We start from the raw sequence: 56,606 nt of genomic DNA, 5'->3' as shown, positions 1-56,606 counted from the left end.
ACAGCCCGGCCGGCGTGGTGCCGTCGTACAGGTCGCCGTCCTGCTGGCGCTGGCGGTCGGCACGCAGGTCGCCCCACCAGCTCCAGCCCTGCGCCTGGCCGGTGGTGTCGGCGTGCATGGACACGCGCTCGGCGCGCGAATAGCCCACCACCGAGGCCGAGTGCGGCAGCACGGCGATCTGGCGCGGGCCTTCCAGCACCGACAGTGCGTACTGGCCCAGCAGCTGGTGCGCGGCGGTACTCGGATGCACGCCGTCGGCGAACACGTAGTCGGTGTTGGCGGTCGGGGTGACGTAGTTGAGCGGGCTGCAGGTCACCGAGGACATCGCGCCGCAGGCCGTGCCGGTGGCATTGGTGAAGCCATACGCGGCCGGGTTGCTGGTGACCTCGTCGATCAGGGTGAAGGTGTCCAGCGGGATCACGCGCAGGCCCGAGGCGGCCAGGCCGTTGAACAGCGCGGTGTTGTAGCCCGTGGCCAGCTGCGTGCCGGCGGCCGAGGTCGCCGCGCCGCCCGCGAGGAACTGCGGGGTCTTGCCCAGGTCCGGGATGGTCGGCACCAGGACGTACTGCGCGCCGGCCGCCTGCAGCCGGCCGATCACGCCCACCTGCGCGGTCACCGCCGAGCCGATGATGGTCTGGGCCTGCGCCGGCGCCTGGGCCGCGGCGAACAGGTCGTTGGCGCCGCCCCACACGGTGTACAGCGCCTTGGCGTCGGCGACGCCGCCGGTCTTGGTCAGGTAGCTGTTCACCTGCGACACGATCGATGGGGACGGGCCCAGCGCGGTGTTGACCGTCGCGTTCACGCGTGCGCCGCCCACCGCGTAGTTGGTGCCGCCCTGGTTGTCGCTGGTCGCGTTGGTACCGTAGAAGTCGGCCACGTACTCGCCCCACACCAGACCCGGGTTGGTGGTGAAGCGGCCGACGATGGCCGCCGACGGGCCGGCGACCTGGATCAGGGCCGGGCGGAAATGACCCGAGTCGGTCAGGCTGTCGCCGAAGAACACGGTCTGCGAATAGGCCGGCTGCTCGGCCTGCGCCGGCACGGCGAACGCGGCCAGGGCGACGACCACCGCTGCGGACAGGGTGGACAGGGAACGGGGTGCGGACATGCGATCCTCCAACGGATCAGAAGAAGAACAAGGATGCGGTGGCCGCCATACGGCGGCGCACTGGCGGCAATGGTTCATCTTGCGCTGCGGCAACTCACGCTGCACTGCGGCATGGCGCCCGCCATCGACAGGCAGGCAAGGGACACGCGGCGACAAGGGACGCCACAGGCGCGATGCTCGACTCGAGCGAAGCCTTGGCCCGGCGGACAGATCAGGCTGCAACCGCCTCCCGGCGACGACCACGCGATCCTGGCGGCGAGTTGGGCGATAATTCGTCTCATGTCGTCCCTGCCCCCGCCCTTCACGCCGGTCGTCTGCGCGATCACCGGTCACCGTCGCCACGCCGCCCCAGGACCGATCGGCCGATGACCGATCCGTTCTCCAGCCCCGGCGCCAAGGCCCCGGCCAAGCCGTTCACCGTCACCGAAGGCCGTCGCGAGATCCGCAGCTTCGTGCTGCGCCAGGGGCGCTTCACCGAGGCGCAGCAGCGCGCGTTCGACGTGCAGTGGCCGCGCTTCGGCCTGGACTACACCGGCCAGCTGCGCAATTTCGACGCGGTGTTCGGCCGCGCCGCGCCGCGGGTGGTGGAGATCGGCACCGGCAACGGCGATGCGCTGCGCTTCGCGGCCAGGCAGGACCCGTCGCGCGACTACCTCGGCATCGAGGTGCACGCCCCGGGCGTGGGCCGGCTGCTCAACGCGCTGGAAGCCGACGGCAGCGACCATGTGCGCGTCTACCACCACGATGCGGTGGAAGTGCTGCGCAACGAGGTGGCCGACGGCAGCCTGGACGAGGTGCGCATCTATTTCCCGGACCCCTGGCACAAGAAGCGCCACAACAAGCGCCGGCTGGTCCAGCCCGAGTTCGCCGCGCTGCTGGTGCGCAAGCTGGCCCCGACCGGCCGCCTGCACTGCGCCACCGACTGGGAGGCCTATGCCGAGCACATGTGGGACGTGCTGGACGCCACGCCGGGCCTGCGCAACCGTGCCGGCGCCCGCGGCAGCGTGCCGCGCCCGGACTGGCGCCCGCAGACCCATTTCGAGACTCGCGGGCAGAAGCTCGGCCACGGCGTCTGGGACCTGCTCTATGACCGCTGCTGACGAACCGCCCTCGCCCACCGGGGCATCCGCCGCGTAATGGACACCGGCCTGACGCTGACCAACGACATGCGCCTGGTGCTGGGGCTGGTCGGCTTCGTCATGGTGATGTTCCTGTTCGAGCGCATCCGCGCCGACGTGGTCGCGCTGGTGGTGCTGGTGGTACTGGGCCTGACCGGGCTGGTCGCGCCGGAGGAGATCTTCGGCGGCTTCTCCGGCAACGCGGTGATGAGCATCATCGCCACCACCATCCTGGGCGCGGGCCTGGAGCGCACCGGCGCGCTGAACCGGCTGGCGTCCTGGCTGCTGCGGCGCGGACACGGAGTGGAACAGCGGCTGCTGCTGCTGACCACGGCCATCGCCGGGCTCAACTCCTCGTTCATGCAGAACCCCTCGGTGATGGCGCTGTACCTGCCGGTGGCCGCGCGCCTGTCCTCGCGCACCACGCTCAACCTGCAGCGCCTGCTGCTGCCGATCGCCTCGGCCATCGTCATGGGCGGCGCGCTGACCATGGTCGGCAATTCGCCGCTGATCCTGCTCAACGACCTGATGATCTCGGCCAACAACAACCTGCCCTCGGGCATGGCCACGCTGGAGCCGCTGCGCATGTTCGCGCCGCTGCCGATCGGCGTGGCGCTGGTGCTGGCCTCGCTGGCGTACTTCCGCTTCTACGGCGATGCCAAGCTGCAGCGCGAGACCACCACGTCCACGAGCTCGACGCCGGCCCGCACCGAGAGCTACTTCGCCAGCACCTACGGCATCGAGGGCGAGGTGTTCGAGTTGACCGTCAGCGCCGACAGCCCGCTGGTCGGCATGACCCTGGGCGAGGCCGAGACGCTGCACGGCGCGCCGCTGATGCTGGCCCTGCAGACCGGCAACGACACGCGCCTGGCGCCGCCGGCGGACATGCGCATCTGGGTCGGCAGCGTGCTGGGCGTGATGGGTAGGCGCGCCGAGGTGGCCGACTTCGCGCAGAACCAGTTCCTGCGCATGTCCTCGCGCCTGCGCCACTTCGGCGACCTGTTCAATCCCAGCCGCGCCGGCATCTCCGAGGCGGTGATCCCGCCGACCTCGCGCTTCATCGGCAAGACCGCCGCCGAGCTGGCGCTGCGCAAGCAGGCCGGCATCAGCCTGCTGGCGATCAACCGCGACAAGAAGGTGCTGCGCGAGGACGTGCGCAAGGTGCCGCTGCGCGCCGGCGACATGCTGGTGTTCCACAGCATCTGGCAGGACCTGGCCGCCGCGGCCAAGGGCGGCGACTTCGTGGTGGTCACCGACTACCCCAAGGGCGAGCAGCGTCCGCACAAGTTCAAGATCGCCATGGCGATCTTCGCCCTGACCATCATCATCGCGCTGACCTCGCACATCCCGGTGGCGCTGATCCTGATGACCGGCGTGGCCGGCATGCTGCTGACCGGCGTGCTGCGCATGGACGAGGCCTACGCGGCGATCAACTGGAAGACCGTGTTCCTGATGGCCGGGCTGATCCCGCTGGGCTGGGCGATGGATTCCAGCGGCGCGGCCGCCTGGGTCGCCGGCCACACCATCGAGCGCCTGCCCGACGGGCTGCCGGTGTGGGTGCTGGAGATCGCCATCGCTCTGCTGACCACGGCCTTCTCGCTGGTGATCAGCCATGTCGGCGCGACCATCGTGATGGTGCCCATCGCCATCAGCCTGGCGCTGGCCGCCGGCGGCAACCCGACCTCGTTCGCGCTGATCACGGCGCTGTCGGCGTCCAACAACCTGATGACCGCCTCCAACCCGGTGATCTCCATGGTCACCGGCCCGGCCAACTACACCGCGCGCCAGATGTGGCGCGTGGGCGGGCCGATGTCGCTGATCTACACCTGCGTGGTAGTGGCGATGGTCAACCTGATGTCATGGTGGGCGACCCGTGCCTGAGTGCGAGGCGCACGCGGCATGGCGCTGACGCTGCGCCTGCTGGGGCTGACCTCCGCGGTGTGCCGCCTGCCGCCCGGCGCACCGCTGCCGGATTGGTGCGCGCCGGCTGCGCAGACGCATATCAGCTGGACCGACGAGGAGCTGTCGATCGTCTGCGACGAGGGGCGCGTGCCGGAAGACGTGCAGTGCGAGCGCGGCTGGCGCACGCTGATGCTGCACGGCCCATTCGCCTTCGAACTCACCGGCATCCTGGCCCAAGTGCTGCAGCCGCTGGCGCAGGCCGGAGTCGGCATCTTCGCCGTCTCGACCTTCGACACCGATTACGTGCTGGTCAAGCAGTCGCAGCTGGAGGCGGCCATCGCGGCGCTGCGCGCGGCCGGGCACGCGGTGCTGGACTAGCCCAGCACCACCTGCCCGTCGCGCACCTGCACCGGCACCTGACTGAGCGCCTCGCCGCGGCACGGCCCGGACAGACATTGACCGCCTTGTAATTCGAACGTGGCCCCGTGCGCCGCGCACACCAGATGGCCTTGCTTGGTCAGCAGGAACTTGCCCGGCGCCCAGTCCAGGCGGCGACCCGCGTGCGGGCAGACATTGCGCCAGGCGCGCACCTGCGCCCCCTGGCGGACCAGGAGCAGCGATTCGGCGCCGTCGTCCAGCGTGGCTTCCACCTCGATGGGCTGGCCGTCAGCGAGACTGTCGAAAGGGATCGGATCCATGCAGGGCTTAACGAAGGTTTCACACGTCCGGCGGGCGGCTCGCCATACTGGCATCCGTTCGCCACACATTCTGTCACGAGCCCATGATCCGCACCTTCTCCTTCGACTCTCAGCGCCTGCGCAACGCGTTTGCGCCGCGCAAGCCCCGGCATCCGCTGCTGCGCGTGGTCGTCGGCCTGCTGGGGCTGGCGGTGCTGGCGGTGCTGGTGTTCTTCGGCCTGTTCGTCGGCGCGGCTATGCTCGCCGCCGGCATGGCCTATCGCCTGCTGCGCCCTCGGGCGCGCGCCAACGCGCAGCAGCGCGTGGTGGAAGGCGAATACCAGGTCGTACGCAAGCAGGCCCTGCCCCTCTCGCACTGAAGGCGCGTCAAGCGCCTTACACTCGCGTTCCTCTTTAGCGTGATCGAGGAACGCCCAGATGTCCGATGTGATTCCCGCGCCCGAGCAGGCGCGCGTGCCGGTACGCGGCGGCGGCACCTTCCCGGTGCACCGCATCTACTGCGTCGGCCGCAACTTCGCCGACCATGCGCGCGAGATGGGCGCCACCGCGCCGGCCTCGAAGGCCGAACGCGGCCAGCCGGTCTTCTTCTCCAAGCCGGCCGATGCCATCGTCACCGGCGATCGCACCATCCCCTACCCGCCCGGCACGGCCGACCTGCACCATGAGGTCGAGCTGGTCGTCGCGCTGGGCCAGGACGCGCCGGCCGGCGTGCTCGAAGGCGAGGCCGGCAACGCGCTGATCTACGGCTATGCCGTGGGCCTGGATCTGACCCGCCGCGATCTGCAGGCCGCGGCCAAAAAGGCCGGCCTGCCCTGGGACACCGGCAAGGCCTTCGATCACTCCGCGCCGATCAGCCAGATCGTGCCCGCTGCGCAGGTCGAGGCGCTGCAGGACGCCGTGATCGCGCTGACCGTCAACGATCAGGTGCGCCAGCGCGGCACGCTGCACGACATGATCTGGAACGTGCCGGAGATCCTGCACGAGCTGTCCAAGCTCTATGCGCTCAAGGCGGGCGACCTGGTCTTCATGGGCACGCCCTCCGGCGTCGGCGCGCTGCAGCGTGGGGACACGTTCGTGGCCACGCTGGAGGGCGTGGGTGACCTGCGCGGCGCGATCGGCGTTTGACTTCGCGCGCACGTGGGGTCCGGTAACGTTGCCGGACCTTCCCCCGAGCCTTCAGGAGAGACGAGAGATGGGCATGCTCAGCGAATTCAAAACCTTCGCCATGCGCGGCAACGTGGTGGATCTGGCGGTCGGTGTGGTGATCGGTGCGGCCTTCGGCAAGATCGTCACCTCGCTGGTGGACAAGATCATCATGCCGCCCATCGGTCTGCTGATCGGCGGCATCGATTTCTCCAGGCTCGCGTGGGTGCTCAAGCCGGCCACCATCGGTGCCGACGGCAAGGAGATCCCCGCAGTGGTGATCGGCTACGGCGATTTCCTCAATACGCTGGTGCAGTTCATCATCGTGGCGTTCGCGATCTTCCTGGTGGTCAAGGCGATCAACCGTCTGGCGCCGAAGAAGGAGGCCGCCCCGGCCGCCACGCCAGAAGACGTGCTGCTGCTGCGCGAGATCCGCGACTCGCTCAAGAGGTAAGCCTCGGGCGGTGGCGAGCGAGGCAAGCGGCGGCTGTTAAGCTCGCCGCTTCCCCACTCGCGAGCCTGCCTGCATGCGTCGTTCGATCCTGTCCTGCGCCCTGTTGCTGTGCGCCTCGTTTCCGCTGCAGGCCGCCGGCCCGACCACGATCCCCGAGGCGCCACTCAAGCGCGCCGACGCGCTGCGCCAGCAGGCGCTGGCCGACGATACCGGCTGGAAGGTCGTCGAATCGCTGACCACCGAGGTCGGCCCGCGTCTTGCCGGCAGCGAGGCCGATGCGCGTGCGGTGGCCTGGGCGCAGGCCAAGTTCAAGCAGCTCGGCTTCGACAAGGTGTGGACCGAGCCGGTGACCTTCCCCAAATGGGAGCGCCGAAGTGAGCATGCCCAGGTGCTGGGCGCCAACGCGCAGCCGCTGGTGGTGACCGCGCTGGGCGGCAGCGCCGGCGGCACGGTGGAAGGCGAGATCGTGCGCTTCGCCGACCTGGACGCGCTGCAGGCCGCGCCGGCCGGGTCGCTGGCCGGCAAGATCGCCTTCGTCGACTTCCAGATGCACAAGAAGCAGGACGGTGGCGATTACCGCTATGGCGGCGGGATCCGCGGACGCGGCCCGTCGGAGGCGATCAAGAAGGGCGCGATCGGCTTTCTGATGCGCTCGGCCGGCACCACGCCGCATCGCGTGGTCAATACCGGCATCACCCGCTACGAGGAAGGGCTGACGCCGATCCCGGCGGCGGCGGTGTCGATTCCCGACGCCGACCAGCTGGCGCGCCTGGTCGCGCGCGGCCCGGTGAAGGTGCGCCTGGCGCTGGACTGCGGCTGGGACGGCCAGGCCACCAGCTACAACGTGATCGGCCAGATCACCGGGCGCAGCAAGCCCGGCGAGATCGTGCTGACCGGCGGGCATCTGGATTCGTGGGACCTGGGCACGGGTGCCATCGACGATGCGGCCGGCATCGGCATCTCCATGGCGGCCGCCAGACTCGCCGGCCAGCTGCGCCCGGCGCGCACGATCCGCGTGGTCGCCTTCGCCAACGAGGAGCAGGGCCTCTACGGCGGCCGCGCCTACGCGCAGGCGCACGCCAAGGAGATCGCCCAGCACGTCATCGCCGCCGAGAGCGACTTCGGCGCGGATCACATCTATGGCTTCAGCAGCAATGCCGACGCCCATGCCAAGGGCGCGATCGAGACGATCGCCGCCGCGCTCAAGCCGCTGGACGTGGCCTACCTGCCCGGCCAGGGCGATCCGGAATCGGACATCGGCCCGATGGCCCAGCTCGGCATGCGCTGGGCCTGGCTGGGCCATGACGGCACCGACTACTTCGACCTGCACCACAACGCGGACGACACGCTGGACAAGATCGACCCGAAGGTCCTGGCGCAGAACGTCGCGGCCTACGCGGTGTTCATGTACCTGGCGGCGGAAGCGAAGGGCGATTTCGGCAGCGCGCCGGTGCCGGCGGGGGCGAACAAGGAAGCGCACTGAGTCGCGCGTTCGCTACTTGCCGTCGCGCTCGACTGCGCAGACCCAAAGCCGCCGATAGTCCCCCCACCGTCGCTCCCGCGCACGCGGGAACCCAGGGACTTTCGCTTTTCGCGGCAAGCAGCGCTCGTCCCCGCGAACGCGAGGACGAGCGATAGACCCTGTGGGGGCCGCCATGGCTGCGATGAAGCTTTCCCGGTAAGGCCACTCGCCGCCATGGCGGCTCCCACCAGGCATCACCTCGGCGGGTCCGCTATGCGCCTCGTCAAGTGTGCCGAGTTCGATCCACACGAGGCCCAGCGGCATACGCCTTACGACCGCCTGCCCGCCCGCGTATCAACCGCCTCGCGCGCGCCCGCTCGCCCATTGCGCCAGCAGCACGGCGGTGGCCGCGGCGACGTTGAGGCTCTCCACGCGGCCGGTGCCGGGGATGGACAGGGCCAGGTCGCAGGCCTTGGCCAGGCCGCGGTCCATGCCCTCGCCTTCGGCGCCCATCACATAGACCAGCCGCTGCGGCAGCCGCGCGGCGAACAGGTCGTCACCGCCGTGCACCAGCGTGGCGGCCAGGCCGAAGCCGGCGGCGCGCAGCGGGGCGAACGCGTCCGCGGGGGCGCCGGCCTGCACCAGGGTCACCGCTTCGGCACCGCCTTCGGCCACGCGCGCGGCGGCGCCGGACAGCGCCAGCGGCGAATCCTGCGGCAGCAGCACGCCGGCCACGCCGAAGTGCGCGGCCGACCGCAGGATCGCGCCGAAGTTGTGCGGATTGCCCACCCCGTCCAGCCACAGCGCCAGCGCCGGGCCGGCCGGCAGCGCCTCGAGCCAGGCGTCAAGCGACAGCGGCGCGCGCCGCAGCACGTCGGCCACGACGCCTTCGTGGTGGCTGCTGGCGGCGAGCCGGTCCAGGTCGCCCTCTTCCACCACGCGATAGCCCACGCGGTTGGCCACGCACCAGGCCAGGATCGGCTTGAGCGCCGGCACGCGCGCCTGGGTGAGGTAAAGCTTGCGCAGCGCCTCGGGCCGCGCGTCGAACAGCGCGCGCACCGCGTTGAGGCCATACAGGCGCACTTCCTCGCCGCGGCGGACGGGGCGTGCGGGCGCCTGCGGCGCCTCGGGCGGCGCGCGTTCGCCGTCGGGCGCCTTGCGGGCGACCGGCGGACGGCGCGGGGGGAGCTTCTGCCAGGGGCCGGTCATGCGTGCACCAGCGGGAAAGCGGAGAGGAAGGACTTCATGGGACGTCCGCCGGCGCGCGGCGGTGAGGGCAACTGGATGCGTACCTTACCCGAAGCGTCGGCACAGGCCGCTTCGCACAGCGGAGCGGCGGCCGATGGGAGGGTCGGTCGATGCGCGTGCACGGGTCGGCGTGCCGCCACCTGTAGAGCGGAGCTTGCTCCGCTGGGGCCTTCCCTACGAACCGAACGAAGAGCAGCGGAGCTTGCTCCGCTGAAGCCTTTCCCACGAACCGAACGAAGAGCAGCGGAGCAAGCTCCGCTCTACAGGGAGGCTGCGAATTGAGATGGGAGACAGTGGCTCCCACGCCCACAGGGCAGTCCAGTCAGGCGAGGCCGAGGTGGGCCAGGACGCGCTCGGCCATCTGGTCGGTGGATTCCTCGGCGGCGTGCAGATGCAGTTCCGGTGCCTCGGGGGCTTCGTAGGGCGAGTCGATGCCGGTGAAGTTGGGGATCTTGCCGGCGCGCGCCTTGGCGTACAGGCCCTTGACGTCGCGCGCCTCGGCCACGGCCAGCGGCACATCGACGAAGACCTCGACGAACTCGCCCGGCGCGAAGCGTTCGCGCGCCATGCGCCGCTCGGCGCGGAACGGCGAGATGAAGCTCACCAGCACGATCAGCCCAGCGTCGGCCATCAGCCGCGCGACCTCGGCCACGCGCCGGATGTTCTCCACGCGGTCCTCGTCGGTGAAGCCCAGGTCGCGATTGAGGCCATGGCGCACGTTGTCGCCGTCGAGCAGGAAGGTGTGGTGGCCCGAGGCGTGCAGCCGCTTCTCGACGCGGTTGGCGATGGTGGACTTGCCGGCGCCGGACAGGCCGGTGAACCACAGCACGCGCGGGGTCTGGCCCTTGATCCGCGCCCGCGCGGCCTTGTCCACGTCCAGATGCTGCCAATGCACGTTGCCGGCGCGGCGCAGGGCGAAGTCCAGCGTGCCCGCGCCGACGGTGGCATTGGTCTGGCGGTCGATCAGGATGAAGCCGCCCAGCGCGCGGTTGCGCGCATACGGCTCGAAGGCGATCGGCGCGTCCAGCGACAGGTTGCACACGCCCACTTCGTTGAGTTCCAGGCGCTTGGCGGCCAGCGCCTCCTGGGTGTTCACGTCGATGCGGTGCTTGATCTCGCTGACGCTGGCCGGCACGGTGCGCGCGCCGATCTGCAGCCAGTAGGGGCGGCCCGGCAGCAGCGGCGCATCGTCCATCCACAGCAGGTGGGCGGCGAACTGGTCGGACACCTCCGGCGGATCGCCGGCGGCGGCGATCACGTCGCCGCGGCTGATGTCGATCTCGTCGGCCAGGGTCAGCGTCACCGCCTGGCCGGCGCGGGCGAACGGCACGTCGCCGTTGGCATCCAGCACCCTGGCCACGGTCGAACGGCGCGCCGAAGGCAGCACCACCACCGCATCTCCCGGGCGCACCTCGCCTGCGGCGAGGGTGCCGGCGAAGCCGCGGAAGTTCGCGTTCGGGCGGTTGACGTACTGCACCGGCAGGCGCAGGCCGAGCGCATCCGTCGCGTCGTCCAGCGTCAGCGTGTCCAGGTGTTCCAGCAGGCTGGGGCCGTCATACCACGGCGTGCGCGAGGAACGGCTGGACAGGTTGTCGCCCTCCAGCGCCGAGAGCGGAATCGCCTGCACCTGCGCGATGCCGAGCTGCGCGGCCAGCGCGCGGTAGTCGCGCACGATGGCGTCGAAGACAGACTGGCCGAAGTCGACCAGATCCATCTTGTTCACCGCCAGCACCACGTGCCGCAGGCCCAGCAGCGAGACGATGTAGCTGTGCCGGCGCGTCTGGGTCTGCAGGCCCTTGCGCGCGTCGACCAGCACCACGGCCACGTCGGCGGTGGACGCGCCGGTGGCCATGTTGCGCGTGTACTGCGCATGGCCCGGGCAGTCGGCCACGATGTACTTGCGCCGTTCGGTATCGAAATAGCGGTAGGCCACGTCGATGGTGATGCCCTGCTCGCGCTCGGCGGCCAGGCCGTCGAGCAGCAAGGCATAGTCGATGCGCGCGCCCTGCGTGCCATGGCGGCGGCTGTCGCTTTCCAACGCGGCCAGCTGATCGTCGAACAGCCGCTTGCTGTCGTGCAGCAGCCGCCCGATCAGCGTGCTCTTGCCATCGTCCACGCTGCCGCAGGTGATGAAGCGCAGCAGCGGCTTGGATTCGTGCTGTCGCAGGTAGGCTTTGACGGCTTCGCCGTCGGGATTGGGGATTGGGGATTCGGGATTGGCAACGGCGCTTCCTCCCTTTGCGGCATCCGCCGGCAGGCCGCGCTTTTGCGAATCCCCAATCCCCAATCCCGAATCCCTGCCTTCCATCAGAAATACCCTTCCAGCTTCTTCTGCTCCATCGACGCGCCCGGATCCTGGTCGATCACGCGGCCCTGGCGCTCGGAGCTGGTGGCCACCAGCATCTCGGCGATGATCTTCTCCAGGGTGTCGGCCTGCGACTCGATCGCGCCGGTCAGCGGGTAGCAGCCCAGCGTGCGGAAGCGCACCGACTTCAGCTGCGGCACCTCGCCCTCGCGCAGCGGCAGGCGTTCGTCGTCGACCATGATCAGCGCCCCGTCGCGTTCAACGACCGGGCGCTCGGCGGCGAAGTACAGCGGCACCACCGGGATGCGCTCGCGGTAGATGTAGAGCCAGATGTCCAGCTCGGTCCAGTTGCTCAGGGGAAAGGCGCGCACGCTCTCGCCGGGATGGATGCGGGCGTTGTAGAGGTTCCACAGCTCGGGGCGCTGGTGCTTGGGGTCCCAGCGGTGCTTGTCGTTGCGGAAGGAGAACACGCGTTCCTTGGCGCGCGATTTTTCCTCGTCGCGCCGCGCGCCGCCGATGGCCGCGTCGAACTTGTACTGATCCAGCGCCTGCTTCAGGCCCTGGGTCTTCATGATGTCGGTGTGGACCGTGGCGCCGTGGCTGAACGGTCCGACGTTCTGCGCCACGCCATCCGGGTTGATGTGCACGCGCAGCTCCACGTCGGTCTCGGCGGCGCGACGGTCGCGGAAGGCGATCATCTCGCGGAATTTCCAGCGCGTGTCCACGTGCAGCAGCGGGATCGGCGGCCGTGCCGGGGCGAAGGCCTTGAGCAGCAGATGCAGCAGCACCGAGGAATCCTTGCCGACCGAATACAGCATCACCGGGTTGCGGAACGCGGCGGCCACCTCGCGCAGGATGTGGATGCTCTCGGCTTCCAAGCGGTCGAGATGGGACAGGGTGGGCACAGCATTCATGGATACAGTTTACGTGGATCGAGACTTACCGCGGCCCATCTGCTTGCGGCAACAAGTGGGGGCTCATGGATAACTGTACTGGGGCTTGTTCCCGGACGAAATAAGCACGGAGCATAAGCCCATAACCCTGCATCCTTTCAGCCCTGTGACAGCGGCGCCTAGCATCGACGCTCCCACACGCCGCTCTACGGAATCGCGATGTCCGCTGTACCCCCCGCGCTGGCTGCCGGCCCCTTGCCCGACGACCGCAAGGCGCTGCTGGCACGGGTGGTCGATGGCCTGGACAGCGCCTCGTTGTGGTGGCTGTCCGGTTTCACCGCCGGCCTGGCCCAGGCCGCGCACCCGGCGCCGCACCTGGCCCTGCTGCAGGGCACGGCCGCCGGCGCGGCGGCGCCCGCCACGGGCAGCGGCGAGCGGGCCACCGTGCTGTACGGCAGCCAGACCGGCAATGCCAAGCGCGCGGCCGAGGCCCTGGCCGCCACGCTGGAGGGCGCCGGCCTGGCCGTGCGCCTGGTGCGCACCGACGCCTATGCCACCCGCGAACTGGCCGCCGAGCGCCTGCTCTACCTGGTGATCAGCACCCAGGGCGAGGGCGACCCGCCGGACGATGCGATCGGATTCAGCGAATTCCTGCTCGGCCGTCGCGCGCCCAAGCTGCCGGAGCTGAAGTTCGCCGTGCTCGGCCTGGGCGACTCGAGCTATGCCGACTTCTGCGGCATCTCCCGGCGCCTGGACGCGCGCTTGGCCGAGCTGAGCGCCACCCGCCTGCTGCCGGCCGGCGAGGCCGACCTGGACATCGACACCGTCGCCCAGCCCTGGCGCGAGCAGGCCCTGGAGCAGGCCCGCAAGGTCCTCAAGAGCGCCCCGGCTGCGCCCAGCGCCAAGGTCACCCCGCTGCGCCCGGCGCCGGCGACGCAGGCGGTCTCGCACAGCGCGCCTTTCCAGGCCGAGGTGCTGGCCAACCAGCCCATCGCCGGCCGCGACTTCAAGGGCCCGGCCTTCGGCCGCCACGGCGCGCCGGACAAGCAGGTGCGCCACATCGAGCTGTCGCTGGAAGGCAGCGGCCTGAGCTACGAGCCTGGCGATGCGCTGGGCATCGTCCACCGCAATCCCGACGCACTGGTCGAGCCGCTGCTGGCGGCGCTCAAGCTGGACGGCGACGCTGCCCACCATGTCGATGGCACCCAGCGCAGCGTGCGCGAGTGGCTGGCCGGGCATCGTGAGCTGAGCAAGCTCTCGCGCCCGTTCCTGGCCGCGCATGCGCGCCTGGCCGGCGCGCGCGAGCTGGAAGACCTGCTCGCCCCCGGCAACGCCGCCCTCTCCGCCCTGCTCTCCAGCCACCAGGTGATCGACGTGCTGCGCCGCTGGCCGGTGGACTGGAACGTGGGAGAGCTGCTGGCCGCGCTGCGGCCGCTGGCGCCGCGCCTGTATTCCATCGCCTCCAGCCGCAAGCGCGTGGGCGAGGAGGTCCACCTGACCGTGGACGTGCTGGGCTACCACGCGCACGGCCACGCGCACAGCGGCTCGGCCAGCGGCTTCCTGGCCGGGCTGGCCGAGGGCGACCGCGCGCCGGTCTACATCGAAGCCAACGACCGCTTCCGCGTGCCGGCCGACGGTGCGCGCGACATCCTCATGGTCGGCCCCGGCACCGGCGTGGCGCCGTTCCGCGCCTTCGCCCAGGAGCGGGCCGAGACCGGTGCGAGCGGGCGCAACTGGCTGTTCTTCGGCGCGCAGCACTTCAACAGCGGCTTCCTCTACCAAAGCGAATGGCAGGACGCGCTCAAGCGCGGCGAGCTGGACCGGCTGGACCTGGCGTTCTCGCGCGACCAGGCCGACAAGCTGTACGTGCAGCACCGGCTGCGCGAGCGCGGCCGCGAGGTCTTCGACTGGCTGCAGTCCGGCGCGCACTTCTACGTGTGCGGTTCGATCGCCATGGGCAAGGACGTGCACGCCGCCCTGACCGACATCGTCGCCGAACACGGCGCCCTGGACGCCGATGCCGCGCACGACTACCTCACCACGCTGCAGACGGAGGGGCGATATGCGCGCGATGTCTATTGAGACGGAGATTGGGGATTCGGGATTGGGGATGCGATGTCCGCCGCCCGCACGCCCTTGCCTTTGCCAATCCCCACTCCCGAATCCCGAATCCCCATGCATTCAGTAGAAGACATCAAGGCCGAGAGCCGCCGCCTGCGCGGCAGCCTGCTCGAAAGCCTGGCCGACCCGGTCACCGGCGCGCTGCGCGAGGACGACCAGACGCTGATCAAGTACCACGGCAGCTACCAGCAGGACGACCGCGACCTGCGCGACGAGCGCCGGCGGCAGAAGCTCGAGCCGGCTTACCAGTTCATGATCCGCACGCGCACGCCCGGCGGCGTGGTCACGCCCGCGCAATGGCTGCAGCTGGATGCCATCGCCACCCGCTATGGCAACCACTCGCTGCGCGTGACCACGCGCCAGGCCTTCCAGTTCCATGGCGTCATCAAGCGCGAGCTGAAGGCCACGATGCAGGCCATCAACGCCGCGCTGATCGACACGCTGGCCGCCTGCGGCGACGTCAACCGCAACGTGCAGGTCGCGGCCAACCCGCTGCTGTCCGAGGCGCACGCCACGCTCTATGCCGATGCCGCGGCGACCTCCGGGCACCTGCTGCCCAACACCCGCGCCTATTACGAGATCTGGCTGGACGAGGAGAAGGTGGCCGGCGCCGGCGAGGAAGAAGAGCCGATCTACGGCGACAAGTACCTGCCGCGCAAGTTCAAGATCGGGTTCGCGCTGCCGCCGATCAACGATGTGGACGTGTTCGCCAACGATCTGGGCTTCATCGGTGTGACCGATGAAGCCGGCCGGATCGTCGGCTACAACGTCAGCCTGGGCGGCGGCATGGGCGCGACCCATGGCGATGGGCAGACCTGGCCACGCGTGGCCGACGTGGCCGGCTACATCCCGCGCGAGCGGCTGCTGGAGGTGGCCACCGCCGTGGTCACCACCCAGCGCGACTACGGCAACCGTGCGGTGCGCAAGCGCGCGCGCTTCAAGTACACCATCGACGACCACGGGCTGGACTTCATCAAGGCGCAGATCGAGCAGCGCGCCGGGATCGCCTTCGCGCCGGCGCGGCCGTTCGAGTTCGAGCACAACGGCGATCGCTACGGCTGGACCCAGGGCAGCGACGGCCGCTGGCATCTGACCCTGTCGCTGGGCGCCGGGCGCATCGCCGATGTCGGCACCGCCACCCAGCTCACCGGGCTGCGCGAGATCGCGCTGCGGCTGCAGAAGGCGGGTGTCGGCGAGTTCCGCATGACCTCCAACCAGAACCTGGTCATCTCCAACCTCGACGATGCGCTGAAGGCCACCGTCGATGCGCTGGTGTCGGCCCATGGCCTGGATGCCGGCAATGCGCTGCCGACCGCGCTGGCGCGCAAGGCCATGGCCTGCGTCGCCCTGCCCACCTGCGGACTGGCCATGGCCGAGGCAGAGCGCTATCTGCCCGACTTCACCGGCAAGCTGCAGCCGCTGCTCGAGAAACACGGCCTGGCCCAGGCGCCGATCGTGCTGCGCATCTCCGGCTGCCCCAACGGCTGCTCGCGGCCGTACCTGGCCGAGATCGCTCTGGTCGGCAAGGCGCCCGGCCGCTACAACCTGATGCTGGGCGGCGACCACCGCGGCCAGCGGCTCAACACGCTGTACCGCGAGAACATCACCGAGGAGGAGATCCTCGGCGCGCTCGACCCCTTGTTCGGCCGCTATGCCGCCGAACGCGACGACGCCGAAGGCTTCGGCGACTTCCTGCACCGCGCCGGCGAGATCGACCTGCCGCCCTATCCCACCCATCGTGCCATTCCCGTGGAGCTGCACGCATGACCGCCCTGCCCGCCAACGACGATCCGCATCTGGACGCCCGTCCGTCCACCATCGACCTGGACGCGGCCAACGCCGCGCTCGAGGCGATGGACGCGCCGGCGCGCGTGGCCTGGGCGCTGGCGCATGGCCCGGCGCAGGCGGCCCTGTCCTCCAGCTTCGGCGCGCAGTCGGCCGTGGCCCTGCACCTGCTGACCCAGCAGCAGCCGGACATCCCGGTGATCCTGGTGGACACCGGCTATCTGTTCCCGGAGACGTATCGCTTCGCCGATGCGCTGATCGAGCGGCTCAAGCTCAACATCCAGATATTCCGCCCGCTGGTCAGCCGTGCCTGGATGGAGGCGCGCCACGGCCGCCTGTGGGAACAGGGCGTGGTCGGCATCGAGCAGTACAACAACCTGCGCAAGGTCGAACCGATGCGCCGGGCGCTGGACGAGCTGGACGTGGGCACCTGGTTCACCGGCCTGCGCCGCCAGCAGTCCACCAGCCGCGCCGCCACGCCGATCGTGCAGCTGCGCGGTGAGCGCTGGAAGGTCAGCCCGATCGCCGACTGGACCGACCGCGACGTGTGGCAGTACATGAAGCAGCACGACCTGCCCTATCACCCGCTGTGGGAAGAGGGCTACGTGTCCATCGGCGACTTCCACACCACCCGCCGCTGGGAGCCGGGCATGCGCGAGGAGGACACCCGCTTCTTCGGCCTCAAGCGCGAGTGCGGGATCCACGAGGACATCTGAGCGCTGCGCGCTTCTGCTCTCTTCCCTTTGGCCGCAGGCCAAGGGGAGCTCGAAGTCGCGGCTAGCGACTGAGGGGGGCGGGGTTGTTCTTCGCGGGAAGGTCAAAAGCAAAAGCACCCCCTCCCAACCTCCCCCTTCGCTGCGCGAAAGGGGAGGGGCGGAGCGCGCGGGGGGCAACCGTCTCCTCAAATCTCAGTGGCCTACCTGTAGAGCGGAGCTTGTGGCAATCCCCTCTTGGGGACTCCGCTGCTCTTCGTTCCGTTCTTGGGGAAGGCCCCAGCGGAGCAAGCTCCGCTCTACAGGTGGGGCCGCATCCTGCGGGCGCTGCTTTGCCACTGGCCTTGGACCGGGGCGATGCGCTAGAACTGTCGCACCGGCCCCGGAGGGAGGCTGGCCCCGCCACGCGCCCGCGCCCACCGCCTCCCGCCCGCCATGACCGACGCTGCCCCCGATTCCCCCGACCAGGAACTCGCCCGCCTGGGCTACCGGCCCGAGCTGCGCCGCAGGCTCGGCCTGGGCGATCTGCTGGTCTACGGCCTGGTGTGCATGGTGCCGACCGCGCCGTTCGCCATCTTCGGCGGGGTGTTCGACGTCAGCCATGGCATGGTGCCGCTGGTGTATCTGGTGGGCTTCGGCGCGATGCTGTTCACCGCGCTGAGCTACCAGCAGATGGCGCAGGCCTTCCCGGTCGCCGGATCGGTCTACGCCTATGTCGGCCGCGGCCTGCACGAGAGCGTCGGCTTCCTGGCCGGCTGGGCGATCCTGCTCGACTACCTGCTCATCCCCACCCTGCTCTACGTGATCGGCGCCAACGCCATGGCCAGCGTGTGGCCGGGCGTCCCGCAACATGCGTGGATCGTGTTCTTCGTCGTGCTCAACACGGCGGTGAACCTGCGTGGCGTGGAGACCACGGCGCGCGCCAACCTGGTGTTCCTGGGCGTGCAACTGGTGGTGCTGGCGGTGTTCGCCGTGCTGGCGGCGCTGGCGATCCAGCGTGGCGCCTACGGGGCGCACTGGAGCCTGCGCCCGCTGTACGACCCGACCGCCTTCTCGCTGCCGATGCTGTTCGGCGCGCTGTCGATGGCGGTGCTGTCCTTCCTCGGCTTTGATGCGATCTCCACCCTGACCGAAGAGAGCCGTGGCGGCGCGCGCGCCGTCGGCCGCGCGACCGTGGTGTCGCTGGCCCTGGTGGCGGCGCTGTTCGTGCTGCAAACCTGGCTGGCGGCGCTGCTGCTGCCCGAGCTGCGCCGCTTCCCCGACGAGGCGGCCTCCAACAACGCCTTCTTCGAGGTCGGCCGGCGCGTGGCCGGGCCGTGGATGCAGCTCGTGATCGCGCTGACCGTGGCCGTCGGCGCGGCGCTGGCCAACGCACTGGTCTCGCAGGCGGCGACCTCGCGGCTGCTGTTCGCGATGGCGCGCGACGGCCAGCTGCCGCGCTTCCTGCGCAAGGTGCATGCAGGCAGCGGCGTGCCGCGCCGGGCGATCCTGCTGGTGGCGGGCCTGAGCCTGGTGCTGGGGCTGCTGTTCCTTGGCAAGATCGCGCTGCTGGCCACGGTGTGCAACTTCGGCGCGCTGACGGCCTTCGCGCTGCTGCACGTGGCGGTGGCCTGGCATTTCCGCCGCTCCGGGCGCTGGCTGATGCATGGGGTGGTGCCGCTGGTGGGCGGGCTGATCCTGCTGTACGTGCTCTACAACGCCGATCGCCTGGCGCAGATCGGCGGCCTGGTCTGGCTGGCGGCCGGCGCGGTGGTGGCGCTGGTGCTGCGCCGGCGCGGGCGTTCGCTGCAGCTGGCCCTGGACCAGGCCTCGCCGCCGGCGCCCTGAAGCGCTGCGCCGCAGCGTCGTGGCCGGGACCGACGCGCTAGAGTGGGTCCCCAACGCATCACATGACGTACCGCATGGACCGCCCGATCCGCGATTACTTCGAACACGTCCGTACGCTCGACTTCGTGCCGGCGCCCGGGCCGCGCAACGCCTGGCAGACCTGCATCGGCGCGCACCTGGGCGCGCAGCGCGAGGCGCTGTGCTGGATCGACACCCAGCGCGTGGTGCGGCGCTACACCTTCGAACAGCTCGACGCCTGGTCGGCCCAGTTCGCCCAGCTCCTGCGCGCACGCGGAATCGGGCCGGGCGCAGTGGTGGCCGGGCTGCTGCCGCGGCGGCTGGAGCTGCTGATCGTGGTGCTGGGCACCTGGCGTGCGGGCGCGGTGTACCAGCCGCTGTTCACCGCCTTCGGCCCCAAGGCGTTGGAGCACCGGCTGGCGGCCAGTGGCGCGGCGCTGGTGGTGTGCTCGGCCGAGCAGCGCCCCAAGCTGGACGAGGTCGCCGCCGCGCCGCCGATCCTGACCCTGGGCAGCGACGATGGCGAGGACTTCTGGGCCGCGCTGGAAGGCCAGCCGCAGACCTTCGATCCCGTGCCGCGGCGGCGCGAGGACCCGTGCATGATGATGTTCACCTCCGGCACCACCGGCGCGGCCAAGGCGCTGCGCGTGCCGCTGCACGCGCTCGATGCCATCGCCACTTACATGCGCGACGCGGTGGACCTGCGGCCGGACGATGTGCTGTGGAACATCGCCGACCCGGGCTGGGCCTACGGGCTGTACTACGGTATCGCCGGGCCGCTGGCGCTCGGGCATTCGGTGACCTTCCACGAAGGCCCGTTCACCGTGGACAGCTGCTACCGCACCATCGCCGAGCTGGGCGTGACCAATCTGATGGGGGCGCCCACCGCCTACCGCATGCTGATGGCCGCCGGCGACGCCGCGGCCGCGCCGGTCAAGGGCCGGCTGCGCGTGGTCAGCAGCGCCGGCGAGCCGCTCAACCCCGAGGTGATCCGCTGGTTCGACCAGGCGCTGGGGACGGTCATTCATGACCATTACGGCCAGACCGAGACCGGCATGACCCTGTGCAACCACCACGCGCTGGCCCATCCGGTGCAGCCGGGCAGCGCCGGCTTTCCCCTGCCAGGTTATCGGCTGGAGGTGTTGAGCGACGACGGCCAGCCACAGCCGGTCGGCGTGCCGGGGATGCTGGCCGTGCATGTCGACGATTCGCCCGCGTTGTTCTTCCGCGGCTACGAGAACACGGAGACGCAGCCTTTCAAGGACGGCTGGTACCTCACCGGCGATACGGTCGAGCGCAACGCCGATGGCTCCATCGCCTTCGTCGGCCGCAGCGACGATGTGATCACCTCCAGCGGCTACCGCATCGGTCCCTTCGACGTGGAGAGCTGCCTGCTCGAACATCCCGACGTGGTCGAGGCCGCCGCGGTCGGGAAGCCGGATCCGGAGCGGTTCGAACGGGTCAAGGCCTATGTGGTGCTGCGCCCCGGCGTGGCCGGCGACGAAGCGCTGGCGGCCGCGCTGGCCCAGCACGTCAAGATCCGACTGTCGGCGCACGCCTACCCGCGCGAGATCGCCTTCGTCGACGAACTGCCCAAGACCCCCAGCGGCAAGATCCAGCGCTTCCTGCTGCGCAACCAGGCCCGCGCCGAAGCCGAAACGGCACCGGCGGCCTAAGCCGCCCTCAAACGCCCGACGCCCCCTCTACCGTCGTTCCCGCGCACGCGGGAACCCCTGGACGTCAACGCGCACAACCAAACGCAGACGTGGTCCTACACCCCCGCGACAACACAGCGCCCCATCCGTCCGCAAACCTCGCAACAATCCCGAATCCCGAATCCCGAATCCCGAATCCCGAATCCCGAATCCCGAATCCCTAATCCCCCACCACCGGCACCGGCGTCAACGGCACCTTCTCACCGCAGGCCAAGCACTTGCGATAGTGCTGACCATGCTTGTGGCGCGGCCGCGAGAGCAGCCCGCCGCAGGGGCAGCGCCCCTGCTCCATCCCGCGCAGCCACAGGTACAGGCGCCAGCTGGCCAGCGACGCCCACACCAGCCCGAGCGCGACACCGGTCAGGGCCAACAGCGAGCCGACCCGTCGCGCCGCGGCGGCGCCGATCAGCGCCTGCTGGTGTTCGACCACGAACGACAGCACCCAGCCGGCGGCCACCAGCACCGGCGCCGGTGCGTACAGCCGCGCCACCATCCGCGAAAACCGCCTCATCCCCGCCCCCTGTCCGTGCGCCGCCAGCGGCGCTGCCGCCGCAATCTATCCGCTCACATGTGCATGCCGTGCATGTCGTCCGCAGGCCCCGCCGCGTCGATCGGGCGCACCTGCAACCTGACCGTCTGCGCGGGCGCGTGGGCGAAGCGCAGGACCAGCTCGATCGTCTGGCCGGCGACCAGCGGCTGCCTGGGCCCGATCAGCATCAGGTGCGCGCCCGAGGGCGCCAGCGCCACCGTCGCACCGGCCGGCAGGTCCAGCCCCTCGAGGCGGCGCATGCGCATCACGCCGCCGTCCATGCGGCTCTCGTGGAGCTCCACCCGCGCCGCCGCCGGCGAGCTCACCGACACCAGCCGGTCGGCCTGCGCCCCGCTGTTGACCAGGGTGAGATAGCCCGCCGCGGTGGGCGCCTGCGGCGGGGTGGCGCGCGTCCAGGCCGCACGCACCTGGATGCCTGAGCCCGGCGTGGCCGCCTGCGCCAGCGCGGACAGCAGCAGCATCGCTGCGGTGATGATGATCTTGCCCATAAGCCTTGCCCTCTCCTTCAAGGTTGAACGACGTCTTGCCCGTTGCCAACGCGCCGGCCGCCGCCGGCTGTTATCTCATGCGCGCCGCGCCCGTTGGCGAGGCTGCACCCATCCCAGGTCCACGGCGAGCATCACCAGCCACGAGGCGCCCACCAGCGGGAACAGCACCCCGCCCACCGCCAGCATGCCCGCCACGACCTTCAGCGTCCGCGGCTGCGCCGGCAGCGGCGGCACGCCCAGCGCGCCGCGCGGACGCCGCTTCCACCACATCACTGCGGCGCTGATGCACAGCACCAACGTGCAGGCGCAGGCCAGCACCAGCAGCACCCGGTTGGTGCTGCCGAATTCGTCGCCCATATGCACGTTGATGCCCCATTCCAGCGCCTTGGCCGCCGGGCCGTAGTCGGCATAGCGCATGTCGAGCAGGGTTCGCCCGCTGTATTGGTCCAGGTGGATCACGCGCTGCTGGTCCAGCACGCCGTTGTAGAGCGAGGCGGTATAGACCCCGCGCGCGCCCTGCGGCATCGACACGCTGTAGCCGGCGCCGATACCGCGCGCGTCGAATGCCGCCACGGCGCGATCCAGCCCGATCGCGCCTGGCTGCGCCGCACTCGCATGGCCCGCCCCATGCCCGGCGTGCTCCATGCCGGGCATGTCGGCCATGGCCGCGTGCGCGGCCGACTGCGGCACGCGTGCCTGCTGCAGCGACCAGGCCTGGTCGGCGCTGTCGGCCACGCGCGCCTGCGACATCGGCAGCTGCACGCGCAGGCCGGCGGGATAGCCGAAGTTGTGGCCGTTGACCAACTTGTTGACCTGCGCCCCCCACAGCCACGACCAGGGCATGCCCGACATGGCCAGGAACAGCACCGCCGCGCCCGCGCCGATGCCGACCACCGCATGCAGGTCACGCCAGAACAGGCGCTGCGACGGCCTGCCGCGCACCGTGACCACGCCGCCCAGCGTGCGCCCCCGCTCAGGCGTGGGCGCGCGCTTGCTGGGGATGCGCACGGTGCCGCGCGGCCACCACAGGTAGACACCGGTCAACACCAGCACGATGGCCCAGCCCGCGGCCAGCTCCACCAGCGCACGGGCCCCGTCGCCGAGCAGGTCCAGGCTGTGCAGGCGGCGCAGCGTCCAGCCGAAGGTGCCGCGATCGGCCAGGGTGCCCAGCACGCGCGCGTGCACCGGATCCACATACACCACCCGGCGCGCGCCGTCCGGGGCCACGATGCCGACCTCCGCCGAGGCATCGGCGGCCGCCGGGGTGGTGTAGCGGAACACCTGCCCCGGCTGCGCGGCCAGGGCCGCCTGCACGATGCGCTGCGGCGTAGCCGGGCGCTCGCCGGGCGCGACAATGAGCAGTTGGTGATGCACCAGCCGGTCCAGCGGCCGGTGATAGACGAAGCCGGCTCCGGTCACGGCCAGCCAGGCCAGCAGCGGCAGCACCAGCAGCCCGGCATAGAAGTGCCATCGCCAGATCGCGCGATACAGCGCGCCGGCATGCGTCGTGGATGGCTGCGCGGCGGCGGTGCTGTCCATCAGAAGCTCCAGTTCCAGCTGGCGTACAGCCCGCGCCTGTCGCCGGGCGAGAACCCGTACAGGCCGCTGTCGTACCAGGCGTAGACGTAGAAGCGATCGGTGAGGTTCTTCAGCTGCAGCGAGACCTCGTTGCGCGCATCCAGCGTCCAGCTGGCACCGAGATTGGCCAGCGCGTAGCCGCCATAGCGCCCGAGCGTGTTGGTGCGCTCGAGGTGATAGTCGCCCTGGCCGTTGCCCCAGGCGCTGAGCCTGAGCCGGTCGCTGACCTGCCAGTCCACGCCGGCCGAGGCCAGCCAGTGCGGCACGTTCTCGATGTCGCGCCCCTCGGTCTGCAGCGCGCCGGGCGCGGCGCGCGCCACCGTCGCGCGTTGCCGCGAATAGGCCAGCCACGCGTTCCAGCGCGCGTCCGGCTGCAGATTGACCTGCGCATCCCAGCCGCGGCGGAAGGTGCGCCCGACATTGACCACGTCGCTGCCGGTCCCGGTCGCGCCCAGCACCGTGGCGACCTCGCCGTCGGCGCGCTGCTCCCAATAGGCCACCCGGCCGCTCAACCACGCGGCCGGCACGAACTTCAGGCCCGCCTCCCAGCCGGTGTTGATGGACGGCCCCAGGTCGTGAACCGTGGTGCGGTAGGCGCCGTCGCCGGCACCGATCTGGAAGCTGCGCCCCCAGTTGGCATAGGCGGTCCAGGCCGCGCCCAGCGCGTAGGAGGCGCTGAACTTGGGCTGGCGGATCGTGCCATAGCCATAGGCGTCGTAGCGCCGCCCGGTGAGGCGATCGTCCAGGTGTCCGTCGACCCAGTCGATGCGATACGCCGGCACCAGCTGCAGGCCCTCCAGCGGCTGCAGCACGGCCTGTACGTAGGCGCCGTGGGTCTGCAGCGTGTAGTCCCAGTCGCGCGTGCGCGCCAGGCGCTGGCGCGCGGCGGTGCGCCAGCGCCGCGCGGTGTTGTCCTGCCACTGCGCGTCCACGCCGGTCTCCACGGCCAGCACGCGGCTCGGCGCCCAGGTCGCGGTGGCGATGGCGCCGCGCTGGGTCTCGTCGTTGTCGCGCTCCTGCTGACTGCCGGCTTGCGAGAAGCGCACGTAGCGCGCATTGGTGTAGCGGTTGACGTAGGCCTTGCCGCTCCAGGTCCAGTCGCTGCCGATCAGGCCGTCCAGATGCAGCGCGGTCTGCGTGGTCTGCCGCTCGCCGGCGTCGGCCGCCGCATAGGCCACCGCGTCGCGCGGCGCGGCACCCGCCTGCAGGTAGGTGGGGAAATACCCGGGCTCCTGCGCCTGGTTGTGGTAGTAGCGCGTGCTCAGCAGCGCGCTCCAGTCGCCCTCGGGCGCGTTGAAGCCCCACTTGCCGGCGAAGTTACGCTTGATCGCCTTGGCATGGTCGCGATACCCCTCCGAGTCGCGCCAGCCCAGGAAGTAATTCTGCGTCCACGGCCCGGTCTCGAAGCCCTTGGACAGCTGCACCTCGCGCGTGCCGAAGCTGCCGGCGGTGACGCTCAGATGCCCTTCGTCGCCACCCACGCGCGTGACCAGGTTCACGTCGCCGGCGATGGCGTTGAGTCCATAGCGCGCATCGTTGGTGCCGCGCACGACTTCGATGGCGGCGATGTCGCCGGACATCACCGAGTCCAGGTAAGGCATGGCCCCGGCGTTGTCGTTGCTGGGAATGCCGTCGATCAGCAGCTTGACCGCGTTGATGCGCCCTTCGCCGTTGAACCCGCGGAAGGAGAACCGGCCCGCCTCGGTGCCCATGCGGAACGGCGTCAGCTGCATGCCCGGCACCTTGGCGAACAGCTCCCAGCTGTTGTCCACGTGCTGGTCCTGGACCTGATCGGCGCCGATCACATCGACCGAACTCAGCACCTTGCGCGCGGGCAAGGCGCCGCGCTTGGCGCCCTGGGCGTGGACCTTGCCCAGGGTCAGCACGGCATCGCGCTCATCGGCGCCGGAGGTCTGCGCGACGGCAACCGGCACGTACAATGCACAGGCCGTCAGCGCCCAGCCGACGGTCCTGATCAGAGGTGGAGAACAACACGTCATCTTCGATCCCTTTCGATTCATGCGGTGCGGGCGCAACGCCCGGCACCGGTGACGCGCGCCGCGCAGGCGGCCGCGCGTTGCTCAGTACTTGAAGCCCAGCCGCACCCAGGCGGTGCGACCGGGCTCGTGGATGCGCACCGGATCGGCGGGGAAGCCGAAGTCCGCGCTGCCGGACAGGTTCAGGTGTTCGGCGTAGTCGCGGTCGAACACGTTGTCCACGCCGGCGGTGAGCTGCCAGGCGTCGCTGAGCCGGTAGCCGGCGTTGAGCGCGAAGGTGGCGAAGCCCGCGCTCGGCCCCAGGTCGCGGCCCACGACATTGCCCTGGCCCACGCTGACCCGGTCCTGGCGGGCGACCGCGCGCAGCAGTGCGCCGGCCGACCAGCGCCGGCCTTCCCAGGAGGCATTCACCCGCGCTTCGAGCGGTGGCATCTGCGGCAGCGCGCGGCCGTCGCTGCGGTTCGCGCCCCAGGCCCAGGCCAGGCTGCCGCCGAGCTTCCAGCCGTCGGCCGGGCGCAGTTCGAGGCCGGCCTCGGCGCCATGGATGTCGGCGTCGACGTTGCCCACCTGCGAGCTGGGACCCATCATCCCGCCCGCGCTGTAGGTGAACAGCAGATAGTCATCGATGCGGCCCACATAGGCCGAGACCCAGGCATCCACGCGCGCGCTCCTGTACTGCGCGCCGATGTCCAGCTGGGTGGTCTTCTCGGGCCGCAGCGCGGCGAAGGCGTTGACGGCGCCCACCGGCCCGCGGTCGGCGGAGAACAGTTCCCAGTAGTCGGGCATGCGCTCGACATGGCCCAGCCCGGCATACCAGGTCAGCGGCAGATCGCCCGCATCGGCCTCGAAGCGGGCGAAGCTCGAGGTCAGCGTCTGCCGACGGATCTGGCTGAAGGTCGGGTTGGGCATCGCGGCGCCCATGCCCATCCCGGACCCCATGCCATCGTCCATCGCCATGCCGCTGGCCTGCGCGCGCAGATCCTTCACCGACGCCCGGTCCAGGCGCGCGCCGACGATCACCCGCTGCGTCTTGGCCAGATGCAGGGTCAGTTCGGAGAACACGCCCTGGTTGCCCAGATTGGCATCGCGCTGCCAGGGCTCATACGGCATGCGGTCCATCGCATTGCGGCTGCGGTGGCGACTGGCCTGCCAGTCCACGCCGGCCGTCAGTCCCGCATGGTCCCAGGCCCATTCCGAGGCGATCCGTCCGCCGCTGGTGCGGCGGTCGACGTTGGCCGCCATCGGCATCGGCATGGCCGAGTCGGGGTTGGGCGTGCGCAGGCTGTAGTTGTCCATGATGTGGTCGGCATCGTTGGCGTAGACGCTGGCCTTGATCGACTCCCAGGCGCCGGGCAGGCCGGTCTGCTCGAAGCGTGCGCCAACGCTGGTGCGGCGGAACTGGCGCCCGTCCATGCCGCGCCCGGCATAGCGCGCCAGGCCATCGCCGAGGCCGGCGTTGACCTCCAGCACCGTGTCGGGATCGGGCGTCCAGCCGATGGCCGCGTCGGTGTTCCACTTGCGCCACTTCGAGGGCACCACGTCGCCGGCGCCGTCCTTGTAGTCGTCCGACTCCGAACGGCTGGCGGTCACCCGCGCATAGCCGTGCGTGTCGCCGCCGGTCACGGCCAGGTTCTGGTCGTTGCGGCTGCGCGAGCCGCCCAGCGCGCTGCCCTGCGCCTGCAGCGTGGGCCGCTCGAAATGCGGCGTGTCGCGCTCGAAGCGCACCGTGCCGGCCGAGGCGCCCGGCCCCCACAGCACGGTCTGCGGGCCCTTGACGATGGTCAGGCGGTCGTAGGTCTCCGGCGAGACATAGCTCAGCGGGTTGTCCATGCGCGCCGGGCAGGCGCCGGGCATGGCGCCGTCGTTGGTCAGCACGTTCAGGCGCGAACCGAACATCCCGCGCAGCACCGGGTCGCCATTGGTGCCGCCGTTGCGGATGGCGGTGAAGCCGGGAATGGTCTTGAGGTAATCGGCGCCATCGCTGGCCGGCACCGGCTGGCGCGGCAGCCGCGGATCGGTGGTCCAGGTCAGCGGCGTGGACGGCCGCACCGCAGTGACCACCAGCGGCGCGAAGGTGTGCGCGTCGTCGACCGGATCGACATCGGCGGCGGACACGCAAGGGGACGACAGGACGCACGCGAGCGCGCACGCCAGGCGCGACGGCACGGCCGTCGCGGGGCGGAAAACGGACATCGGGACACTCCAGCACAGCACACGGGTCGACGCCCGCGCAGGCGAGCGCCCGCGCGGATCGGTGGGATCAGGCGACCAGGGTGTGCGGAGGTCCGCGTGCGGCGTGGGCCGGCCAGGGCAGCGCCTGGCGCGGCGTGGCCCGGTGTTCGGGCAACAGCGAGGGCGCCGCCTGCAGCAGCGGCAGCAACAGCAGGATCAGGACGAAGGGCAGCAGCCGTGCGGCCAGCAGGCAGTAGTCGCAGGCCATGCCCTCGTGGTGGTCGGCGGGCATGCCGTCGGGCGCGGCGTGGCCCATACCGGCCATGTCCATCGCCAGGTTCGGCGCGTGGTCGCCGTGGCCTGCGGCCTGCGGCGCGGCGACGCCCAGATCGACCAGGCGCATGCCGCCGCTGGTGCATAGCGCGGTCAGGACGCGCAGCGGCTCGGCCGGGCCATGCCACTGCAGCCAGCGGCTGACCACCGGCGCCACGACCATCAGCAGCGCGCCCAGCAGGGCGAGCCGATGCATCAGTCCCAGGAAGCGGCGGTGGCGCAGCATGGCGCGCAGTCTAGAGCCTCCGGCCGGCAAGTGCGAAGCCGGCGGCGACGCGCCAGCGCGGCCGTGTAAGAACTTTCACGGCCCAGGCCGAGGCGCGCCCTACTCTGTCCGCCCCGTTGCGGCGGTCCGCCGCGGCGCAGCGCCTCCGCCAGGAAGCTTCTCTTCGCATGTCAGCCGTCAGTCCGTCCCCGCGCGCCACGCCGCCCCTGGAGTGCGCCGCGTCCACCGCGCCGCGCGCCGTCAACGAGACGCTGCGGCTGGAGACGCTGCACGCCTACGCGATCCTCGATACACCGCGCGAGGCCGCCTTCGACGACATCACGAACCTGGCCGCGCTGATCTGCAATGCGCCGATGGCGCTGATCAGCCTGGTCGATGCCGACCGCCAGTGGTTCAAGAGCGAGGTCGGCATGGGCGCGCAGCAGACCCCGCTGCATTCGTCCATCTGCGCCCACGCGATCCTGGAGGACGAGGTGCTGGTGGTCGAGGACACGCTGGCCGAGCCGCGCTTCGCCTGCAACCCGCTGGTCAGCGGCGAGCCGTACCTGCGCTTCTACGCCGGCGCGGTGCTGCGCAGCCCCGATGGCCTGCCGCTGGGCTCGCTGTGCGTGCTCGACACCTTGCCGCGCAGCATCACCCCGCAACAGCTCGACGCCCTGCAGGCCCTGGCGCGCCAGACCATGGCCCTGATGGAACTGCGCCGCACCCTGGCCATGGCGCAGGAGGCCAACCATTACCGCGCGCGGCTGATGGCCATTGCCGGCCACGACCTCAAGACGCCGCTGCGCAGCGCCGGCTATGCGCTGGAGAAGCTGCGCCGCACCCTGCCCAGCGACGCCCCCACCCTGCCGGCGCTGGACGACGCGCGCGTCTCGCTGGGGCAGATCAGCCGCGGCTTCGACCAGCTGGCCAGCCTGGCGATCGCCGGCGGCGACGAGGTCCGCCCCGACCTGATCGACCTGCCTCTGCAGGACGTGCTCGACGACATCCTGGCCACCTGGCGCCGTCCGGCGCAGCAGCGTGGCCTGCGCCTGCGCAATGTCCCGACCTCCCTGCGCGTGCGCAGCCATCGCACGCTGCTGTCCACGCTGCTGGGCAACCTGCTCGGCAACGCGGTCAAGTACACCGAGAACGGCTCGGTGCTGATCGGCTGCCGCCGCCACGGCGACCAGGTGGCGATCGAGGTGCTCGACACCGGCGTGGGCATGGACGCGCAGGACGCGCGCGAGATCTTCAGCGCCTTCCGCCAGGCCAATCCGCACGGGGAAGGCCTGGGCCTGGGCCTGTGGATCGTCAGTCGCACCGCGCAGACGCTGGGGTATCCGGTGGAAGTGCACACGCGCAAGGGGCGCGGGAGTCGCTTTCGGGTGGTGGTGCCGCTGGCTTGAGGGAAAGTGCTTGAGGGAGTGGCGGCTGAAAGCGCGAGCAGAAGCGGAGAGCGAAGTCCCTGGATTCCCGCGTTCGCGGGAATGGCGACCTGACCCTTCAAGACGACCTGAAGACCCTCAACTCGTGATGGTCTGCGTCAACGCTTCCCACGTCGGCGGCACCGGCCAGTCCGGCTCGCGGTTGCCATCCATCACCTGCCGCAGGTCGCGCTTGTCGATCTGCGGCGCCAGCACGTGCACCAGATCCAGCGCGTAATCGCGTAGCACCCGCTCGCGCGGCAGCACCGCCCAGGCGATGCACTCGCTGATCTCCGCCGGCGCCGGCCAGGCGCGCAGGTCGGCGTCGCCGGCATTGACCGCCATCTCGGCCAGCAGGCCCACGCCCATGCCGGTGCGCACGTAGGTCTTGATCAGGTCCGCATCCAGTGCGGTGAGCGCGATGTTGGGCTCCAGGCCGGCATGCACGAAGGCGCGCTGCAGCGATGAGCCGGGCCGGGTCGAGGACTCGTAGCTGATCAGCGGCTGGCCCGCCAGGGCGGCCAGGTCCGGCGCCGCGCCCTTGCGGTCCAGCGCGTGCCCGCGCGGCACCACCACCAGGCGGCGCCAGCGGTACAGCGGCACGGCCAGGCCGGCCGCCGGCGTGTCGCCGGAGGTGCTGATCACCGCCATGTCGGCATCGCCCTGGCCCAGCAGGTCCAGCGCATCGGCCTCGGCCGCCTGCTGCAGGTGCACGCTGACCTGCGGATAGGCGCGCTTGATCTGCGCCACCGCGTGCGGCAGCACGAAGCGCGACTGGGTATGGGTGGTGGCCAGCACCAGCTGGCCCTGGCTCTCGCGTCGCTGGTTGGCCGCGTAGGTGCGGATGTTGTTGGCCTCGGACAGCACGGCGCGGGCGCGCTGGATGACTTCCACGCCGGCCGGGGTCACCGATTCAAGACTGCGGCCCTTGCGCACGAACAGCAGGAAGCCCAGCTCGTCCTCCAGCTGCTTGAGCTGCTTGGACAGGCCGGGCTGGGTGGCGTGCACGCGCGCGGCCGCCAGAGTGATGTTGAAGTCGGCGTCGGCGATGGCGACCAGATAGCGGAGCTGGGTCAGGGTCATCTGCGGAAGGATCGCTGGCGAGGTGCGGCGCGGCCGCTGATGGGGAAAACGAATGTACGTGTTCTGGCCACCGCTGCTTATAACGTAGGGTTATCTGAACGCAGCGGCAAGTCATTTCCGACCGTCATAAGCCGGGCGTAGCGTCGTGGCCCTCTCGACCCGGACCCGCCCGTGAGCGCTGCCCTGTTTCCCCTGTTCGCCGACCTGCGTGGCCGTGCCGTCCGCGTGGTCGGCGGTGGCGCGGTGGCCGAGCGCAAGGTCGAGGCCCTGCTCCACGCCGGCGCCCTCCCCCACGTGGGCGCACCGACCCTGACCCCGCGCCTGGCGCAGTGGGCCGAGCAGGGCCGCATCGCCTGGCAGCCGGGCAGCTTCACGCCCGACTGGCTGGACGGGGTATGGCTGGTGATCGCGGCCACCGACGAGGGCGAGGTCAATCGCGCGGTGGCCGATGCGGCCGCCGCGCGGCGCCTGCTGGCCAACGTGGTCGACGACGCCGAGCTGTCCAGCTTCCAGGTGCCGGCCCTGGTCGAGCGCGGCGCCCTGCAGATCGCCATCTCCAGCGGCGGCCATGCGCCGATGGTGGCGCGCCACATCCGCCGGCAGCTGGAGACGCTGCTGGACGACTCCTGGGGGTCGCTGGTCGCCCTGCTCGGCCGGCAGCGCGCCCGCATCCGCGCGCGCTTCCCCGAGATGGGCGCGCGCCGCCGCTTCTTCGAGCAACTGCTCGCCGGCACCGTGCCGCGGCTGCTGCGCCAACGCCAGGACGCGGCCGCCGAGACCGAGCTGCAGCGCGCGCTGTCCAGCGCCGCCCAGGCCCACGTCGGCACCGTCACGCTGGTCGGCGCGGGCCCGGGCGATGCCGGCCTGCTCACGCTCAACGCGCTGCGCGCGATGAACGAGGCCGACGTGATCCTGCACGACCGCCTGGTCAGCGCCGAGGTGCTGGCCATGGCCCGCCGCGACGCCACCCGCATCGAGGTGGGCAAGTCGGCCCAGGGCCACAGCACGCGCCAGGACGACATCCACGCGCTGATGCTCGAACACGCCCGTGCCGGCCGGCGCGTGGTGCGGCTCAAGGGCGGCGATCCGTTCGTGTTCGGCCGCGGCGGCGAGGAGCTGGAATTCCTCAAGGCCCACGGCATCGCCTTCGAGGTGGTGCCCGGCATCACCGCCGCGCTGGCCTGCGCGGCGTATTCGGGCATCCCGCTGACCCACCGCGACCATGCGCAAGGCCTGCGCCTGGTGACCGCGCACTGCCGCGACTCCCTGGATACGCTGGACTGGCAGGCGCTGGCGCAGGAACGCCAGACCCTGGCCGTCTACATGGGCGTGGCCGGGCTGGAGACCTTCCGCGAGCGCCTCATCGCCCACGGCCGCGCCGCCGCCACGCCGTTCGCGCTGGTCGAGAACGGCTCGCGCCGCACCCAGCGCGTGGTCACCGGCACCCTGGCCGACCTGGCCGAGACCGCGCGCCACCACCAGGTGCGCTCGCCGGCCCTGCTGATCCTGGGCGAGGTCGCCGCGCTGGCGCATACGCTGCACTGGCATGGCGATGCGCCCCTGGCCGCGCCGGCATCACAACATCCCGACAACATCGACGCGCCCACGCTGTCGCGCGCCGCCTGATCCCACGCTTCTAATCTAAGAGACGTCTTCGCATGGCCATCTACGACAACATCCTGGACACCATCGGCCGCACCCCGGTGGTCAAGCTCCATCGCCTCGCGCCGGCGCACACCACGGTGTATGCCAAGGTCGAGTCGTTCAATCCCGGCGGCTCGGTCAAGGACCGCCTGGCGCTGGCGATCATCCTCGACGCCGAGGCCCGCGGCCTGCTCAAGCCGGGCGACACGGTGGTCGAGGCCACCTCGGGCAATACCGGCGTGGCGCTGGCGATGGTCTGCGCGGCGCGCGGCTACAAGTTCGTGGCCACGATGGTGGAGACCTTCTCCATCGAGCGCCGCAAGCTGATGCGCGCCTACGGCGCCAAGGTCATCCTCACCCCGGCCGCCGAGCGCGGCAGCGGCATGGTGCGCAAGGCCAAGGAGCTGGCCGAACAGCACGGCTGGTTCCTGGCCAGCCAGTTCGCCAACCCGGCCAATCCGGCCTATCACCGCAACACCACGGGCCCTGAGATCCTGCGCGACTTCGCCGGCCAGCGTCTGGACTTCTTCGTCACCGGCTGGGGCACGGGCGGCACCCTGACCGGCGTGGGCGAAGTGCTTAAAGTCGCGCGCCCGGAGACCAGGATCATCGCCACCGAGCCGGCCGGCGCGGCGCTGCTGAAGGGCGATGAGTGGAAGCCGCACAAGATCCAGGGCTGGACCCCGGACTTCGTGCCCGAAGTACTCAACCGCGAGGTCTACGACGAGCTCTATACCGTCACCGACGAGCGCGCGATCGAGACCTCGCGCCGGCTGGCGGCCGAAGAAGGCATCTTCGTCGGCATCTCCGCCGGCGCCACCCTGGCCACCGCGCTGGAAGTGGCCGAGAAGGCCGTGCCGGGCTCGGTGATCCTGGCGATGCTGCCCGATACGGGCGAGCGCTACTTCTCCACCCCGCTGTTCGCCGACATCAACGAAGGCAGCGACGACGACTGGCTGGCCGGGCTGCCCTGATTCGAGGTCCCTCGCCGGTGCACGGGAATGTGGACGTATCGATGAACTGAGGACCGGGCCGGTGGGCACGCCTCTTAAACCCGCCTCGACCCGACCCTGCATGGCGCCTCGGCTCGGTCCGCCCACCAGGCGGACCCACCTGTAGAGCGGAGCTTGCTCCGCTGGGCCGTCCCCGCGAACCGAACGGACAGCAGCGGAGCAAGCTCCGCTCTACAGGCATGCCACTGCGAGACAGCTGCTCCCACGATCCGGAGCCCTCCGACTCACCGCGCAAGGCAGAGGTGCGGTGGGCGGTGTCCGCGACGAGCGAGGCAGGAGGCAGAGCGCCTTAAGGCAGGAGGCAGGATTCCCTGATCGAGGGATAAGCGGTTACAGCCCGCCTGACCGCAGCGCCTCCGAAGGAAGCAGGAACGCGAACGCCCCGCGATCCCTCGATCAGGAGAAGAACCTAATTCAAGACCCCCCACCAGCGTCCAAGAGGCAACGACGGCCGCTCAATGCGGCCCGTTGTCCGTGGTCGGCACGTAGGCCTTGAGCGTCTGCGCCGCACACTTGGGGTGGTTGGTCACCAGCACATCGGTGTAGTGCGCATCGATGTAGTCGACATAGGCCTTGCAGCCCTGCTTGGCGACCTTGGCATTCAAGTCCGCGCTGTCCTCGCCCTCGCCGTCGATCACGTCGGTCACCAGCACCGCCCCGGCGGTCTTGGCGTAGCCGAAGACCTTGTTCTTGGAGTCCTGCGGCACGTACATCGCCAGCGGCCGGCCGGCGGCGATGCGCTTGTAGTAGTTGGCGTCGGACTGGGTCTTGATCAGCACCGAGACCATGGCGCCATCGGCACTGGCCAGCGCCTCGGCCGCCGCGCCGCGCTCGAAGGTCAGCAGGATCACGCGGTCCTGCAGCTTGCGCTCGCGCAGCAGCGGCGCCAGCGTGGCCGCCTTGATGCCCTTCAGGTCGATCATCAGGATCACGTCGGGCACGCCGGCGGCCCAGTCCAGGACCTTGGTCAGGCGCGGCAGGGCCTCGTCGGTCGGCTTGCCGTGGCCGTCCTTGAGCTTGACCGCGTCCAGCGCCTGGCTGGTCTGCGCCTTGATCGGGCCGGTGCCGGTGGTGGTGCGGTCGAGGGTGGCGTCGTGCAGCAGATAGAGCACGCCGTCCTGGCTGGCGGCCAGGTCCATCTCCACGCCGATCTGGTGGCTGGCCACCTGCTGCATCTGCACCAGGCTGTTCTCGGCGCCGTCGGGGGTGGCGCGGCCGCGGTGGGCCACGATCAGCGGCCGCTGGGACAGTCGCATCTGCGGCAGCTCGGCGCCCTGGCGGCGGCTCTGCGCCAGCGCAGGCGCGGCCATCAACAGGGCCAGGGCCGCCAGCGACAGCGCGCGCAGTGGACGGGAGGAAGCGAGGTTGGCAGGCATGGGGTCATTCCTTCGGCACGCCGTGCGACCACGCCTCCCAGTGCGCCAGGATGGCCTCGGTCAACGCATGCCCGACTCGGTAGGCGTTGTGGGTGGATGGCAGAAAGCCACCGGACTTGGCCGACAGCGAGGCGCCCACGTCCTGTCCTGGCGCCTCGCGATCGAAATTGGAGGCCGTGCGCAGCAGGGCGACGCGGGCGAGCTGCAGCCTGCCCGCCTCGGCTCCCCGCTGGAGCGCGGTCAGGGTGGCATTGTCCTCCATCTGCGTGATGCAGTAGTGGCCGCGCCCGTCGGTGGTCAGCTGCACGTAAGCCTCCATCGCCGTGGCGATCAGGCTGCCGTGCCAGTAGGTGTCGCTGGTCAGGCTGTCGCAGATGCTCACCGCCGGCCCGGCGCGCGCGGCCGGCTGCGGATACTGCAGGCGATAGGCCGCGGCCGCGTCGCTGTCCTCCAGCGGCACGCCCGCGCTCAGGGCGTAGGCCTTCTGCAGCAGGGCCTCGTCGAGCTGGAACACCTCGGTCCCGGTGCGGTGCTCGACCTTCTGCCCCGGCGCGGTGGCGCCGAGCATCAGCAGGTTGGACGACCAGCCGGCCGGCTGCTGGCGCGGATCGACCGCGCGCATCAGGCCGCCATCGATGGCGTAACGTGCCCAGTGCGCCGAGCCCAGCGTGCCCTGCTCCGGCGCGACGCCGCCGATGCCGGCGATCAGGAAGTAGGTGCGGCGCAGGTCGAAGCGCGGCGAGGCCACCAGCGCGGCGACCGAGCTGGCCGCATTGGCCAGGCCCATGTCGGTGGTCATCAGGCACAGACCGGCGCGCGTGCAGTCCACGGTCGGGTACTTGGGCGACAGGCCCGGCACGGGCACCTGCGTGTCGAAGCGCTCGGCCTCGCGCCAGGGCGCGGCCTCCGGCGCGAACATGGTGATCACCAGCACCTTGGGCGCCAGCGGCTTCTGCGCGAGCGCCGGCATGGCGCACAGACCGAGCAGCGCCGGCAGCAGGAGCTTGATCAGAGGACGGAACATAGGACCTCCGGTGTGGAGTACGGGAAGAGGAAGTCCGGGTGGAGCGCGCGGCATCCGACCCGTGCAAGCGCGATGGCCTCCCCCGCCCGCAAGCGAGGACAAGAACGTTCGAGCGAGCTTCAATGAGGCCCGACCTCGCCTGCGCCGTCGCAAGGAACGCCCAGGCAAGACGGCAAACCAAGTCGGCAGGTCCGGTGAGGACCTGCCGACGATGGACGCGCAGCGCGGGCCGGTGCCCGCGGCTGCGCCAAAGGCGCATTACAGCGCGAACGATCCGCCGAAGGTCACCATCAGCGTGCGGTCCTGCAGCAGCTGCCAGGCGGCCGCCGAGGCCGTGGTGCTCAGCGCCGTGGTCGCCGAGTACATCAGCGCCTTGCGGTTGCCCAGGTTGAACACGTTGACCTTCACGTACGGCTTCTTCAGGCCACCGAAGTCCTGGAAGTTGTAGCCGCCGTTGAGGTTGACGGTGGCGAAGCCGCCGGCGTCCGAACCGCTGTAGTTGAGGAAGGTGCCCCAGATGGCGCTCTGCGCGTTGACACTCAGGCTGGCCCACAGCGCCTGGTCGGTGAAGTTGACCGAGGCATAGCCCACGTTCTTCGGCGCGTTGACCAGGGTCTTGCCGTCGGTGGCGTAGGTGGTGGCGCCCAGCGAGACATCGCTCTTCATCTCGCTCTTGTTGTACGCGTAGGAGGCATACACCGACCACATGTCGTCGAACTTGTAGCTCAGCTCGGTATTGACGCCGCGCATCTGCACGCTGCCCAGCTGGTAATAGACCGGCGCGCGCGTCACCGGATCGGTGCCGCTGAACTGCTTGTGGTCGAAGTTGGTCGCGTACAGGTCGAGCACCGTGCTCAGCTTGTCGCCGTAGTAGCGCCAGCCCAGATCGGCGGTCACGGACTGCTCGGGCTCGGCATCGCTGATGGAAGTCTGCGAACCGATGGCGTTGGCGTAGGCCGCATTCCAGAAGTCGTACAGCGCCGAGGTATTGATCGGCGCGCGGTAGGCCTTGCCGACGCCCAGGAAGAACTGGTTCTGCTCGTCGAGCTGGAACTTCACGCCGGCGGTGGGGGTGAACTTCTTGTAGGTGTTGGCGCCCTCGGCATACAGCGTGCTGTTGGCTGGCGTGGTCACGTTGATGCCGCGGTCCGCGCCCGGCCAGGTCGAGTACCAGCCCTTGCGCTGCACCCAGGTGTAGGCGCCGCCGACGGTCAACGTCCACTGGTCGTTGGGCGTCCAGGTGTTGGTGGCGAAGGCGCGATAGGTCGGCGTGGTCGAGTAGAAGCGATAGGCGACCTGCGGGCTGCCGTTGGCGTTCTTGTAGTAGTACTGGCTGTCATGCCCCCAGACATCGGCGGGGTTGCCCTGCGGATCGGCCGGGATGAAGACGTTGGAGCCCTGCTGGCGCGGGCGCTCGGCCAGCACGCCGTATTCCAGACTGTCGTTCAGGCCAAGGTCCTGCTTGAACTTGACGTGCAGGCCCGGGCGGAACGTATCGGAGGTGAAGAACACATAGGTCTTGGCGTAGCCGTAGCTGCCGCCGCCGTAGCCGTAGACGAAGTACGGCACCACCGACAGGTGCAGGCTGTCGCTCAGGGTGAACTCGCCGTCCAGGCTGGCGATCCAGCTGCGGAAGGGGTTGACCTGGGTGCCGACCCAGTCGCCGGCGTTAGCCGACTTGTACGACTCGACATAGCCGAAGTCGTAGCCGTTGGCGGCGATCTGCGCCTTGGTCAGGTTGCGGTAGTTGTTCTTGACCTCGCGGTTGTACTGCACCGAGCCGGTGATCGAGTCGCCCTCGTCCAGCGTCCACACCGACTTGGCGTCGATCTTGGTCACCTTGGACTGGCCGTCGCCGCGCCACAGGTCGGTCTGGTTGTTCGAGTAGGAGATCCACGAACGCACCGGGCCGGTGTCGCCGGTGTTGTAGCGCAGGAAGGTGCGCTTGTAGTTGTTGCTGCCGAAGCTCTGGCTCAGGTCCAGGCCGGCCTCCGCGGTCGGGTCGACGGTGACCCAGGCGATGTTGCCGCCGGCCGCGCCGATCACCGGCGAGGTCACGCTGGGATAGCCCTGCTCGACGGTGATGTCGCCCATATTCTCGGTGTCGCCGTACTCGGTGGCGTACATCTTGTAGTTGCCCGAGTCGTTGATCGGCACGCCGTTGACGGTCACGCCGACTTCGTCGGCCGGGAAGCCGCGCACGGTGAAGTTGCCGTCGTTCAGGCCGGTCACGTCGTTGGTGGCCGAGATCGCGCCGGGGATGCTGGTCAGCATCTGGGTGAAGTTGGCGCCTGGCGCGGCCTGGAGGATGGCTTCGCGGCCGATGGTGGACACGGCCTTGGGCGCGTCCTGGACCTGCATGTTGCCGTTGCCCAGCGACAGCGAGGTGCCGGTGACCTTGACCGCGTCGAGCTGACGCGCGCGCTGGGTGGCGTTGGAGTTGGTGGTGTTGGAGGTGGTGGTGACGCTGCTGCGCTGCCCGGCATCGGTGCCGGTGGCGTCCTGGGCGAAGGCGGCGCCGGCGGTCGCGTACAACGCGGCCGTGACGGCAAGGGAAAGGAGCGCTTTGTTCATGTGGGGATTGCCTGTGTGGGTAAGGGTTCTAGCCAAGACATCGCCGCGTCGGCGCGCGCGGGCACCGATCAGCGTCCGGGCCGCGTCCGTGGCCCTGCCGCTTCCAACTCCGGGATTCAGGGCACCGCCGCGCCGACCGCGCGCGGCTGGGGCCGGGTCAGCAGGCGCGCCATCAGCGCCTCGAAACGCGGTACATCGACGCTGCGCACCACGATCTGACGCCGCTCGCCCAGGCCCGGCGCGTACGGCGGGCTCCAGGACAGGATGTCGCCGTAGCCGGCGCCGCGGTCGAGGTTGGTATCGACCATCAACTCGTCGGACTGGGTGATCAGCGAGGGATCCAGCCACACCGCCACGGCCAGCTCGTCCCAGAGCGGGAAGCCGGTCTGGCGCGAGGCCAGCGCGCGGGCGATCGGCGTGTCGGCCGCGCGCATGCGCGCCAGCAGCGCCGGGGTGACCTCGGTGGCGGTGGACGGATCGACCGGCACCATCACGATCTTCTTCCACGGCGCGCGCATGACGATGCTGGCGGCCTCGGGGTCGAAGCGGATGTTGAACTCGCGCCGCGGCGTGTTGACGAACTCGCGCGCGAACTGCCGCGCCGCCTCGCTGTCGCGCGTCTGCCTGGGCTCCAGGCTGCCGCCCATGTAGACCAGCTCCTTGGCCAGGCTGGCGAACTGCGGATCCAGGCGCTGGGCCAGCGCCAGGTTGGTCAGCGGGCCGGTGGCGATGATGGTCACCTGGCCCGGATACGCGCGGACCATGCGCAGCAGGAACAGCGCCGCCGGCTCGTCGCTGGCCTTGACCACGCTGGGATTGCCCAGCTTCAGATCGCGCACCACCTCCGGGCCGTGGTAATCGGGATCGGCCTGGAAGTTGTCCTCGACCCAGTGCCTCATCCACACGCCCTTCCACACCAGCTTGCCGTACAGCGCTTCCCAGCGCTCGGTCTGCGCTTCGGTGTTGACCAGCGGATCGATCGCGCCCTGCACCACCGGCACCTCGGGATGGCCGGTGATCTCCAGCATGCGCCGCGCATGCGCGGTGGCCTGGGTCGCCCAAGCGTTGCCGCTGACCGTGGTCAGGCCCAGCACCTGCACATCGGGCGCCTGCAGCGCCATCACCTGGGCCGGGGCGAAGCCGTCCAGGTCGTCGTCCAGGATCACCAGCTGCTTCTGCCCCGCCCACGCCGGGGCGCTCACGGCCAGCGACAGCAGCAGCGCACCATGCGCCAGGGCCCGTGCGAGGCGGCTCATCGGCGCGCCTCGGCCAGCTGCTGCGTTTCGAAGGCGACGAAGTCGCGCTCCAGCTGCCACTGCAGGCGCGCCTTCTCGCTGCCCTCGAGCAGCGCCTTGCAGCGCGCATCGGCGCTGCCGGAAACCAGCGAGCCGGCGCAGGCGGCCACAGGCGTGCGGCCGTCCGCGTCCCACAGGCTCTGGCCCGGCGCGAAGGAATAGGTCAGCCCGTTGCGCGCGACCTGCTTGAGCGTGGCGTAGTCCAGGCCCTGCTCGGTCACCGCGCGCTGGTACTCGTGGGTCATGTCGCTGCGCGAGACGCCCTCGTCATCGGTGGACAGCACCACCGGCACGCCGGCGGCCAGGTACATCGGCAGCGGATGGTCGCTGCCCTTGACCCCGAGAATCACGTCGTTGCTGGTCAGGTTGATCTCCACCGCCACGTGCTGGGCCTTCATCTGTCGCAGCAGTCCGGCGGCATCGTCCTCGTAACCGATGTCCACGCCGTGACCGATGCGCCGGGCGCCGATGGCCACCGCATCGCGGATGTGGAAGCGCAGGTCCGCCGGCGGCACCAGGCCCAGGCTGAGTTCGCCCGCGTGCAGGGTCAGCGGCACCTGCGGGTAGCGCGCGGACAGCAGCTTGAACATCGCCATGTGCAGGCGGTAGTCGCGCAGCGCGACCGGGTTGTCCTCCGGCGCGACGATGTTGACCCCGGCGTAGCGCTGCGGATCGGCCTGCACCACCGCATAGCCCATCAGCATCTGCCCGAACACCACCGGCGCCGGCAGCGTGCGCAGTGCGTACGGCACATAGCGATAGCGCACGCCGCAGCCGATGCTGGCGTCTGCCTGGCCGCAGCGCAGCAGCTGGGCCACGCGCGCATCGAGCGCGGCGGTGTCGGCCTTGGCCGCCTCGACCAGAGCCGGCAGCTGGGCCTGCAGCGGCGCCAGGTTGGCGGCCAAGTCGGTGGCGTTCCAGTCCAGCGCGCCGGCGCGCTTGCCGAGCTCGGCCGACTGGGCGGGGTTGGCGATCAGCTCGACGTAGCTGACGCGGTCGCGCGCGGCCTGCTCCAGCGTCGCGGCGATCGCGTCGGGGCGACGCGCCTGCGAACTGCCGAAACGGGCGAAGGTGCTGAAGAACTGGTCGTGCCCCGAGGCGGCCGCATTGCCCTGCACGAAGTTGCGCATCGACAGCGCATCGACCGTGGCGGAGAAGAACCCCGCATCGCGCGCGGCCAGGCCGCGCGCCGGCACCGTGCCCTCGCCGCACGGCGGCGGCAGCAGCTGGTGGGTGTCGCGGGCGATGCAGCCCTGGTCCTCGTCGGCCCAGCGCAGGAAATCCTCGGCGTAGTTGTTGCCACCCAGATGGTTGTGCAGGTCCGCGCCCTTGGGCATGGCCTGCAGGAAGGCGCGCAGCTGCGGGCCGTTGCCCGCCACGCGCTGCATCAGCGCGGCCACCTTCGCCTCGCGCGCGCCGGCCGCGCCGCCGCCATCGGCCGCCCAGGCCTGGCCGACCAGCGCCACACAGGCGATCACGCCCCAGATTGTTCTACTTCCCACCACGTGCACGACTCCCCTTGCCAAAACGTCTTGCGAAATCCTCACCGCCCCGCGTCGCGCTACAGCGCGTAACGCAGCACGAACAGCGCCGCCACCACCCAGGTCGCCACGTGCACGCCACGCCAGCGCCCGGTGCCGAGCTTGAGCAGCGCATAGCTGACGAAGCCCAGCGCCAGGCCGTTGGCGATGGAATAGGTGAACGGCATGCCCAGCGCCGCCAGGCTGGCCGGCATGGCCTCGGTGACATCGCTCCAGTCCAGGTGGACCAGCTCGCGCAGCATCAGCCCGGCCACGTAGATCAGCGCCGGCGCGGTCGCATAGGCCGGCACCATCGCGGCCAGCGGCGAGAACAGCAGCGCCAGCAGGAACAGCGCGGCCACCGTCAGCGCGGTCAGGCCGGTGCGGCCGCCGGCCTGCACGCCGGCCGCGCTTTCCACGTAGGCAGTGGTGCTGGAGGTGCCCAGCAGCGAGCCGGCCAGGATCGCGGTGCTGTCGGCTACCAGCGCGCGATCGAAGCGCTGGCGCTGGTCAGGGCGATCCAGCAGCCCGGCACGCTGGGCCACGCCGGCCAGCGTGCCGGTGGCGTCGAACATCTCCACCAGCAGGAAGACCAGCAGCACATGCAGCAGCGCGGCCACGCCGCCGTGCTGGCTCAGCGCGCCGGCGATATCGAGTTTGAGGAAGGTCGGCGCCAGGCTCGGCGGCCAGGCCAGCAGCCCGGCGTAGTGCACCTTGCCCAGCGCCAGGCCGGCGGCGGTCACCGCCAGGATGCCGATCAGGATCGCCCCGCGCACCCGCAGCGCGTCCAGGATGCCGATCAGCACCAGCCCGGCCAGCGCCAGCAGCGGCTCGGCCTTGTGCAGATCGCCCAGGGTCACCAGCGTGGCCGGGCTGTCCACCACCAGGCCCGCGCCCTGCAGGCCGATGAAGGCCAAAAACAGGCCGATGCCCGCGGCGATGCCGCTGCGCAGCGACAGCGGGATGCCGTCGACCAGCCAGCGCCGCGCGCCGGTCAGGGTCAGCAGCACGAACAGGCAGCCGGACAGGAACACCAGCCCCAGCGCCTGTGGCCAGGGATAGCCCATCGTGCCGACCACGGTGAAGGCGAAGAAGGCGTTGAGCCCCATGCCCGGCGCCAGGCCGATCGGCCAGTTGGCCAGCAGCCCCATCAGCGCCGACCCCAGCGCCGCGGCCAGGCAGGTGGCGACGAACACCGCGCCCTTGTCCATGCCGGCCGCGCCCAGGATGTCCGGGTTGACGAAGACGATGTAGGCCATCGTCAGGAAGGTCGTCGCCCCTGCCAGCAGCTCGGTGCGCACCGCGCTGCCGTTGCCGGCCAGATCGAAGCCGCTGCCCCTCACCGGCGGGCGCTCCGTGCGGGCGCGGGCGACAAAGCAATGGCGGCGGGCTGCAATCGGGGCATGAGCGGTCCGGTGGCGAAGGGGTGCGGCTTGGGCGGCATCGCGGCGCGGGCGCTGTACGGCGCGGATCACGGCACGGGCGGATTCCCGCGCCGGACCCGGCGCGCGGCCGGCCAGGCGATGCTGCAGAGCAACACGATCTTTTCACACGGAACTTACGGATTTGCAAGCCGTCGAAAGTCACGGTGTGTGACCGATAGGCGACATTTCCGCCTTATTTGGAGCGGCGCGCGGGGTCGCCCTTGCCGCGAGGGGCGGAAGTCGGCACCTCTCGCGCCTCCAGCGAAAGTCCCTGGATTCCCGCGTTCGCGGGAATGACGGTAGGAGGATTCCCGCGGCACTGCTCCGACTGCATCCCGCCGCAGGATCCGCTCCCTCCCTTTCGCGCAGCGAAGGGGGAGGGCTGGGGAGGGGTCGCTTTTGGGGCTCGCCCCGTATCGCTCGGCGGCCGCTCCCCCTGCCCCCCTCAAGGCAGCCGCAGCACCTGCCCCTGGACCGGCAGCACGAACGCGACGCCCTGGCGGTTGCCCGCCGCCAGCTCGGTCTTCACCAGCGCGCGCGGATCGCGCCCCTGCACCAGGCTCGGCTTGATATGCCCCACCAGCACCGGCAGCCCCTTCAGCGGCGCGGTGCCGCCGGTCGCGGCGGCCAGCGCGTCCAGCTCGCGCAGCAGCCAGGCCGGGGTGAGATGGCCGAACAGCTGCGCATCGGGCACATCGTCCGGGAACGAGGCCTCGATCAGCAGCCCCTTGAGCGCGTGCCGACGCACCAGCGGCGCCAGCACCTGCCAGATGTCCGCCAGCCGATGCTGGCCGCCTGACAGCGCATCGGGCCCGGTATCGCCGAAGTAGGCGAAGTAGGCATCGCCGCTGCGCACCAGGAGCATCGTCGAGGTCAGCCGGTCGTGCCACAGCGGATAGGCGCAGGCCGACACCGAGGTCCCGGGCACATCGAACCATTGCCCCGGCACGACTTCGGTCAGCACATAGCGGCCCAGCGCCGGCGCCGGCCCGCGGTCGGCGAAGTTGGGCCAGGCCTGCCAGTTGAAGTAGTCGGCGCTGAGGGTCTCAAGCGTCGGCGCCAGCCCGTAGATCGGCTTGCGGCCGGCATCGTCGGTGGCCGCAACCAGCAGCCCGCCCACATGGTCCAGATGCGCATGGCTGATGAAGGTGCCGGCGATCAGGTTGCGCAGCACCTGCCCCTGCGGGGTGAGCCCGTCGGCCGTCCGCAGATCGGCGAACGCGCCCTGCCGCAGCGCCTGCGCGATGCCCGGCAGCACGGTGCCGGCATCCAGCGCCAGATAGCGCGTGTCGGCCTGTGCGCGGATCAGATAGGACGACAGGTTGCCCTCGTCCAGCCCGCCCTCGACCCCAAGCGCCACCAGCTCGAATCCCGCGTCCTTCGGCGCGGCCAGCGCGAGGCTGGCCGGCAGTACCAGCGCCAGCAGGCCAATGCGGAAGAGCGTACGAAGACGGGCGATGGACATCGGCGAACCCTGGCAGGTGGGGCGGCCAGTCTACGGGCGCTTTCCCGCAGGCCGCGGGCTAAGATGTCGCCCCGGACCCAAGGACGATCACGCGGCGTGCTGGAAGAACACACCCTGGAAGGCGCTGCGCGCCTGTCGAACACCCCGCTGCTGGTCCGCCTGACCGCGCCGGTGCATTTTCTGCTCGCCTTCGGCCTCGCCGCGCTGGCCCAGCGCGTGCTGGCCCTGCCGCTGCCGCAGGGCGGCGCGCTGCTGGCGATGCAATGGGCCGGCTCGCTGCTGGCCCTGGCCGCGCTAGGCCTGGCGCTGTGGTGCTTCGCGCTGTTCGCCACGCGCCGCACCACCATCCTGCCCTCCAGCCAGCCCTCGTCCCTGGTAGAGCGCGGCCCGTACCGCCTGACCCGCAACCCGATGTACGTCAGCCTGCTGGCCAGCTATATCGGCCTGGCCGGCTATCTGATCGTGCCCTGGGCGCTGGTCCTGCTGCCGCTGCCGTGGCTGGCGCTGCGGCAGGTGGTGATCCCGTTCGAGGAAGCCCGCCTGCGCGCCGAGTTCGGCCCCGCCTACGCGCGCTACTGCGCCCGCGTGCGCCGCTGGCTGTAGAGCGGAGCTTGCTCCGCTGGGGCCTTGCTCACGGACAGGACGAAGCGCAGCGGAGCAAGCTCGGCTGGGGCCTTTCCCACGAACCGAGCGAAGAGCAGCGGAGCAAGCTCCGCTCTACCGTGGCAGGGACGCGTGGATAATGCCGCCATGAGCCAGACCTGCATCGGACTCACCGGCGGCATCGCCTCGGGCAAGAGCGCGCTGGAGCGCGCCTTCCTGGCGCGCGGCATCGTCGTGGCCGACGCCGACCGCATCGCGCGTGCGGTGGTCGAGCCCGGCACACCGGCGCTGGCCGCCATCGTGGCGCACTTCGGCGCGGAGGTGCTCGATGCGCAGGCCGGGCTGGACCGCGCGGCGATGCGCCGGCGCGTGTTCGAGGACGAAAACGCGCGCCAGGCGCTGGAGGCCATCGTCCATCCGGCCGTGCGCGCGGCGCTGGAGGCGCAGTGCCTCGCCGCCGCCAGCCCGTATGCGGTGGCGATGATCCCGCTGCTGGCCGAAGGCGGCGGACGCGAGCGCTATCCGTGGCTGCAGCGCATCTGCGTGGTCACCGCGCCGCTGGAAGTGCGCATGGCGCGGCTGCTGGCGCGCGATGGCATCGACCAGGCGCTGGCCCAGCGCATGATCCAGGCCCAGGCCAGCGACGCCCAGCGCCTGGCCATCGCCGACGACATCGTGCGCAACGATGGCAGCCTGGAAGAGATCGACCAGGCCGTGGCCGAGCTGGACGCGCGTTACCGCCTGCTCGCCGGCGCCTGAGCGCCGCACAAGGACCTCAGCCCGAAGGCCACAGCCCGCGGAGTGCGGCGATGCCCTGCGCGCCGTGCTGGTGCGCCTGGGCCATGTCGTCCACCCCCAGCCCACCGGTGGCGTAGATCGGCAGCGACACGATCTCGCGCAGGGCGGCGAAGGCGTCCCAGCCCAGCGCGGGCTGGGTGTCGGTGCCGCGCACCGGGCCCAGGGTGACGAAGTCGCAGCCCAGCGCCTCGGCCCGGCGCAGGTGCTCGGCCGACCGGCACGAGGCGGCCAGGCCCACGCCGGCCGCGACCGGGCGCGCCTCGATGCGCATCAGCTGCTCGGTGCGCAGATGCAGGCCTACGCCCAGATCGCGTGCCAGCTTGGCCGCGCCCTCCAGCAGCACCTCGGCGCCGGCATCGCGGCACAGCGCCACCGCGGCGGCGGCCAGCGGCGGCCAGCCCGCGTCGCCCTCCAGGCTGCGCGCGCGCAACCGCACGCGGCGCACGCCGCCGGCCAGCGCGGCCTCCAGGCCGGCCAGCCAGGCCGCGGAGTCCGCGCCCGGTTCGGGCGTGATCAGGTACCGGTCGGGCTGCTGCAGCACCGCCACCACGGGCTTGTCGGCCGCCGGCATCGGATAGCGCTGCAGCTTGTCCTGCGCCACCCAGGCCAGCGCCTGGCCCTCCATGCCGCGCGGCACGCCCTTCCAGGTGGTCACCCGGCGCACGTCCAGCAGCAGGCGCTTGTCCGGATACAGATGCGGCACGCGCATGATCGGCGCGCCGACCTGCACGGTGATGCCCAGCTCCTCCTGCAGCTCGCGCACCAGCGTCTCCTCGGTGGATTCGCCCGGCTCGCGCTTGCCGCCGGGGAACTCCCACAGCCCGGCCAGATCGCGGCCGTCGCCGCGCCGGGCCAGCAGCAGGCGGCCGCGCGCATCGGTGATGGCGGCGGCCACGACATGGATGAAGCGCAGCGGTGCGGGCTCGGTGGTGGACACGGGCGGTGCGGGATCGTCAGAGGGGAAGGTGCGCACTCGGACCCGGCAGCCGCCAACCGCGCGGCCACCGCACCGATCATGCGGGAACGCCACCATGGTACCGGACGAGCGCCCGTGGGCGCCGCCATGGCGGCGATGGGGCGTTCCTGGTAAAGCCCTCGCCGCCGTTGCCCAAGGGCCACAAAGGCGGCCCCACTTGTAGAGCGGAGCTTGCTCCGCTGGGGCCTTCCCCACCAACCGAACGAAGAACAGCTGAGCTTGGTCCGCCGCGTTTCGGCCGGATCGGCGGAAAGCCCCAGCGGAGCAAGCTCCGCTCTACAGGGAGTCCGGGACTGGATTGGAGGGGACAGTTGTTCCCACAACCGCTCAGTGCTTGTCCGGCACGCGCTCGTAGTTGGACAGCGCCAGTTCGAGCAGGGCCTTGGCCTGCTCGCGCAGCACCGGCGGGGCGACGATCTCCGCGTCCGAGCCGTAGTGCAGCACGTCCATCAGCAGCTCGCGCGAGGCGCTGTAGGGCACCTTCAACTCGTAGCGGCCGTCGGGCAGGAAGCGGCCCTCCTGGCGCGCATGCCACTGCTCGTCAGCGACCCAGCGCGCCGCTTTTGGGCTGAACACGATCGTCGCCCAGCCCTTGGGCTCGCCGGAGAAGATGCCGTAGCTGGAGGCCAGGTGCTGGCTCAGCTCGTCCTTGCCCATCTCCACCGCGGCCTCGTCCAGCGCGCGGGCATTGCTGATACGGTCCACCGCGAAACTGCGCAGCGCCTCGCGGCCGTGGTCCCAGGCGTCCAGGTACCAGTTGTCGCGGTAGTGGGTGATGCGCTGGGGCGAGACCACGCGGCGGGTGCGCTCGTCGGTGGAGCGGGCGCGGTATTCGAAGCTCAACTGGCGCCGCTCCAGCACGGTGCTGGCCACGCAGCGGAACGCGGCCTCGTCCAGGCGCCGGCCGCGATGCGGGATCACCCGCACACGTTCGACCGGCCAGCGCTGGGCGCCGGCATGGTCGGCCAGCAGGCCCTCCAGGCGCTTCTGCAGCGGCGCCAGCGCGCCGGCCAGCACCCCGCCGCCGGTGCGCAGCAGCAGCTGCTGCGAGGCGACCAGCGCGTAGAGCTCGTCCGAGCTGAGCCACAGGCCCGGCAGCTCGAAGCGGTCGCTCTGCCCGGCCGCGTAGCGGAAGCCGGCCTCGCCGTCGCCCTCCACCGGCGCCATCAGCGCATCGCGCAGGTAGGCCAGGTCGCGGTAGACGGTGGCGCGCGAGCACCCCAGCTCGTCCTGCAGGCGCTTGACGGTGACCGGGTAGCGCGCGCCCTTGAGGATGCGATGCAGCGCGGTGATGCGTTCGATCTTGTCCATGCGCCCGATTATGGCCGAGCATGGCATCAAGAAGACGCAGGTGCGCTTCAGCCGCCCGCGCGCAGTCTTGCGCCCGCGGGACGGGTTCCCGCCCTGCCCGCCGCCGGAGTCCGTTCGCCCCATGCACCGCCCCGCCGTCCCCGCCCTGGCCTGCCTGCTGCTGGCCGCCTGCAGCCCCTCCTCGCCACCGGCCAGCCCCCCGCCCGCCACGGCGGCCGGCACGCCGCTCGAACGGGTCACCGCGTCGATGCAGGCCTTCCAGGACGCGCGCAGCTTCCACGCCGAGATGCACCTGCAGGGCGCGCGCGAGACCCGCGACACGCTGGATTTCGTCGCCCCCGACCGCTACCGCCTGCAGATGCCCATCGGCACCCAGGTGATCGTCGGCAACGTGCTCTACCTGCAATCGCAGGGCCGTACCGAGAAGCTGCAGCTGCCCGAAGGCATGGTGGCGCAGTGGCGCGATCCGATGCGCGTGCACGAGAGCCGCGGCCAGCTGCGCGTGCGCGAGGCCGGCGTCAGCCAGATCGACGGCGTGCAGGCGCGGCAGTACGAAGTGACCAACGGCCCGGCGCAGGCGCCGGTGCAGTTCACCTACTGGATCGGGCCGGACGGCCTGCCGCTGCAGCTGCGCCACAGCGGCCTGTCCCAACAGCAGCCCTACACCATGACGGTGCGCTACAGCCGCTTCAACGACCCGACCATCGTCATCGACACGCCCGTCTCCACGCCCTGAGGGCGTCGCCATATCGGACTCGCCTAGCGTCTGGAGACGACGACGGCAAGCGGGCGCATTACGTTGACATTCAACGTTGCGAAAAGACACTTTCGCGCCGAAGGCCGGGGATCACCGGCCTTTTTGCTATCCCCGCGTCCCCACCCCACACGGAGATTCCTCATGTTCCGACGCCTTCCCTGCGCCCTGTTGCTCGCCGTGGCAGCGCCGCTGCCCGCCCTGGCCGGCAACCTGGTCGACACGCCCAGCCTGGCCAAGATCGACAACAACACCGGCTGGACCGGCAACGGCGAACTGGGCCTGGCCATCTCGAAGGGTAATACCGACAACGAGACCTTCGTCGGCAAGGCCAACCTCGCCTACAGCGACGACACCTGGAAGCACGCCTTCGGCGTGGCCGGCCAGTACGCCAAGGACGACGGCGAGGAGACCGCGCGCCGCTACGAACTGTTCGGCACCAGCGGCCGCCGCCTGAGCGAGCGCAGCTACATCTGGGGCTCGGTGCGCAACGAGCGCGACCACTACACCAGCTACGAGTACCAGTGGACCACCGCCGTCGGTTACGGCTACGAGGCGATCAAGAACGACACCCAGCACCTGACCTTCGAGATCGGTCCGGGTTACCGCTGGTCCAAGGACCAGGGCGTGCAGGTGCACCACAACGAGACCATCGGCCGCGGCATGATCGACTACGGCTACAAGCTGACCGCGACCACCTCGCTGGTGGACACCCTGCTGGTCGAATCGGGCAGCGACAACACCTTCATCAAGAACCTGTTCGGCCTGCAGGTGGCCATGTCCGAACGCCTGGCGCTCAAGGCCGGCCTGGAGACGCGCCACAACACCGAGGTCGATCCGGACACCAAGAAGACCGACAACCTGACCACGGTCAACATCGTCTACAACTTCAAGTAAGCCGCGCGCCTGCGCGATCAAGCCCTCGCCGTGGCGACACGGCGGGGGCTTTTTACATTGAAGCCCGAGTGCATCGAAGACGCGGGACACCCCTCCCGTCATTCCCGCGAACGCGGGAGGTGCTTCTTGGCAGACGCATGTCTGACCATCCAGCGCCTTCGGCCCTCGCAGCAAAGCAGCTGGGACCCCGCGTTCGCGGGAACGACGCTTGGAGGTTTGCTCGCGGACTAGCGCTGCCACCTCAAAGCTCGCCATCCCCGCGAACGCGGGGATCGATGGACTCCCATGCAGGTCCCGCAACGTCCTTGGGTTCCCGCTTTCGCGGGAACGACGATGGCTGTTGGGCGTGCTCAAGCGACGATCTAGCCCGTCGTTTTCGAACAATGATGCTGCCGGTCGTCGACGCCGCGCAGGGTTCGACCTGCCACCGGCAAGCGATCTGGTGCCTCAGACTTCCAGCTCGGCCAGCAGCGCATCGGCGCCGTTGGCCAGCAGCGCCTGGGCGACCTGATGGCCCAGGTTCTCCGGCGTCAGGTCGGGCGAGGAGGCCTCCGCGTGCACCAGCGTGCCGGCCTGCGCCGAGCCCACCAGGCCGCACAGGCGCATGCCGCCGGCGGTTTCCTCGGCGAACGCGCCGACCGGCACGTGGCAGCTGCCGTGCAGGGCGCGGTTCATGGCGCGCTCGGCTTCCACGCAGCGGCGCGTGGGCAGATGGTCCAGGGCGGCGAACAGCGCCAGCACCTGCGGCGCATCGCTGCGGCATTCCACCGCGATGGCGCCCTGCGCCGGCGCCGGCAGCCACTGCGGTGCGGCCAGGCGCGCGGCGATGCGCGCATCGAAACCCAACCGCTGCAGGCCAGCGCAGGCCAGGATGATGGCGTCGTAGCTGCCGGCGTCCAGCCGCGCCAGGCGGGTATTGACGTTGCCGCGCAGGTCGACCAGCTCCAGATCCGGCCGCAGCGCGCGCAGCTGCGCCTGGCGCCGCAGCGAGGAGGTGCCCACGCGCGCGCCATGCGGCAGCGCATCCAGCCGCCGATAGGCGTTGGAGACGAAGGCATCGGCCGGATCGGCGCGCTCCAGGATGGCCGGCAGCACGAACGGCCCCTCCAGTTCCATCGGCACGTCCTTGAGCGAATGCACCGCGCAGTCGGCGCGGCCATCGAGCATGGCCAGCTCCAGTTCCTTGAGGAACAGGCCCTTGCCGCCGATCGCCGCCAGCGAGCGGTCCAGCACCTCGTCGCCGCGCGTGCTCATCGGCACCAGCTCGACCTCCAGGCCCGGATGGGCCAGGCGCAGCTGGTGGGCGACATACTCGCTCTGCCATAGGGCGAGCGCGCTCTTGCGGGTGGCGATGCGCAGCGATCTCATGCGGGCATTATCGCCGCAAGTGGGGATTGGGGATTGGGGATTGGGGAGCTTAGGGTGACTTTCGTACCGTCATTTCCGCGACCCCAGGAATGACGAGCACAAGCGGATTACTTTTCCCTGCCCCGCCGATCCCAGCCCCTAGAGTGTCTTCACCGTCTCGCGCAGGGCGGGCACGCAGCGGCGGCTGACTTCCAGCGGGGCGGGCGCATGACGCAGCACGGCCTGCACTTTGCCGTCGTCGACCCGTCGCAGTTCCATCAGCTCGTGGCGGGCGACCAGGCAGTTGCGGTGGATGCGCACGAAGCGGCTGGCGAACTCCTCCTCCAGCGACTTGAGCGATTCCTCGATCAGGTCCTCGCCGCGCGCGTGGTGCACCACCACGTACTTCTCCTCGGCCTGCAGGTAGTGGATGTCGTCCAGCGGGATCAGCCGCAGGCTGCCGCGCAGGCGCGCGCACAGGTGCGTGCGCGCCTGGCGCTGGGCCGCGCTGGGCGCCGGCGCGGTGCTGCGGCCGGCGGCGAAGGTGCGCGCGCGTTCCAGCGCCGAGGCCAGGCGCTCGGCGCGCACCGGCTTCATCAGGTAGTCGATCGCCGCGGCCTCGAACGCCGACAGCGCATGCGCATCGTAGGCGGTGCAGAACACCACCGCCGGCCGCGGATCGAACGCCGCCAGATGACGCGCCGCTTCCAGCCCATCGACCCCGGGCATGGAGATGTCCAGCAGCACCAGATCGGGGCGCAGTTCGGCCACCGCCTGCAGCGCGGCCAGCCCATCGCCGACCTCGGCCACCACTTCGGTGCCGGGCTGCTCGGCCAACAGCGTGCGCAGGCGCTCGCGGGCCAGCGGTTCGTCGTCTGCGATCACCACCGTCAGGGGCATGCGGACCTCAGGCCAGGGGAAGGGCGAGTTCACAGGCATAGTAGCCTTGCGCCCAGAAGCCCGTCACCCGCGCCCCTGCGCCGAAGCGATACGCCAGCCGGTGGGCGATATTGCGCTGGGCGTGGCCGGCGCCGCGTCCCAACGCCGGCACCGGCACGCTGCCCGGCTCGGGCGCCGGGTTGCGCACGACGATGCGCAGCGTCTTGTGCTCCACCGCCAGGGCGATGTCGATGGTGCCGCCCTGCGGCAGGCGCGAGATGCCGTGCAGCACCGCGTTCTCCACCATCGGCTGCAGCACAAGGCGCGGCAGCACCAGGTCCCAGGGCAGCGGCTCGGTACGCTCCCAGCGCACCGTCAGGCGCTCGCCGAGGCGCAGCGATTCGATCGACAGATACTGCTCGGCCAGTTCCACTTCCTGGGCCAGGGTGGAGTTGTCCTCGCCCGCGCCCAAGGCCGCGCGGAACAGGTCGGACAGATCCAGCACCGCGCGCTCGGCCACCTGCGGCGCGCTGTGCAGCAGGCCGGCGATGAGATTCATGCTGTTAAAGAGAAAGTGCGGGCGGATCCGCGCCTGCAGCGCATCGGCCTCGGCACGCGCGCTGGCCTGCACCTGCGCGGCCCAGCGATCGCTGACATAGAAGTAGCGCAGCGCCAGAGCGCCGATCAGCATCACCATCGCCGCGCTGCTCAGGCTGAAGCGCCAGAAGCCCACCGCCGGCGCGCCCTCGGGCAGGCCGATGGTGGAATACAGCACGAACAACGCGCTGGCCGACAGCAGTCCCACCGCGCCGGCCAGCGCCAGCGCCGTCACGGCGCCCAGGCGCGGCGGCAGGCGGCTCAGCTGCGGGCGCAGCAGGCACAGCAGGGCGGTCGCCGCGATCGCCTGCCACAGCGCGAAGGCGCTGATCGAGGCGAAGTGCTCCACGCTCCACTTGCCCGTGCGATCCGGCGCCAGCGCCAGCACCACGACCACCAGCTCGGCCAGGCCCAGGATGATCGTCAGCCGCGGCAGCGTGCACAGTTCGGGCAACCACCCCTGCGCGGCGGGCGTGGTGGTCATGCGTCAGGCGAAGCGCCGCGACATCCAGTCGCCCAGGTCGCGCACTTCCTCGGCACTGACCGAGTGCGCCATCGGATAGTCGTGCCAGTCCACCTGGAAGCCGGCGGCTTTGAGCGCCTGCGCGCTGCGCTGGCCGAAGGCCGGCAGCACCACCGGGTCGGAGGTGCCATGGCCCATGAAGATCGGCTGGGCCTTGGCGGCTTCGCTGGCGAAGTCGGCCAGCTGGTCCGCGCCGGGCAGATAGGTGGACAGCGCGATCAGGCCCGCAAGCGGCACGCGGCGGCGCACGCCGGCGGCCAGGGTGATCGCCCCGCCCTGCGAGAACCCGGCCAGCAGCACGTTGGACGGCGCGATGCCACGTTCGCCCTCGCGCGCCAGCAGCGCCTCGACCTGGCCGATGGACTGTTCCACGCCGGCGGCGTCGGCCCGCGTGGCGAAATCCATGCCGGCGATGTCGTACCAGGCGCGCATGCGCAGGCCGTTGTTGATCGTGACCGGCCGCACCGGCGCATGCGGGAACACGAAGCGCAGCGCCGGCCAGCCCGGACGCACCAGCTCGGGCACGATCGGCGCGAAATCGTTGCCATCGGCGCCCAGGCCATGCAGCCACAGCACGCTCCAGGCCGGCTGGGGGCCGGTCTGCAGTTCGACGGCGTCGAGGAGTTCGGTCATGGGGATTCTCGTGTCAGGGGCGACGACGCGGGCGCCGGAGGCTCAGTCCAGCTCGACCATTTCGAAGTCGTCCTTGGTCACCCCGCAATCGGGGCAGGTCCAGGTGTCCGGCACGTCCTCCCAGCGCGTGCCCGGCGCGATGCCTTCCTCGGGCAGGCCGTCGGCTTCGCGGTAGATGAATCCACAGACCACGCACATCCAGTTGCGGTAGGTGGTGGCATCAGGCTCGGGCATCGGATAATCGCAGGTCCTAGGGGTGCCCCATTGTCACACAGGCCCCCTGCACACCGGAGTCGCCATGCCTGCTTCCCTGCCCCGTGGCCTGTACCTGCTCACGCCCGATCTCGACGATGACGCGCAGCTGCTGGCGCGCGTGCGACCGCTGCTGGACAGCGGCGCGGTCACCTGGCTGCAGTACCGCAACAAATCGGTGGGCGATGCCCAGCGCGCGCGCCAGGCCGCCGCCCTGCTGCCGCTGTGCCGGGCCGCAGGCGTGCCACTGATCATCAACGACGATGCCGCGCTGGCGCTCGCGCTCGGCGCGGCCGGGATGCATCGCGAGGACGCCACCACGCCGCTGGCCGAACTGCGCGCCGCCCTGGGCCCCGATGCGCTGCTCGGCGCCTCGTGCTACGACCAGTCGGCGCTGGCCTACGAGGCCGTGGAGGAAGGCGCCAGTTACGTCAGCTTCGGCGCCTTCTTCGCCAGCCGCAGCAAGCCCGGCCCGCACCGGGCGACCACCGCGGTGTTCGACGCCACCGCAGGCCTGGGCATGCCGCGCGTGGCGATCGGCGGGCTGACGCCCGCCAACGCCGGGCCGATCATCGCCGCCGGCGCCGACCTGGTGGCGGCGATCGGCGGTGTGTTCGACGCGCCCGATCCGGTGGCTACGTCCCGCGCGTTGCGGGCCTTGTTCGACCAGGACTAACGCGGACGCCGCGGCCCGCTCGTTTAATCGAGCGCGGCCTTGACCGCGGCCGGGTCGGCCAGCGACTGCACCGTCTCGATCAGGCGCACGGTGTTGCCGCCGAGGATGGCGCGGACCTGGTCGTCCTTGTAGCCGGCGTCCAGCAGCGCCTGCACCACCTTGGGCAGGGCGGTGATGTCCTCGTAGCCGGCCACGCCACCGCCGCCGTCCCAGTCCGCGCCCAGGCCGACGTGCTGCCAGCCGGCCACCTCGATGATGTGCAGCAGGTGGCGCATGTAATCGTCGAAGTTGGCCTTCTTGATGTTGTACTTGGCGTCCAGCGCGGCGATCTGCACCATCGCCTGCTTGCGCGCGTCCGCGTCGAGCCCGCGCCGACCGCCGAAGGACTGGTAGATCTTGCCGAGCTCGGCGCGGTACTCCGGCGTGGCGCCGGTGTCGATGAGGTAGCCGCCCAGCGAATTCACCTGAATCACGCCGCCATGCGCGGCCAGCACCTTCAGGCGCTTGTCGTCCAGGTTGCGCGGATGCGGGTAGACGTCCCACGCGCCGCTGTGGGACAGGATGATCGGCGCCTTGGACAGGGCGATCATCTGGTCGAACACCTCCGGCGAGGCGTGCGAGTGGTCCAGGATGATGCCGAGCTTGTTGGCCTCGACGATCATCTGCCGGCCCTTGTCGGTCAGGCCCTCGCGCGCCGTCACCGCGCCCGGCGCGGTGCCGGCCGAGTCGGCGAAGTCGTTGTGGCTGCCGTGCACCAGCGAGAGCATGCGCAGGCCGGCCTTGTAGTAGTAGCTCAGCAGCGTGGGATCGTGCGAGAGCGGATAGGCGTTCTCCATGCTGATGTAGACCGACTTCTTGCCCTCGGCCTTGATCCGCGCCGCGTCGCCGGCCACGGTGGCCAGCGCGAACTTGTCGGGGTTGGCCGCGACCATCTCGCGGATCTCGCCCAGCCGCTTGAGGCCGAAATCGCGCGCCTTGCGCTTGCTGATCTCATCCAGCGGACCCTGGCCGGTGTAGACCACCCAGAAGCCGCCGTCCAGGCCGCCTTCGACCATGCGCGGATAGTCGATCTGGCTGCCGTCGCCCTGGAAGGAATGCCGGTCGGTGATCTTCCAGCCCGGCTGGCCGAACAGCGCCGGCGTGTCCAGATGCGTATCCAGATTGATCGCGCTGGCCTGCAGCGCGCGCGCCTTCTCCGACACCGCCACATCCTTGGCCAACGCCTGGCCCGACAGGCCCGTGCACGCCAGCAGCGCGGCGACCAGCAACTTCTTCTTCATGACACCCATGACCCACTCCTCATTGTGCTTTCGAACAAGACGACGCCGCGGACGTGCCGCGGCGCCGTGATCCACTCGATGTCCCCATGCGTCCGCCCCGAGGGCCGGGGCGGACGCGACAGCGGCTTACCAATCGTAGCTTGCGGTCAGACGGGCGTAGCGCGGGGTCTGGTAGACCACGTTCTGGCCGTACAGCGGGTTGACCGAACCATCGGGCAGCTGCGAGAACGGATAGACCGTGATCGCCTTCTGCGCGTTGAGCAGGTTGAACACGTTCAGGCTCACGGCCAGCTTGCCGTCGGCGAACACCGGCTTCCAGGTCAGGCCCAGGTCGAACTGGTTGACCCACGGCAGGCGCCCGTGCGAGCCGGGAGGCGAAGGCTCGCCCTTGCCGGTCGCGGGGTTGTAGCAGTAGTGGTACGGGCCACCGGTGACCGAGCTGCCGCCGTAACCGGCCGGATCGGTGCCGGTGTAGGCCGTGCCGTAGTAGTTGCCCAGGCAGTGCTTCGGCGCGCCGGAGATCATGCTCAGGTTACCCGAGACGCCCCACTCTTCGGTCAGCTGGTAGTAGCCGTACACCTTGATCTGGTGACGGTGATCGTTGGACTGATCGCCGTTGACGTGCTCCATCAGCGCCGCGTGGTCCCAGCTCTGCGTCGTGGAGACCGCCGCCTGGCCTTGGTAGCTGCCCAGGGCGCCGCCGGAACGGAACAGATCCGAACGCAGCTGACCCTCGGTGGTGCCATAGCTGTGGGACCAGACGTAATTCATCTTGGTGTACCACTTGCCGTCGAACGGACGCTCCAGGTTGAACTCAAGCGCACCGTAGTCGCGCTTGAGCTCGGGGAAGCCGGCCGCCTCACGCGTCACCGTCACCTGGCGCAGGTTGCCGCTGGTGTCGTAGACGTTCCAGACATTGGTCTTGCCCGGGTTGATCAGCTCGGCACCGGCGGTGCGGGTCCAGTCGACCGCGACGCCCTGGGCGGCGGCGGACTGCACCAGGCCGCGGTTGTCGGTGTCGAAGTTCTGGTCGTCGATGGCGTCGTTGAGGCGGCGGTAGATGGCGCGCACGCCGTAGGTCCAGCCGATGCTCAGATCCTGGCTGAAGCCCAGGATGGCCTCGTCCTGGTTCTCGCCCTTGATGTCCTTGACCACCGCGGCACTCGGGTCCGAGGCGCGGCCGAAGCGCGAGTTGGCCGACACCGCCGGACCCAGCGACCTGGACACGATCGGCGTGCCGTCGGGGTTGATGCCGCTGTAGGTGAAGTACTCGCTCTTGGAGACGTTGGCGGTGAACAGGCCCACGGCCGACAGCGGCAGGCCCAGGTAGTAGCGGCCGACGTTACCGAAGATCTTCAGGCTGGAATCGCCGTGCACGTCCCAGCTGAAGCCCACGCGCGGC

General features: G+C 70.5%; 48 protein-coding genes (2 of these 48 running past the window's edge). 20 read left to right on the top strand and 28 right to left on the bottom strand.

The annotated features are described in order from the left end of the window. On the bottom strand, window positions 1-1,069 hold the 5' portion of the coding sequence (locus MWN52_RS04115) for an autotransporter domain-containing protein (RefSeq protein ID WP_286577677.1). The gene continues 728 nt to the left of window position 1, outside the view; only the first 1,069 of its 1,797 coding nucleotides appear in the window; the start codon lies at window positions 1,067-1,069; its stop codon lies beyond the left edge, outside the window. Between the two features lie 404 nt (window positions 1,070-1,473). Between MWN52_RS04115 and trmB the strand changes: the two genes are divergently transcribed. From trmB to MWN52_RS04100, 3 genes are read left to right on the top strand one after another with little or no spacing between them, the layout of a single operon-like run. Continuing rightward, window positions 1,474-2,208, top strand: coding sequence for a tRNA (guanosine(46)-N7)-methyltransferase TrmB (gene trmB, locus MWN52_RS04110; protein WP_286576740.1), 735 nt, complete (start codon window positions 1,474-1,476; stop codon window positions 2,206-2,208). Between the two features lie 36 nt (window positions 2,209-2,244). Beyond that, on the top strand, window positions 2,245-4,107 hold the full coding sequence (locus MWN52_RS04105; protein WP_130515739.1) for an SLC13 family permease: 1,863 nt from the start codon (window positions 2,245-2,247) through the stop codon (window positions 4,105-4,107). An 18-nt stretch (window positions 4,108-4,125) separates the two neighbouring features. Next, window positions 4,126-4,506: an ACT domain-containing protein gene (locus tag MWN52_RS04100; RefSeq protein WP_286576739.1), complete on the top strand. Its 381-nt coding sequence runs from the start codon at window positions 4,126-4,128 to the stop codon at window positions 4,504-4,506. Here MWN52_RS04100 and MWN52_RS04095 read toward each other — a convergent pair. After that, entirely contained in the window at window positions 4,503-4,826 is a 324-nt protein-coding gene (locus tag MWN52_RS04095) for a Rieske (2Fe-2S) protein (protein ID WP_286576738.1), read from the bottom strand. The genes MWN52_RS04100 and MWN52_RS04095 overlap by 4 nt on opposite strands. An 83-nt stretch (window positions 4,827-4,909) precedes the next feature. Here MWN52_RS04095 and MWN52_RS04090 point away from each other — a divergent pair, with 83 nt between their 5' ends. From MWN52_RS04090 to MWN52_RS04075, 4 genes are all read left to right on the top strand, one after another. Continuing rightward, window positions 4,910-5,185, top strand: a complete 276-nt coding sequence (locus MWN52_RS04090) for a hypothetical protein (protein ID WP_130515732.1) — start codon at window positions 4,910-4,912, stop codon at window positions 5,183-5,185. Between the two features lie 58 nt (window positions 5,186-5,243). Further along, window positions 5,244-5,951, top strand: coding sequence for a fumarylacetoacetate hydrolase family protein (locus MWN52_RS04085; RefSeq protein ID WP_286576737.1), 708 nt, complete (start codon window positions 5,244-5,246; stop codon window positions 5,949-5,951). 67 nt (window positions 5,952-6,018) lie between these two features. After that, window positions 6,019-6,423 (top strand): large-conductance mechanosensitive channel protein MscL, encoded by a 405-nt coding sequence (gene mscL / locus MWN52_RS04080; RefSeq protein WP_130523292.1) that lies wholly within the window; start codon window positions 6,019-6,021, stop codon window positions 6,421-6,423. Between the two features lie 73 nt (window positions 6,424-6,496). Then, window positions 6,497-7,906, top strand: a complete 1,410-nt coding sequence (locus tag MWN52_RS04075) for a M28 family peptidase (RefSeq protein ID WP_286576736.1) — start codon at window positions 6,497-6,499, stop codon at window positions 7,904-7,906. Between the two features lie 333 nt (window positions 7,907-8,239). On the opposite strand, the gene MWN52_RS04070 is transcribed toward MWN52_RS04075, so the two are convergent. From MWN52_RS04070 to cysD, 3 genes are all read right to left on the bottom strand, one after another. After that, window positions 8,240-9,094 carry a TrmH family RNA methyltransferase gene (locus MWN52_RS04070; protein WP_286576735.1) on the bottom strand — a complete coding sequence of 285 codons (855 nt, stop codon included), beginning with the start codon at window positions 9,092-9,094 and terminating at the stop codon, window positions 8,240-8,242. 361 nt (window positions 9,095-9,455) lie between these two features. After that, the gene (gene cysN, locus MWN52_RS04065; protein ID WP_286576734.1) at window positions 9,456-11,441 is read right to left on the bottom strand and encodes a sulfate adenylyltransferase subunit CysN; all 1,986 of its coding nucleotides are present in this window, start codon (window positions 11,439-11,441) and stop codon (window positions 9,456-9,458) included. After that, the gene (gene cysD / locus MWN52_RS04060) at window positions 11,441-12,352 is read right to left on the bottom strand and encodes a sulfate adenylyltransferase subunit CysD (protein WP_286576733.1); all 912 of its coding nucleotides are present in this window, start codon (window positions 12,350-12,352) and stop codon (window positions 11,441-11,443) included. The genes cysN and cysD overlap by 1 nt, the downstream gene beginning before the upstream one ends. 198 nt (window positions 12,353-12,550) lie before the next feature. Here cysD and MWN52_RS04055 point away from each other — a divergent pair, with 198 nt between their 5' ends. From MWN52_RS04055 to MWN52_RS04035, 5 genes are all read left to right on the top strand, one after another. Next, a complete protein-coding gene (locus MWN52_RS04055; protein ID WP_286576732.1) occupies window positions 12,551-14,413 on the top strand; it encodes an assimilatory sulfite reductase (NADPH) flavoprotein subunit in 1,863 nt (620 codons plus the stop codon). A 93-nt stretch (window positions 14,414-14,506) separates the two neighbouring features. Beyond that, on the top strand, window positions 14,507-16,219 hold the full coding sequence (gene cysI / locus MWN52_RS04050; protein ID WP_286576730.1) for an assimilatory sulfite reductase (NADPH) hemoprotein subunit: 1,713 nt from the start codon (window positions 14,507-14,509) through the stop codon (window positions 16,217-16,219). Next, entirely contained in the window at window positions 16,216-16,953 is a 738-nt protein-coding gene (locus tag MWN52_RS04045) for a phosphoadenylyl-sulfate reductase (protein ID WP_130532383.1), read from the top strand. The genes cysI and MWN52_RS04045 overlap by 4 nt, the downstream gene beginning before the upstream one ends. A gap of 432 nt (window positions 16,954-17,385) precedes the next feature. Next, window positions 17,386-18,777 (top strand): APC family permease, encoded by a 1,392-nt coding sequence (locus tag MWN52_RS04040; protein ID WP_286576729.1) that lies wholly within the window; start codon window positions 17,386-17,388, stop codon window positions 18,775-18,777. A 62-nt stretch (window positions 18,778-18,839) separates the two neighbouring features. Then, window positions 18,840-20,471, top strand: a complete 1,632-nt coding sequence (locus tag MWN52_RS04035) for an AMP-binding protein (protein ID WP_286576728.1) — start codon at window positions 18,840-18,842, stop codon at window positions 20,469-20,471. Between the two features lie 199 nt (window positions 20,472-20,670). Here MWN52_RS04035 and MWN52_RS04030 read toward each other — a convergent pair whose 3' ends face one another. The 6 genes from MWN52_RS04030 to MWN52_RS04005 all read right to left on the bottom strand — a co-directional run bounded on the left by MWN52_RS04030 (window position 20,671) and on the right by MWN52_RS04005 (window position 27,854). Then, on the bottom strand, window positions 20,671-21,021 hold the full coding sequence (locus MWN52_RS04030; RefSeq protein ID WP_286576727.1) for a hypothetical protein: 351 nt from the start codon (window positions 21,019-21,021) through the stop codon (window positions 20,671-20,673). A gap of 53 nt (window positions 21,022-21,074) precedes the next feature. Continuing rightward, a complete protein-coding gene (locus MWN52_RS04025; RefSeq protein WP_286576725.1) occupies window positions 21,075-21,548 on the bottom strand; it encodes a copper chaperone PCu(A)C in 474 nt (157 codons plus the stop codon). Window positions 21,549-21,623: 75 nt separating this feature from the next. Then, window positions 21,624-23,087 (bottom strand): PepSY-associated TM helix domain-containing protein, encoded by a 1,464-nt coding sequence (locus MWN52_RS04020; RefSeq protein WP_286576724.1) that lies wholly within the window; start codon window positions 23,085-23,087, stop codon window positions 21,624-21,626. After that, a complete protein-coding gene (locus MWN52_RS04015) occupies window positions 23,087-25,126 on the bottom strand; it encodes a TonB-dependent receptor (RefSeq protein ID WP_286576723.1) in 2,040 nt (679 codons plus the stop codon). The genes MWN52_RS04020 and MWN52_RS04015 overlap by 1 nt, the downstream gene beginning before the upstream one ends. 81 nt (window positions 25,127-25,207) lie before the next feature. After that, complete coding sequence (locus tag MWN52_RS04010; protein WP_286576722.1) at window positions 25,208-27,316, bottom strand: TonB-dependent copper receptor; 2,109 nt, start codon at window positions 27,314-27,316, stop codon at window positions 25,208-25,210. A 67-nt stretch (window positions 27,317-27,383) separates the two neighbouring features. Further along, the gene (locus MWN52_RS04005) at window positions 27,384-27,854 is read right to left on the bottom strand and encodes a DUF2946 family protein (protein WP_286576721.1); all 471 of its coding nucleotides are present in this window, start codon (window positions 27,852-27,854) and stop codon (window positions 27,384-27,386) included. 167 nt (window positions 27,855-28,021) lie between these two features. Between MWN52_RS04005 and MWN52_RS04000 the strand changes: the two genes are divergently transcribed. Further along, window positions 28,022-29,242 carry a GAF domain-containing sensor histidine kinase gene (locus MWN52_RS04000; RefSeq protein ID WP_286576719.1) on the top strand — a complete coding sequence of 407 codons (1,221 nt, stop codon included), beginning with the start codon at window positions 28,022-28,024 and terminating at the stop codon, window positions 29,240-29,242. 117 nt (window positions 29,243-29,359) lie between these two features. On the opposite strand, the gene MWN52_RS03995 is transcribed toward MWN52_RS04000, so the two are convergent. Next, entirely contained in the window at window positions 29,360-30,343 is a 984-nt protein-coding gene (locus MWN52_RS03995) for a LysR family transcriptional regulator (protein WP_131660140.1), read from the bottom strand. 171 nt (window positions 30,344-30,514) lie between these two features. On the opposite strand from MWN52_RS03995, the gene cysG reads away from it, so the two are divergent. Both cysG and cysK read left to right on the top strand, forming a co-directional pair. Continuing rightward, entirely contained in the window at window positions 30,515-31,969 is a 1,455-nt protein-coding gene (gene cysG, locus MWN52_RS03990; RefSeq protein WP_286576718.1) for a siroheme synthase CysG, read from the top strand. A gap of 32 nt (window positions 31,970-32,001) precedes the next feature. Beyond that, on the top strand, window positions 32,002-32,961 hold the full coding sequence (gene cysK / locus MWN52_RS03985) for a cysteine synthase A (RefSeq protein WP_130515693.1): 960 nt from the start codon (window positions 32,002-32,004) through the stop codon (window positions 32,959-32,961). Window positions 32,962-33,455: 494 nt separating this feature from the next. Here cysK and MWN52_RS03980 read toward each other — a convergent pair whose 3' ends face one another. The 7 genes from MWN52_RS03980 to MWN52_RS03950 form a co-directional block, all read right to left on the bottom strand. Beyond that, complete coding sequence (locus tag MWN52_RS03980; protein WP_286576717.1) at window positions 33,456-34,376, bottom strand: glycerophosphodiester phosphodiesterase family protein; 921 nt, start codon at window positions 34,374-34,376, stop codon at window positions 33,456-33,458. A 4-nt stretch (window positions 34,377-34,380) separates the two neighbouring features. Continuing rightward, entirely contained in the window at window positions 34,381-35,400 is a 1,020-nt protein-coding gene (locus tag MWN52_RS03975; protein ID WP_286576715.1) for a purine-nucleoside phosphorylase, read from the bottom strand. Window positions 35,401-35,658: 258 nt separating this feature from the next. Next, window positions 35,659-37,974 carry a TonB-dependent receptor gene (locus MWN52_RS03970; RefSeq protein ID WP_286576714.1) on the bottom strand — a complete coding sequence of 772 codons (2,316 nt, stop codon included), beginning with the start codon at window positions 37,972-37,974 and terminating at the stop codon, window positions 35,659-35,661. Window positions 37,975-38,090: 116 nt separating this feature from the next. Further along, window positions 38,091-39,230: a nucleoside hydrolase gene (locus tag MWN52_RS03965; protein WP_425608078.1), complete on the bottom strand. Its 1,140-nt coding sequence runs from the start codon at window positions 39,228-39,230 to the stop codon at window positions 38,091-38,093. Further along, a complete protein-coding gene (locus MWN52_RS03960) occupies window positions 39,227-40,657 on the bottom strand; it encodes an adenosine deaminase family protein (RefSeq protein WP_286577675.1) in 1,431 nt (476 codons plus the stop codon). The genes MWN52_RS03965 and MWN52_RS03960 overlap by 4 nt, the downstream gene beginning before the upstream one ends. 173 nt (window positions 40,658-40,830) lie before the next feature. Next, a complete protein-coding gene (locus MWN52_RS03955; RefSeq protein ID WP_286576713.1) occupies window positions 40,831-42,132 on the bottom strand; it encodes an NCS2 family permease in 1,302 nt (433 codons plus the stop codon). A gap of 526 nt (window positions 42,133-42,658) precedes the next feature. Beyond that, a complete protein-coding gene (locus tag MWN52_RS03950) occupies window positions 42,659-43,678 on the bottom strand; it encodes an MBL fold metallo-hydrolase (RefSeq protein WP_286576712.1) in 1,020 nt (339 codons plus the stop codon). A 99-nt stretch (window positions 43,679-43,777) separates the two neighbouring features. Here MWN52_RS03950 and MWN52_RS03945 point away from each other — a divergent pair, with 99 nt between their 5' ends. After that, window positions 43,778-44,281 (top strand): methyltransferase family protein, encoded by a 504-nt coding sequence (locus MWN52_RS03945; protein ID WP_286577674.1) that lies wholly within the window; start codon window positions 43,778-43,780, stop codon window positions 44,279-44,281. A 147-nt stretch (window positions 44,282-44,428) separates the two neighbouring features. Continuing rightward, window positions 44,429-45,040: a dephospho-CoA kinase gene (gene coaE / locus MWN52_RS03940; protein WP_286576710.1), complete on the top strand. Its 612-nt coding sequence runs from the start codon at window positions 44,429-44,431 to the stop codon at window positions 45,038-45,040. A gap of 16 nt (window positions 45,041-45,056) precedes the next feature. Here the strand turns inward: coaE and MWN52_RS03935 are convergent, their stop codons facing one another. Then, window positions 45,057-46,016, bottom strand: a complete 960-nt coding sequence (locus MWN52_RS03935) for a Nudix family hydrolase (RefSeq protein ID WP_235873147.1) — start codon at window positions 46,014-46,016, stop codon at window positions 45,057-45,059. 366 nt (window positions 46,017-46,382) lie between these two features. Continuing rightward, a complete protein-coding gene (locus MWN52_RS03930) occupies window positions 46,383-47,366 on the bottom strand; it encodes a helix-turn-helix transcriptional regulator (protein WP_130523262.1) in 984 nt (327 codons plus the stop codon). Window positions 47,367-47,487: 121 nt separating this feature from the next. Between MWN52_RS03930 and MWN52_RS03925 the strand changes: the two genes are divergently transcribed. Both MWN52_RS03925 and MWN52_RS03920 read left to right on the top strand, forming a co-directional pair. After that, window positions 47,488-48,102, top strand: coding sequence for a hypothetical protein (locus MWN52_RS03925; RefSeq protein ID WP_131660151.1), 615 nt, complete (start codon window positions 47,488-47,490; stop codon window positions 48,100-48,102). Window positions 48,103-48,264: 162 nt separating this feature from the next. Continuing rightward, entirely contained in the window at window positions 48,265-49,017 is a 753-nt protein-coding gene (locus MWN52_RS03920) for a DUF481 domain-containing protein (RefSeq protein ID WP_131660152.1), read from the top strand. Window positions 49,018-49,464: 447 nt separating this feature from the next. Here the strand turns inward: MWN52_RS03920 and hemC are convergent, their stop codons facing one another. The 5 genes from hemC to MWN52_RS03895 form a co-directional block, all read right to left on the bottom strand. Then, window positions 49,465-50,385: a hydroxymethylbilane synthase gene (hemC, locus tag MWN52_RS03915; RefSeq protein ID WP_286576706.1), complete on the bottom strand. Its 921-nt coding sequence runs from the start codon at window positions 50,383-50,385 to the stop codon at window positions 49,465-49,467. 138 nt (window positions 50,386-50,523) lie between these two features. Beyond that, entirely contained in the window at window positions 50,524-51,264 is a 741-nt protein-coding gene (locus MWN52_RS03910) for a LytR/AlgR family response regulator transcription factor (protein WP_205953480.1), read from the bottom strand. A 7-nt stretch (window positions 51,265-51,271) separates the two neighbouring features. Continuing rightward, window positions 51,272-52,324: a sensor histidine kinase gene (locus MWN52_RS03905; protein WP_286576702.1), complete on the bottom strand. Its 1,053-nt coding sequence runs from the start codon at window positions 52,322-52,324 to the stop codon at window positions 51,272-51,274. A gap of 3 nt (window positions 52,325-52,327) precedes the next feature. Next, window positions 52,328-52,996 carry an alpha/beta hydrolase gene (locus tag MWN52_RS03900; protein WP_286576700.1) on the bottom strand — a complete coding sequence of 223 codons (669 nt, stop codon included), beginning with the start codon at window positions 52,994-52,996 and terminating at the stop codon, window positions 52,328-52,330. A gap of 42 nt (window positions 52,997-53,038) precedes the next feature. Continuing rightward, window positions 53,039-53,230, bottom strand: a complete 192-nt coding sequence (locus MWN52_RS03895) for a rubredoxin (RefSeq protein WP_130515663.1) — start codon at window positions 53,228-53,230, stop codon at window positions 53,039-53,041. Between the two features lie 64 nt (window positions 53,231-53,294). Between MWN52_RS03895 and MWN52_RS03890 the strand changes: the two genes are divergently transcribed. After that, entirely contained in the window at window positions 53,295-53,924 is a 630-nt protein-coding gene (locus MWN52_RS03890; RefSeq protein ID WP_286576697.1) for a thiamine phosphate synthase, read from the top strand. Window positions 53,925-53,947: 23 nt separating this feature from the next. Here the strand turns inward: MWN52_RS03890 and MWN52_RS03885 are convergent, their stop codons facing one another. Both MWN52_RS03885 and MWN52_RS03880 read right to left on the bottom strand, forming a co-directional pair. Beyond that, window positions 53,948-55,204 (bottom strand): dipeptidase, encoded by a 1,257-nt coding sequence (locus tag MWN52_RS03885; protein ID WP_425608105.1) that lies wholly within the window; start codon window positions 55,202-55,204, stop codon window positions 53,948-53,950. Between the two features lie 126 nt (window positions 55,205-55,330). Then, window positions 55,331-56,606: the 3' end of a TonB-dependent receptor gene (locus tag MWN52_RS03880; protein WP_286576694.1), read on the bottom strand. Its footprint extends 1,901 nt past the window's final position; the window shows 1,276 of its 3,177 coding nt (coding positions 1,902-3,177); its start codon lies beyond the right edge, outside the window — the gene reads right to left on this strand; the stop codon is at window positions 55,331-55,333.

The sequence above is a fragment of the Pseudoxanthomonas winnipegensis genome, assembly GCF_030322905.1.
Taxonomy (GTDB): Bacteria; Pseudomonadota; Gammaproteobacteria; order Xanthomonadales; family Xanthomonadaceae; genus Pseudoxanthomonas_A; species Pseudoxanthomonas_A winnipegensis.
Note: the sequence above shows the minus strand (reverse complement) of the source record. Positions and strands in the feature narration are given on the sequence as shown.

Excerpts from the sequence above, each read along its gene's own strand:
- trmB (WP_286576740.1), top strand. The coding sequence starts at position 1,474 with ATGACCGATCCGTTCTCCAGCCCCGGCGCCAAGGCCCCGGCCAAGCCG.
- MWN52_RS04105 (WP_130515739.1), top strand. The coding sequence starts at position 2,245 with ATGGACACCGGCCTGACGCTGACCAACGACATGCGCCTGGTGCTGGGG.
- MWN52_RS04100 (WP_286576739.1), top strand. The coding sequence starts at position 4,126 with ATGGCGCTGACGCTGCGCCTGCTGGGGCTGACCTCCGCGGTGTGCCGC.
- MWN52_RS04095 (WP_286576738.1), bottom strand. The coding sequence starts at position 4,826 with ATGGATCCGATCCCTTTCGACAGTCTCGCTGACGGCCAGCCCATCGAG.
- MWN52_RS04090 (WP_130515732.1), top strand. The coding sequence starts at position 4,910 with ATGATCCGCACCTTCTCCTTCGACTCTCAGCGCCTGCGCAACGCGTTT.
- MWN52_RS04085 (WP_286576737.1), top strand. The coding sequence starts at position 5,244 with ATGTCCGATGTGATTCCCGCGCCCGAGCAGGCGCGCGTGCCGGTACGC.
- mscL (WP_130523292.1), top strand. The coding sequence starts at position 6,019 with ATGGGCATGCTCAGCGAATTCAAAACCTTCGCCATGCGCGGCAACGTG.
- MWN52_RS04075 (WP_286576736.1), top strand. The coding sequence starts at position 6,497 with ATGCGTCGTTCGATCCTGTCCTGCGCCCTGTTGCTGTGCGCCTCGTTT.
- MWN52_RS04070 (WP_286576735.1), bottom strand. The coding sequence starts at position 9,094 with ATGACCGGCCCCTGGCAGAAGCTCCCCCCGCGCCGTCCGCCGGTCGCC.
- cysN (WP_286576734.1), bottom strand. The coding sequence starts at position 11,441 with ATGGAAGGCAGGGATTCGGGATTGGGGATTGGGGATTCGCAAAAGCGC.
- cysD (WP_286576733.1), bottom strand. The coding sequence starts at position 12,352 with ATGAATGCTGTGCCCACCCTGTCCCATCTCGACCGCTTGGAAGCCGAG.
- MWN52_RS04055 (WP_286576732.1), top strand. The coding sequence starts at position 12,551 with ATGTCCGCTGTACCCCCCGCGCTGGCTGCCGGCCCCTTGCCCGACGAC.
- cysI (WP_286576730.1), top strand. The coding sequence starts at position 14,507 with ATGCATTCAGTAGAAGACATCAAGGCCGAGAGCCGCCGCCTGCGCGGC.
- MWN52_RS04045 (WP_130532383.1), top strand. The coding sequence starts at position 16,216 with ATGACCGCCCTGCCCGCCAACGACGATCCGCATCTGGACGCCCGTCCG.
- MWN52_RS04040 (WP_286576729.1), top strand. The coding sequence starts at position 17,386 with ATGACCGACGCTGCCCCCGATTCCCCCGACCAGGAACTCGCCCGCCTG.
- MWN52_RS04035 (WP_286576728.1), top strand. The coding sequence starts at position 18,840 with ATGACGTACCGCATGGACCGCCCGATCCGCGATTACTTCGAACACGTC.
- MWN52_RS04030 (WP_286576727.1), bottom strand. The coding sequence starts at position 21,021 with ATGAGGCGGTTTTCGCGGATGGTGGCGCGGCTGTACGCACCGGCGCCG.
- MWN52_RS04025 (WP_286576725.1), bottom strand. The coding sequence starts at position 21,548 with ATGGGCAAGATCATCATCACCGCAGCGATGCTGCTGCTGTCCGCGCTG.
- MWN52_RS04020 (WP_286576724.1), bottom strand. The coding sequence starts at position 23,087 with ATGGACAGCACCGCCGCCGCGCAGCCATCCACGACGCATGCCGGCGCG.
- MWN52_RS04015 (WP_286576723.1), bottom strand. The coding sequence starts at position 25,126 with ATGACGTGTTGTTCTCCACCTCTGATCAGGACCGTCGGCTGGGCGCTG.
- MWN52_RS04010 (WP_286576722.1), bottom strand. The coding sequence starts at position 27,316 with ATGTCCGTTTTCCGCCCCGCGACGGCCGTGCCGTCGCGCCTGGCGTGC.
- MWN52_RS04005 (WP_286576721.1), bottom strand. The coding sequence starts at position 27,854 with ATGCTGCGCCACCGCCGCTTCCTGGGACTGATGCATCGGCTCGCCCTG.
- MWN52_RS04000 (WP_286576719.1), top strand. The coding sequence starts at position 28,022 with ATGTCAGCCGTCAGTCCGTCCCCGCGCGCCACGCCGCCCCTGGAGTGC.
- MWN52_RS03995 (WP_131660140.1), bottom strand. The coding sequence starts at position 30,343 with ATGACCCTGACCCAGCTCCGCTATCTGGTCGCCATCGCCGACGCCGAC.
- cysK (WP_130515693.1), top strand. The coding sequence starts at position 32,002 with ATGGCCATCTACGACAACATCCTGGACACCATCGGCCGCACCCCGGTG.
- MWN52_RS03980 (WP_286576717.1), bottom strand. The coding sequence starts at position 34,376 with ATGCCTGCCAACCTCGCTTCCTCCCGTCCACTGCGCGCGCTGTCGCTG.
- MWN52_RS03975 (WP_286576715.1), bottom strand. The coding sequence starts at position 35,400 with ATGTTCCGTCCTCTGATCAAGCTCCTGCTGCCGGCGCTGCTCGGTCTG.
- MWN52_RS03970 (WP_286576714.1), bottom strand. The coding sequence starts at position 37,974 with ATGAACAAAGCGCTCCTTTCCCTTGCCGTCACGGCCGCGTTGTACGCG.
- MWN52_RS03965 (WP_425608078.1), bottom strand. The coding sequence starts at position 39,230 with ATGAGCCGCCTCGCACGGGCCCTGGCGCATGGTGCGCTGCTGCTGTCG.
- MWN52_RS03960 (WP_286577675.1), bottom strand. The coding sequence starts at position 40,657 with ATGCAGCGCGTGGCGGGCAACGGCCCGCAGCTGCGCGCCTTCCTGCAG.
- MWN52_RS03950 (WP_286576712.1), bottom strand. The coding sequence starts at position 43,678 with ATGTCCATCGCCCGTCTTCGTACGCTCTTCCGCATTGGCCTGCTGGCG.
- coaE (WP_286576710.1), top strand. The coding sequence starts at position 44,429 with ATGAGCCAGACCTGCATCGGACTCACCGGCGGCATCGCCTCGGGCAAG.
- MWN52_RS03930 (WP_130523262.1), bottom strand. The coding sequence starts at position 47,366 with ATGGACAAGATCGAACGCATCACCGCGCTGCATCGCATCCTCAAGGGC.
- MWN52_RS03925 (WP_131660151.1), top strand. The coding sequence starts at position 47,488 with ATGCACCGCCCCGCCGTCCCCGCCCTGGCCTGCCTGCTGCTGGCCGCC.
- MWN52_RS03920 (WP_131660152.1), top strand. The coding sequence starts at position 48,265 with ATGTTCCGACGCCTTCCCTGCGCCCTGTTGCTCGCCGTGGCAGCGCCG.
- hemC (WP_286576706.1), bottom strand. The coding sequence starts at position 50,385 with ATGAGATCGCTGCGCATCGCCACCCGCAAGAGCGCGCTCGCCCTATGG.
- MWN52_RS03910 (WP_205953480.1), bottom strand. The coding sequence starts at position 51,264 with ATGCCCCTGACGGTGGTGATCGCAGACGACGAACCGCTGGCCCGCGAG.
- MWN52_RS03905 (WP_286576702.1), bottom strand. The coding sequence starts at position 52,324 with ATGACCACCACGCCCGCCGCGCAGGGGTGGTTGCCCGAACTGTGCACG.
- MWN52_RS03900 (WP_286576700.1), bottom strand. The coding sequence starts at position 52,996 with ATGACCGAACTCCTCGACGCCGTCGAACTGCAGACCGGCCCCCAGCCG.
- MWN52_RS03895 (WP_130515663.1), bottom strand. The coding sequence starts at position 53,230 with ATGCCCGAGCCTGATGCCACCACCTACCGCAACTGGATGTGCGTGGTC.
- MWN52_RS03890 (WP_286576697.1), top strand. The coding sequence starts at position 53,295 with ATGCCTGCTTCCCTGCCCCGTGGCCTGTACCTGCTCACGCCCGATCTC.
- MWN52_RS03885 (WP_425608105.1), bottom strand. The coding sequence starts at position 55,204 with ATGAAGAAGAAGTTGCTGGTCGCCGCGCTGCTGGCGTGCACGGGCCTG.